The following is a 55,794-nucleotide window of genomic DNA, read 5'->3' as shown; positions in this document are numbered from 1 at the left end:
GCGGCAAGTTCGGCCACCTCACGCAGTGTCTCCTCCGACTCGAACGCCTCACGTCCGACGATCGACATGGAAACCTTGGGGTCGAACGAGATCAGCTGGAACCCCGGACCCACATACTTCGCGGCGTTCTCGATGGCGGAGCCACCGCCCCACGCGACGAGTTTGTCGAAGTACTGCGAGCGGTAGAGCACGTTTTCGAGGGCCTCGTCACCGCCTCGCCAGTACACCGCGGACATCGAACGGAGCACGGGATGATCGGGAGCGATATCAGCCATCGTGCGCAGCACGGCCACGGTGGTGAACGGATCGGCAGACGGCATCTTGAAGAGGTTGATGCCTTTCGTCAGGGCCGCGTCGGCGATCGTGGTCATCGCGGCGCTCGGAGAGTTGCCGGCCATCATGTGGACCAGTCGCGGAGGGAACGCACGAACCCGGCTCACGCTGCCGTTCGGGTCGGTGCGTTCGGTCCAGCCGTCGAGGACGTCGAGACTCCCGAAGGTCCGTTCGAGCCGGTATTCGAGTGCCGCTCTGGTGAGGAACTGTCCCGGGCGAGCGAAGGTGTTCTCGATGATCCGGCGGGGCAATGCGCTGACCTGAACCGTCATCTCGAGTGATTCCTGGAGGTACTCGTTCTTCTCCAGAGTCAGGTACTGCGCGGTTTCGACCAGGAAGTCGATGATCTCCGAGACCGGAACGTCGAAAGCGGGTCCGACCTCCGAGCGTGGGGCGAACAGGCCGTTGTACTCGAGACGTGGGGTCACGAACGGCACACCGAAGTCGCGGGAAAGGTATTCGCTCTCCTCCCCCCAGATAAGTTCACCGCGGACGAAGTGCGGCACCCGGATCGTGGACGCGGGCGGCGCGGAAGCAGTTGTGGTCATGGTCGTCTCACTGTTCGATGAAGCCGCGGACGTACGCATCCATGGTTCCGGCGCACGTGATCTTGTCGTCGTTGCCCAGGTCCGAATATCGCGCGATATCGGGAAGAATCGTCTCGCCGGCGTGCCCGCACGGGCACACCCCCTGTTCGACGACGATGCGGTCGCCGGAGATCGTTCCGCCCCAACGTCCGTCGACGGTCAGGTCGAAGAAAGCTGCACGGCCTTCGACTCTTCCGTCCACGACGTCCGCGAGTTTTTCGCCGTCCTTGTCGAGTACGAACAGCACGAGTCCGTCGGGAACGTGGTAGCGCCCACCGAGGCACCGTGGCATGCGGAGGTTGAGTTCCTGCATGGAGTAGTAGTGGAAGAACCGCTCGGGCGCGATATTGAGCATTCCGAAGATCTGCTCCTGGTAATCCGCGGGCAGGGTGCTGCCCTTGAGTCCGCCGCCGACCGTCAGTGCGTTGGCGCCCGAAATGCTGCCTTCGCGGGCACCCTTCTCCCGGAGGATTTCCACCAGGCGGAACAGCTGTGTGAACTGGGCGTTGAAGAAGATCTCCTCGGTGGGCCGCGCAAGGATGTGGTCCGCCCAGTGGTGCAGGCGCCGTTCCTGTTCTGCCGCACGCCCGTGCGCCTCCGCCTCGAACGCAGCGATGTCGTCCGGGGTGGCGGTGCCGTCGGCCATGGCTCGTCGCATGGCTTGCAGCCGGGCCATATAGCGGTGGTGACCGACCGGCGGAGTGCCTTCGAACAACGGGATGCCGTCGGGACGGCGGTAGTTGTCGATGATCAGGTCGCGCATGGCGACGTGTGCGCTCTGCCCGGTATCGGGTCCGACGGGGATGACATGCCAGCGGCGTTCCGGCGGCATTCCGAGTTCGGTGAGCCCGTCGATCATGTTCTGCATGTTGGCTTCACGGTCGCGAACCGACTTGTTGAGGAAGGAACCTTTGCCGCTCGTCCCGCTCGAGCTGGACACGAGGTGGCCGGCCGCCTCGAGTGCCTCGATCCACTCGTCGACGTCGGAGACGCCGTGACGTCGACCTCGGTCACGCGGTGCGTCGACAGCGAGTCGATCCAGCGATTCATGCTCGACCAGCGGCCCTTGGCGATGAGCGATTCCGGGTAGCTCTTGTAGGTCGTGTGCGGGAACAGCAACGGAACCATGTCTTCGCGGGACGTGATGGCGGTGATGCCTTCTGCCTCGGCGCGCTGATGCAGCACAGGGACCTGACGGCGTCGCTCCTGAAACTTCGCGTCGATCGCTTCGATCACGTCGTTCTTGTCTTGCGTAAGTGACATTTCCCCTCCGGCGGTATGCGATTCCGGTAACCATACCCACGGGTCAAGTTTTCTGTCTATGCCCGGATTGCTTTGGCACACTGGCGGATATGACGAGTTCCACGGCCCCCGGCGAAGGCACGAAGCGAAACAAGGGCGGACGCCCCACAGCCGAACAGGCCTCGGATCTCGATCGCCGTATCCGGGAAAGCGCCCTCGAGCTGTTTCTGGAACACGGCTACGAAGGCACGTCCATGAACGGCATCGCGGCCGCAGCCGGCACGACGAAACCCTCGCTGTATGCGCGTTTCCCCACCAAGGAGGCGGTGTTCCGATCGGTCATGGGATGGGCGGTGCAGCGCACCGACTGGCCCTTCCCCGAACCGCCGGCGCCCCCACTCGACGACCTCGAGGCCGCGCTGACCGAGATCGCCACGACCGCGCTCCGGCGGGCGCTCGACCCGTCGATGGTTCGTCTCGAACAGGTCGCGATCGCGCACGCTTCCAGCTATCCCGAGATCGCACGCCGGACGTACGGACGCGGGGCATGGCCCCGGACGAAACTCGTCGCCGACCTGCTCCGGCACCATGCCGGGAAAGGCGCTGTCGACGCCGACGATCCGGAGATGCTCGCCGAGTTGTTTCTCGGTATGGCAACGAGCGCACCCGCCCGTCTCGCGTCGTTCGGCATCATCCGCACGCCGGCCGATATCGAATCACACACGCGCGCAGCGGTAACACTGTTTCTCCGGGGCCTGCGACCGGCGTGATCCTTGCGGCGGCCGTGCCCGCTCCGGGCAAGAGCCGCTTCAGAATGCCTGTGCTGCGATCTCGTCGAGGACCGGAAGCAGCACCTCGTCACCGGCGCTCGGAATGTCGACGACGACACGGTCGACCGGCATCTGCCGGAATCTCTCGAGCACGTCGGCGAGGTCGGGGCGGATCGCCTGCAGGACGGTCACGCGGATGTCGCCGGGGTCGCGGCCGACCCGCTCCCACTCCTCGCGGAGTTGTTTCAGATCACCCTCCAGCGTGTCGACCACGTGGTGCCCCATCGGGATCCAACCGTCCGCCCATGCGGCGACCCTGCGAAAGCCCACCGCGCCCGGGCGCACACCGAGCAGCAACGGAGGATGCGGGCGTTGCAGGGGTTTCGGCCCGACTCTGCTGGGAGAAAGCCGAACATGTTTCCCGTCGTACGCCGCTTCCTCGTCGGTCCACACACTCTTCATCAGAGCGATCTTCTCTTCGACCACCGCGTACTTGTCCCGAGCATCGAACCCGTGGTCCTCGAACTCGTCGTTGTTCCAGCCGAATCCGACACCGAGAACCAGCCGGCCGCCCGACATGACGTCGAGCGTGGCCACGGCCTTGGCATACGAGATCGGGTCGTGCCCACCGGGAAGCGCCGTGCACGTTCCGACGACGAGATTCGTCGACGCCGCGACGAAGGACAAACCCACGAGCGGATCCCACAAACCGAAGTAATGGTCGGGCACCGGACCGCCACCCGGGAACGGTGTGTTCCGCGCTGTCGGTATGTGGGAATGCTCAGGAACGAACAGGGATTCGAATCCTCGCTCCTCCGCAGCATGCGCGAGGCCCACGAGCGGCATCGATGTGTCGGTGCCACCGTAGTGGAGACCGACCCCCATGGTGGGGCTCATGCGTCCGCTCGTCGTCGCGCACTCGCGGCACACACACCGCCGTCGACGAGCACGTCGGTGCCGTTGACGAATCCCGCATCGTCGGACAGCAGGAACGCGACGACAGCGGCAAGTTCGTCGGCGTCGCCGGTCCTGCCGAGCGGTGTCATCTTCACCATCGCGCCGATTCGTTCGTTGTGCTCCGCCTCCTGCCGGCCCTGTGGCGTATCGATCATGCCGGGCGAGACCGAGCATGCCCGCGCTCCGACGGCACCGAGCCGAACCGCTTCGTCGCGCGCGAACTGCTGCACGCCGTATTTCGCCCACGCGTACGCGACGCCGGTGTGCTCCACCGCCTCACCCACCGATTCGCGCACACGATCGAGGAAGTCCTCGGCGAGCGGGTCCGACAGCACCGCGGTGATCTCCGGAGAGGCGTGGATCTGCCCGATGGTCGGCGCCATCGAGGCGAAGTACACCGAGGCGGTACCGGCGGTCGCCAGCGGACGCAACGCTTCCGCGAGCAGAGCCGTGCCGACGAGATCGACGGAGAAGATCCGGCGCCAATCGGCCATGGTGGGCGAGATACCGGCCGCATGCGCAACCGACCGGAGGGTACCGAGTTCGGCGACGCGGCGAGCGAGTCGCGCGAGGCCGTCGGCGTCGGTGACGTCGAGCACGAACGGTTCGACCCGGGTCCGTTCAGTCGACAACCCCTCGGCCGCGGCGGTCACCGTGGCCTCCTCCAGATCGATGAGCAGCAGCATGTCGACCGTGCCGACCATCCGCGCCGCACACGCGTATCCCATTCCGCGGCCGGCCCCGGTCGCAATCCCGACTGTTGTCACAGTTTTCGCCCCCTGGTAAGTGCGGTGTCGTGTCCGGCGTTCAGTGTTGCGGTGCCCAGCATCCCGACAACCCGGGTTCGGCTGCGCGGGTGACGAGTTCGACGAGCAGCCCTGTCCGGCTGCGCGCGAACGCGAAGAACAGTCCACCTCCGGGCGCGTCCCGCGTGGCCTCCACGGAGTAACCCTGCCGTTCGAGTTCGGCACAGTCCGCATCGACGTCGTCGGACCAGTACCCGAGGTGGTGCACCCCGGAGGTCGCCTGCCACATGGTTCCGGGGACGCTCGCAACGACTTCGATCCGTGGCGTCGTGACGGAATAGGAGCATTCGAGCGTCACCACGGCGTCGCCGGTCGGGAGTTTCACAGGTACAAGACCGCCCACTTGCGGCCCCCAGCTGTAACCGAGCAGGTCCGACAGCTCGTCACGTGCCGCCCCCGGGTCGTCCGCGACGATCCCGAAATGGAACAGATCCTCTGCCTTCACTGCCGCCTCCGAACGTAGGGGTTTCGCAACCACCCGAACCCGTGTAAGAATCGTATTCTGAGTTGCGAGAAAGATATTCTCACAGTTGGAGAGGAGGCACAATGGCGTGGGACTTCGAAACCGATCCCGAGTACCAGGAAAAGCTGGACTGGGCTGACGCGTTTGTGCGAAACGAGGTAGAGCCGCTCGACCTGGTGTGGGAGCACCAGCAGTTCGTGCCGCTCGACGGACTCCGCCGCAAGGCCATCGATCCCCTCAAGGAGCAGGTCCGGCAGCAGGGACTGTGGGCGACGCATCTCGGCCCCGAACTCGGCGGCCAGGGCTACGGCCAGCTCAAACTCGCGCTGCTCAACGAGATCCTCGGGCGGTCGTCGTGGGCACCGATCGTGTTCGGCTGCCAGGCTCCGGACACCGGTAACGCCGAGATCATCGCGCACTACGGAACCCCCGAGCAGAAGGCGCGCTACCTGCAGCCGCTGCTCGACGGGGAGATCTTCTCCTCGTACTCGATGACCGAGCCCCAGGGCGGCGCCGACCCCGCGCAGTTCCGGACCCGCGCCGTCAGGGACGGCGACGACTGGGTCATCAACGGGTGGAAGTACTTCTCCTCCAACGCGCGGACTGCGGCGTTCCTCATCGTGATGGTCGTGACGGACCCCGACGTCCCGGTGCACAAGGGAACATCCATGTTCCTCGTCCCCACCGACACACCCGGGGTCGAGATCGTTCGCAACGTCGGACTGTACGGCGAACCGATGAACGACGGCACCCACGCACTCATCCATTACAACGATGTGCGCGTGCCCCACGAGGCGCTCCTGGGCGCGGAGGGTCAGGCCTTCGCGGCGGCCCAGACACGCCTCGGCGGTGGCAGGATCCATCACGCGATGCGGACGATCGGCCTCGCACAGAAGGCCGTCGACATGATGTGCGAGCGCGTCCTGAGCCGGGAGACCGCCGGTAGCCGCCTTGCGGACAAGCAGACCGTGCAGGGCTACATCGCCGACTCGTACGCGCAGCTCGCCCAGTTCCGGCTGTTCGTGTTGAACACGGCATGGAAGATCGACAAGTACAACGACTACAAGAAGGTCCGCAAGGACATCGCCACCGCGAAGATCGTGATGCCGACCGTGCTGCACGACATCGCCTGGCGCGCAATGCAGGTGCACGGTGCTCTCGGTGTCACCAACGAGATGCCGTTCTTCAGGATGATCCACGGCGCCGCCGTGATGGGACTCGCCGACGGACCGACCGAGGTGCACAAGACCACGGTCGCCAAGCAGGTCCTCCGCGATTACGAGCCCACCGACGACATGTGGCCGTCGGAGTGGATTCCGAAGAAGCAGGAAGCAGCCCGGGCGAAACTCGCCGACTACCTCGAACTCGAAGTGGGAAACCAATGATCGATACCTCGCGACTCGCCGAATGGATGGACGAGCAGGGCCTGCCCGGCAAGGGTGCGCCGCTCGAAGCCGAGTACCTGTCCGGCGGTACCCAGAACGAAATCTACAAGCTCACCCGAGATGACTTCACCAGCGTGATCCGCATCCCGCCGGCTGCGGCACCCGCCGACCGCGACAAGGGAATCATGCGGGAGTGGCGCATCATCCAGGGCCTCGACGGCACCGATGTCCCACACACCGAAGCCGTCGCGGCGTGCGAGGACAAGTCCGTCCTGGGCCGGTCGTTCTACCTCATGGGATACGTCGACGGATGGTCGCCGATGGATCACCGGGAGGCGTGGCCGGCACCCTTCGACACCGATCTCGACGCGCGCGCGGGCCTGGCCTATCAGCTCGCCGAGGGCATCGCGTTGCTCTCGAAGGTCGACTGGAAGGCTCAGGGCCTGCAGGACCTCGGCCGCCCCGAGGGTTTCCACGACCGTCAGGTCGACCGCTGGACCGCGTTCTTCGAACGGATCAAGGGACGTGAGATCGAAGGTCTCGACGTCGCTACCAAGTGGCTGCAGAACCATCGCCCGCTCGACTACATCCCGGGTCTGATGCACGGCGACTACCAGTTCGCGAACGTGATGTTCCAGCACGGGGCGCCCGCGAAACTCGCCGCCCTCGTGGACTGGGAGATGGGCACGGTCGGCGATCCCAAGCTCGACCTCGCCTGGATGGTCATGAACTGGCCCGAGGACATGAACTCGCCGAGCGCCGCCGAGGCTACCTACGTCGACCTCCGGGGAATGCCGAACCGGTCCGACCTGGTCCAGCACTACTCGGAGATCTCCGGCCGCCAGGTCGACGACCTCGACTACTACCTCGTGCTGGCCAAGTGGAAGCTCGCGATCGTCCTGGAGCAGGGTTTCCAGCGTGCAGGTGACGACGTGAAACTGCAGTCGTACGGGCCGGTGATCGTCGACCTGATGAAGTCGGCCGCCGACCTCGCCGAATCCACGGAGTACAAGGGATGACCGCAGCAGCAGTCGAGGGGCTGATTCGTGAGCAGCACGGCCCCATCCTCGTGCTGCGCATCGACCGCCCCGATGCCCGCAATGCACTGACCGGCGCGGTGATTCGCGGCCTCGGTGCCGCGGTCGCGGACGCCGAGCGCGATCCGGAGATCCGTGCCGTCGTGCTCACCGCTACCGGGGACCGCGCGTTCTGCGCCGGGATGGATCTGCGGGCGTTCGCGAGCGGCGAGGACATCGGTCTCGGGTCCGATGAGGCTGCTGCCGCCTATGCGCGGCTCTGCCAGGGAAAGCTCGGGATACCGGTGATCGGTGCCGCCAACGGCAGCGCGGTGGGCGGAGGGCTCGAACTTCTCCTCGGGGCCGACATCATCGTCGCCTCGTCTGCGGCGAAGTTCGGTCTGCCCGAGGTCAAGAGGGGTCTCTTCCCGGCCGGCGGAGGAACTTCCATCGGGACGCGTATTCCGATCGGCGCCGCACTCGAGATCGCCCTGACCGGCGATCCGATCACCGCGCAACGCGGGTACGAACTCGGGTTGATCAACGCCGTGGTCGAACCCGACGAGGTGCTGAACACCGCTCTGGACTACGCGCGCCGCATCGCTGCGAACGCACCTCTCGGACTCGCCGCGGTCAAGGAACTCGTACGGTCCTCGCTGACCGATCCCGAGTATGCGTCGGAACGGCTCGGATACTGGCAGTCCCTGGTGTTCGCCAGCGACGATGCCAAGGAGGGCGCTGCGGCGTTCATGGAGAAGCGAGCGCCGGCCTGGCAGGGGCGATGAGCACCGTGCGTGCGGCGGTCTGTGCGGAGTACGGGCCACCGGAGATCGTCGAGATCCGGGATCTCCCGTCGCAACCACTCGCGCCCGGGCAGGTCCGGGTGCGGGTGGGTGCGGCGGCGGTGAATTTTCCCGACGTGTTACTGGTCGCGAACAAGTACCAGATCAGCGTGCCGCCCCCGTTCGTTCCGGGTAGCGAGTACGCCGGCGTGGTCACCGAGATCGCGGGCGACACCGGGGAGTTCATCGTCGGAGACCGGGTCACGGGCACCAGCCTGGTCGGAGCCTTCACCGAAGAAGTGGTGGCGCCGGCGGCATCGCTGAAGGCGATTCCCGACGGGATCGACGACCGCACGGCTGCGTCCTTCGGCGTAGCCCATCGCACCGCGTACCACACGCTCCGGTCGGTTGCCCGGCTCCAGCCGGGCGAGCGACTGGTCGTGCTCGGCGCCGGAGGCGGTGTCGGTCTCGCCGCGGTCCAGCTGGGTGTCGCGCTGGGTGCGTCCGTGACTGCTGTCGCGTCGTCGCAAGACAAACTCGCGGTCGCCGAGAAGTACGGGGCCGAGCACCTGATCGACCACCGGGCGGGCGATCTGCGTGGCGCCCTGAAGCAGATGCTGCCGGAGGGAGCAGATGTCGTAGTGGATCCGGTCGGCGGCGACCTCTCGGTACCGGCACTCCGGTCCCTCGGACGCGGCGGCCGATTCGTCACGGTGGGCTATGCGTCGGGCACGATACCGGAGGTTCCGCTGAATCTCGTTCTGGTGAAGGGCCTTCGCATCATGGGATTCCAGTTCCAGGACCTCGATCCCGATGAATACCGGCGTAACGAGGCAGAACTGGTCGACCTGCTGATATCCGGCCGGGCGGTACCCCACATCGGAGCGCACTACCCGCTCGACGAGGCTTCCCGCGCCCTGCGTCACGTGGCGGACGGTCTCGCGATCGGAAAGGTCGTGGTGGATATCGCGCGGTGACCCTGCGCGAAAGGTCCCCACACGACGACACGGCCCGAATCCCAGGGAGGTTCGGGCCGTGTCGTGTTCGTCAACGAATGCTGGTGAGGGTACCTGTCGCCGACATCGATCCAATTCCGTCGGTACGGAAGGACTCGGTGAACCCGACGTCGACGGGTGCGTTCGTCGCAGCCTGAAGTGCGTGCGCCTTGAAAACTCGTGCCGCTCTGCTCAACCGGTGCTGCGTGGAACCGAACCGGGAGTCGAGCTCGGAAGGAACGCCTTCGCCCCACATCGTGATCGTGGTGGGATGCTTCGCCAAGGTCTCGAGCAGCCCCTGACGGATCCGTGCGTCGGCTTCGTAGAGATCTGTCGCCACCGCGACGGTGTCGGGCATCGGACCGTGCGGGGAACACTCCAGTGCCGATTCGAGGTCGACCGTGGTGGCACCGAGGATCTCGAGGGGCCGGATATCGGCATTTCCGGGCACCAGGACGACGACCTCCCAACCCGCGGCCACCTGGTCGTACAGCCACCCGCCGGTGTATCGCACTGCGTCGGCGACACGAGGCGCGACGACTGCGAGTCGCCTCCTCAGAATGTGCTTGCGTGCATGAGCTGTTGCTCGAGAGACCGTGTGTAGTCCTCGAAGATCTCGGTCAGAGGGAGCGAACGATCGAGTAGCCATGAGGTTTCCATTCCGTTGAGGAAAGCGACAATCTCCACCGCTTTGACGGCTGGGTCCAGATCCGTTCGGTATCGTCCGGCGCACTGACCGCGCCGGATCCCGGCCTCGACCGTGTCGAGTGCCGCTCGATATCGACCGAGTAGGCGATCGTGCAGTGGCGCATCCGGTTCGAGGTTCTCCACGAGGAGCACCGCGTACATCCCCACCAGATCGGGAGAGTCCCGGAAGCGACCGGGGATCTTCATGATCTGTTCGATGAGATCTCCCGAGCGGTCCACACGAGCAAGGTCGTCGGCATCCCGTGCGTCGAGCACGGCATGCAACAACTCGGTCTTCGAATCGAAGTGATGCAACAGACCCGCCGGGCTCAGCCCTGCGGCCCGGGCGATCTGAGCGACACTCGTGCTCCGCCACCCGTTCCTCGCCAGTAACCGTTGGGCGACGCCGAGAATTTGCGCCCTCCGATCCTCACCCCTGGCGAGGAGCGTGTCGTACGCACGGTGTTGCACCCTTGCTTCGCCCTCCTCGTCGACCAAACCTACCGAACACACATTAGGTCGGTTTGGTCCCATGTGACAAGGGTCTCATCGAGTTTATTTTGCAACTCACGTCACAGCGTCAGTGATCCATCAGCTCGACGATCGTGGCGTTCGCGGTCCCACCGCCTTCGCACATCGTCTGGAGTCCGTACCGGAGTCCCTGGTCACGCATGTGATGAATCATCCTCGTCATCAGCACCGCACCCGATCCGCCGAGCGGGTGCCCGAGCGCGATGGCACCTCCCAGTGGATTCACCCGCCCGATGTCGGCGCCGGTTTCGGCAAGCCAGGCGAGCGGCACCGACGCGAACGCTTCGTTGACCTCGAAAACACCCACATCCCCGAGCGCGACACCGGCTTTGCCGAGCACCTTCTCGGTCGCCGGGATCGGGCCGGTGAGCATGAGAACCGGATCGGCGCCGGCGACCGCACCGGCGCGGTATCGCACCAGCGGCGTCAGTCCCAGCTCGCGAGCCTTCTCAGGCGTGGTCACGAGCAGGGCGGCCGCGCCGTCCGAGATCTGCGACGAGTTGCCGGCGTGGATGACTCCGTCCTCGGCGAAAGCAGGCTTCAGCCCGGCGAGCTTGTCCACCGTGCTTCCGCGGCGGACGCCTTCGTCCGCGGAGACCGATCCGTTGTCGGTGGCGACCGGCACGATCTGCCCGTCGAACGCTCCGCGATCCTGCGCCGCAGCGGCACGCTCGTGCGAGAGCACCGCGTACTCGTCCAGGTCGGTCCGCGAAAGACCCCACTTCTGCGCGATCTTCTCCGCCGAAATCCCCTGGTTGAACGCGAAGCCGTCATAGCGGGCCAGCGCCTGGGGACCGTAGGGCATACCGGTGCCGCGCGCAGCACCGAGCGGCACCCGGCTCATCACCTCGACCCCGCCTGCGACGACCACATCCTGCTGACCCGACATCACGGCTTGGGCCGCAAAATCCAGTGCCTGCTGGCTCGAGCCACAGGCGCGGTTGACGGTGGTGCCCGGGATGGATTCGGGCCATCCGGCGGCGAGCACCGAGTAGCGCCCGACATTGCTGGACTGGTCGCCCACCTGCGACACGCAACCCCACACCACGTCGTCGATCACGGTGGGATCGATACCCGTTCGCTCCGCAAGAGCCCGAAGGATGTGCGCCGACAGATCTACCGGGTGCACCCCCGCCAGTCCTCCGTTGCGTTTACCGACCGGGGTACGGATCGCCTCGACGATGACAACTTCACGCATCTTCTTCTCTTCCATTCGTATCCGGTTGTTGCCTCACGCCTGACGCACCGGGCGCAGACTTCGCGGCGGCGGCGCCACCGATCGCCCAGCGACCGGTGAACCTCGCGTCCCGTTTCTCCGCGAAGGCGGCGAAAGCTTCGGGTGCATCCGCGGTGGCGAAATTGACCGCCTGTGCGCGGGCCTCCCCGGCAAGCGATTCACGGAGGGTGCGATCGGCCCCCTCGTTCAGCAGCGCCTTGGTCTGCGCGAGCGCCACCGGCGGACCCGCGACGAGACGGCCGGCGAGGTCGTCGACGAACGCGTCGATCGTGTCTTCGGGCTCGACCCAGGTCACCAGGTTCAGCCGATGGGCGTGTTCCGCGTCGATCGTCTCGGCGAGCAGAGCCAGCCTCTTGGCCTGTTGCAGGCCGACCAGCTTGGGCAACAGCCACGATCCGCCGAGGTCCAACGACAGCCCGCGTCGCGAGAAGATCTGCGAGAACGTGGATCTCGGAGTCGCGACAACGAAGTCACACCCCAGCGCCAGATTCCATCCGGCTCCGACCGCCACACCGTCGATCTTTGCGATGGTCGGCACCGGAAGCTCGTGCAGAAGCAATGCGATGTCGGTGAGGACACGCATCTTGCGCAAAGGGTGCGCCCGACCGGGATTGGACAGGTCGGCTCCGGAACAGAACGCGCCGCCGGCGCCGGTCACCACAAGCACCCGCACCTCGGGGTCCTGACCGGCCTCGTCCAGGGCATTGCGCAGCGCATCCCACAAACCGCTGTCGAGTGCGTTCTTGCGGGCGGGCCGATTCAGTGTCAGCGTCCGCACACCACCGCGATCGTCGACGAGCAGTGACTCCCCGGCCGTCACCGGTTCTGCCTCGCAGCCGATTCCGGGAACCGGTACGCGGGGCCGATTGCACCCTCCGCACGAAGTTTCTCGATCTGATCCGACCTGAATCCGGCGTCGGCGAGCACCCGTGCGGTGTGTTCACCGAGGCCCGGAACAGCGCCCATCGGCGGGTCGAAGCCCGTGATCACCGGCGGTGGCAAGAGCGCGTCGATCGGACCGTTCGGCGAATCCACTTCGCGCCACCTGTCACGCGCCGTCAACTGGGGATGCACGAGTACTTCACTCGGCAGGTTGTATCGCGCGTTGCCGATCCCGGCCTCGTCCGCGACCTTCTGCACGTGGTCGAGCGGGTACTGTGCGCACCACTGCGAGATCGCCTCGTCGAGAACCGCCCTGTTCTCACATCGTCCGGTATTGGTGCGGAAACGCTCGTCGTCGGCGAGATCGTCACGTCCGATGATCTCGCGTGCGAGTCGCTGCCACTCCCGGTCGTTGGTCGTACCGAGCACCACGGTCTGGTCGTCGGCCGTCCGGTACGCACCGTAGGGCGAGACCGCTGGTGAACTCATCCCGCGCGGTTGCTGATCCACACCCGAGTACCGCGTGTAGGTGAGCGGATATCCCATGATCTCGGTCATGGTGTCGAACAGACTCACGGACACCGAGGTCAGCGCCCCGGCACGTCCACGATGCCGTTCCCTTCCGCACAGCAACGCGAGAATCGACACGGCCGCATACAGACCCGTGCTGATGTCGGCGACGGGAGGACCCGGTTTCGCCGGCATATCGGGGAAACCGGTCACCGCGCACGCGCCCGACTCCGCCTGCACGAGCAGGTCGTACGCGCGCTTGTGGGACAGCGGTCCGCCCTGGCCGTAACCGTCGATCTCTACAGCGATCAGATCGGGGTAGCGCTCCGCCAGCATTTCCCGCGAGATGCCCAGTCGCGCAGTGGCTCCCGGAGTGAGATTCGACACGAGTACGTCGGCACCGGCCAGCAGCGTGTGCAAGGTTGCGATTCCGGCGTCCGACTTCAGGTCGATCGTGACGGATTCCTTGCCCCGGTTCGCCCACACGAAGTGCGCGGCCATACCGTTGACGACGTCGTCGTAGTCGCGGGCGAAATCACCGCCCCGAGGATTTTCGATCTTGATGACCCGCGCCCCGAAGTCGGCGAGCGTGCGAGTACACATCGGCGCCGAGACGGCCTGCTCGAGCGTCACGACCGTGACCCCCGACAGCGGGCCCTCCGGGCTCGTCGGGTCGGACATCACATCACCATGCCACCGTCTACCGGCAGCACCTGGCCGGTGATGAACGACGCGGCGTCCGTGGCGAGGAACACGAAGGCACCAGCGACCTCCGAGGGCTCGGCCCAGCGTCGCAGGGGAATTCGGTTCAGCATGGTCGCGGCGAACTTCTCGTTCGTGCGAATCGTCTCCGTCATCGGTGTCGCAGCGAGCGGGGCGAGCGCGTTGACGAGAATGTTCTTCCGCGCGAGCTCCCGTGCCAGCGACTTGGTCATTCCGATGATGCCGGCCTTCGCGGCCGAATAGTTCACCTGGCCGAGAGTGCCCGTGATTCCGGCGGACGAGGTGACGTTGATGATGCGTCCGGTGCCGTCCGTGGCCAGGAAAGGAAGCGCTGCCTGCGAACAGGTGAAGGCGCCGAGCACATGGATGTCGTGGATGCGCTGGAAGGATTCGGTGCTCGTCTCCGCGAACATCGCGGGATCGGTGACACCGGCGTTGTTGACCAGAATGTGCAGCACGCCTTCGGTGAAGCCGGCGGCCCGCGCAGCCGCAGAGTCGGCGGCGGCCCGGTCGCGAACATCCAGTGCGGCACTGTCTGCCTTGCCGCCGTTCTGCGAAATCCGCTCGGCCACAAGCGCAGCCGCATCACCGTCCACGTCGGTGACGAGAACTGCCGCACCGGCCGCGGCGAGGGCCTCCGCCACCGCGGACCCGATGCCACCTGCCGCGCCGGTGACCAGCGCCGACCGTCCGGTGAGGTCGAAAAGGTTGTTCTTCTCCGCCATCAGTAACTCCTCGGCAATCCCAAAACGTGTGAGCCCAGGAAGTTCAGGATCATTTCCTGGCTGATCGGTGCAATGCGCATGACGCGTGCCTCGCGGAAGTAGCGCGAGACGTTGTATTCCTCCGAATACCCCATGCCGCCGTGCGTCTGCAGAGCGCGGTCCGCAGCGGTGAATCCCGCGTCGGCACAGAGGTATTTCGCTGTGTTGGCTTCCCTGCCACACGGCTTTCCGTTGTCGTAGAGCCATGTTGCCTTGCGGAGCACCAGTTCTGCGGCGTCGAGCTGTGCCAGCGAATCCGCGAGGGGGAACTGGATGCCCTGGTTCATTCCGATGGGCCGGCCGAACACTTCGCGTTCGTTGCCGTACTTGACGGCTTTGTCGAGTGCCACCCGCCCGATACCGAGGGCTTCGGCCGCGATGAGCATCCGTTCGGGGTTGAGACCGTCGAGAAGGTAGCGGAAGCCCTGGCCCTCTTCGCCGACGCGATCCTCGACCGGAATGTGCAGGTCGTCGATGAACAATTCGTTCGACGTGACGGCGTTGCGTCCCATCTTCCGGATGGGCCGGATGTCGACCTTGCTGCGATCGAGGTCTGTCATGAACAGGGTCATGCCGTCGGTCTTCTTCTCGACCTCGTCGTAACGCTGGGTGCGAGTCAGGAGCAGGATCTTCTCCGACTCGGCCGCTTTCGAGATCCACACCTTGCGCCCGTTGACGACGTAGTGGTCGCCGACGCGCTTGGCGAAGGTGGTGATCCGCGACGTGTCGAGACCCGCACCCGGTTCGGTGACGCCGAAGCAGACGTGCAGGTCACCGTTCACGATGCGGGGCAGCGTCCGCGCCTTGAGTTCGTCGGACCCGTGCTTGACCACGGGTTGCATACCGAAGATGTTCAGGTGGATGGCGCTTGCGGCGTTCATACCGCCTCCCGAACGCGCCACCTCCTCGAGCAGCAGGGTCGCCTCGGTGATGCCGTAACCGTGTCCGCCGTATTCTTCGGGCATCGTGATGCCCAGCCAGCCGCCGTCGGCCATCGTCTTGTAGAACTCGGACGGGAACTCGTGGGCGAGATCCTTTTCCATCCAGTACTGGTCGTCGAACTTCTTCGTCAGTTCGGCGACCGACGAACGGATCAGTTCCTGGTCCTCGGTGAGGTCGAAACTCATGCCTCCCATGACTGTCCCCTCACGTCCGATCCGCACGGCCGTGCGAGCACGCGGGCACGACGGTAGTGCCGCGCAGTCTCCCGACAGCTTCGGAATTGTTCGGATTCACCGATCTCGCGGTGACTGCGTACCTGGACGCTCACTTCGTGCCCTTCTGCGATTCGTGCACCGGCTGTGCACCGTTCCCGGGAATGTGCTCGACGGTTTTCGAGCACCACTTCGAACGCACCGACTCGGATCGGTCAGTCGGATGCCGGCAATGCCTGTGCCGACTTCACGGCCATGGGAACCCCGGCGTAGCTGAGTTCTCCTGCGCCCGGGGAAGTGCAGAGCACCTCGACCGTGTCGCCGGCGTCGACGTACCGCTTGCCGAGCAGTGTCCCGGTGCCGCTCGCCGGTGCCGACGGCCGGCCGGGAGATGCCGGGATCATGGCCTCTCCGCCACAGGCGAACTCCTGCACGCCTTCCGAGGGAACCCGGACGACGACGATTCTCGTCGAGCAGGTGGTGCTGGCGAGCTGCTGACCGGGGCGGAGCGGTGAAGGTGTGGTCACGGCGTACCTCTCTGTCGATCGCTCGGACACCGAGCGTGGGTTCTGCGAGTGCGCGAACATCCGGAAAGCCCGGGCCTGGGTGCCGCATTCCACGGCACCCCCGAGCACGAGCGGCACAGAGCAGCGGTTCGAGCAGCTCAATACGAGGAAACTATCTTCTCTTATCCGGAGAATCAACCTGTTCTCCCGGCAAACACCACTAAGCGGAGCGACCTCCTTTATCAGACCTCGCGCGACGTGCGCGCGCGGGGAGAACCGTTCGACACCCCGGTGACCTGCGGCTACATCCCGCGAATCGTGGGTGTTTGACACCCGGCGCGAGGCATGGAAACCTATCGATCAGAAATGAGAATGTGATTCTCCGAGAGGGAGGAGGCTGGGAGTGGTCCTACTGCCCCCACTGCCGGCAGATCGATGGGACGACAAGGTTGATGCCGCTTTGAAAGGGCTCATGCCCCGGGATATGCGGAATCCGGAACGCGCAGGTGTCGCAATGGCGACGCTCGTGAACCATCCGGAACTGACGAAGGCATTCCTCGGGTTCAGTGTGCATCTGCTCTTCCGGTCCACGCTGCCGCCCCGCCTGCGCGAACTTGCCATCCTTCGTACCGCACATCTTCACGAATGCGAGTACGAGCGTGAGCATCACAAAGTCATTGCGACGGCAGAAACCGACCTGACCGCAGACGAAATCTCCGCAGCGCTGGACGGCAAGTCGGACGATCCCTTCGAGAGCACGCTGCTCGAGGCGGTCGACGAGCTACACGAGTCCTCGCGGATTTCCGAGCGGACATGGACGGCACTTTCAGCCCGTCTCGACACCAAACAACTCATGGACCTGATCTTCACCGTAGGTGGCTACAGCCTGATGGCGATGGCGTACAACACCTTCGGTATCGAGTTCGAAGACGAAAGGTAGAAAGCCTTGCCCCACTTCACCAAACCGGCCGAGGGAAGCTGGACCGAGCACTATCCCGAACTCGGTACCGCCCCGGTCGACTACACCGACTCCATCGACCCCGAATTCTTCGAAGCCGAACGCGAAGCCATCTTCAAAAAGACCTGGCTCTACGTCGGACGCGTCGAACAACTCCCCCGCACCGGCAGCTACTTCACCAAAGAACTCCCCTCCGCCGGCCCCGGAACCTCCCTGATCATCGTCAAAGGCAACGACGGCAAGATCCGCGCTTTCCACAACGTCTGCCGCCACCGCGGCAACAAACTCGTCTGGAACGACTTCCCCCAGGAAGAAACCGCCGGCAGCTGCAAGCAGTTCACCTGCAAATACCACGCCTGGCGCTACAGCCTCGAAGGCGAACTGACCTTCGTCCAGCAAGAAGGCGAATTCTTCGACCTGGACAAGAAGGACTACGGCCTCAAAGACGTCCGCTGCGAAACATGGGAAGGGTTCATCTACATCAACCTCGACCCCAACGCCATCGCACTGGTCGACTACCTCGGCGACTACGCCAAAGAACTCGAAGGCTACCCCTTCGACAAGATGACCGAGGTCTACAGCTACCGCTCCGAAATCGGCGCCAACTGGAAGCTGTTCATCGACGCCTTCGCCGAGTTCTACCACGCACCGATCCTGCACATGAAGCAAGCGGTCAAGGAAGAAGCCGAAAAGCTCGCCGGCTACGGCTACGAGGCCCTGCACTACGACCTCCAGCCCCCGCACTCGATGATCTCCTCCTGGGGCGGCATGGCACCGCCGAAGGACCCCAACATGGTCAAGCCCATCGAACGCGCCCTGCGCTCGGGCCTGTTCGGACCCTGGGACAAGCCCGACATCGAGGGCCTCGACGAACTGCCCAAGGCACTCAACCCCGCCAACTTCCACAGCTGGGGCCAGGACAGCTTCGAGTTCTTCCCCAACATGACCCTGCTCATCTGGGAGCCGGGCTGGTACCTGACCTACAACTACTGGCCCACCGCTGTCGACAAGCACATCTTCGAAGCAAGCCTGTACTTCGTCCCCCCGAAGAACGCCCGCGAGCGCCTCGCACAGGAACTCGCCGCAGTCACCTTCAAGGAATACGCCCTTCAGGACGCCAACACCCTCGAAGCCACCCAAACGATGATCGGCACCCGCGCGGTGACCGAATTCCCCCTCTGCGACCAGGAAATGCTCCTGCGCCACCTCCACAAAACCGTCGCAGACTACGTCAAGGAGCACCGCGATGCCGCTGCCAACTGAGTTCTCCGACCTCGAGCCCTACGCCGACTGGGCCCTGGCCACCGAACCCGAGCGCTACGCCAAGCGCCTCGCCTCGACCATGCCCGAAATGCAGCAGTTCTACGACGCCGCCTTCGCACGCCTGGAAGACGCCATCACCTACTGCGACAAGTTCGACCTCGACGACCTGCCCGACGACGCACGCAGCCTCATGCACCTGATGCAGTCGCTGGTCATGGTCTCCTTCCCCATCGAAGTCTGGAAACAGCCCCGCGTCCCCGACAGCGGCGCCGCCTGGGCCACCATCACCAAAGAACCGGTGATCTGACCCCACCGCCGATGCCTGCAGCGCCCGCATCCGTGCACCGACCCCATCGGGTCGGGGTACGGGTGCGGGCTTTTGTTGTTTGCCACAAATACTGGCGTCCTTTCTGATCATCCATAACAGAGTCCGAAATGTACGATAGCTCCCGAATTTCGGAGTCAAGATCAACATGGTTGGATGTGGACCAGATCCTGGTCGGCTACCCGTCTTCCCGACAATGGCCCCGGTTCCTCGCACCCCCGCAGCTCCACTTCTTCTGAGAGGAAGAACATGACCGAACTCGAGAAGCTGAACTTCTTCACCGACCCCTCCCTCGTGGGCGATCCGAGCCCGTACTACGACGCGATGCGGGAAAGTTGCCCGGTCAAGCGCGAGCCGCACCACAACGTCATGATGGTCACGGGGTACGAGGAAGCCATCCAGGTCCTGAATGACGAAGAGACCTTCTCTTCGTGCATCTCGGTGACGGGCCCGTACTCGGGATTCCCCCTCCCCACCGACAGCGACGACATCACCGACCTGATCGAAGAGACGCGCCCCAAGCTGCCCATGAACGACCAGCTGCCGACGATGGATCCGCCGCAGCACACCGACCATCGCGCTCTGCTGATGCGCCTGATCACCCCGAAGCGCCTCAAGGAGAACGAAGAGTTCATCTGGCGCCTGGCCGACAAGCTGCTCGACGACCTGCTGGCCAAGGGCTCGGGCGAGGTCATCAGCGAGTTCGCCGCGCCGTTCGCCATGCTCGTGATCGCCGACCTGCTCGGCGTCCCGGAGAGCGACCACCAGGAGTTCATCGAGGGTCTCAACCTGGTGATGAAGGACGGTATCTCGATCGGCAGCACAGAGGGTACCGAGCTCAAGCTCAACCCCATGGAGTTCCTCTACCAGAAGTTCGGTGCGTACATCGAGGACCGGCGCGCCAACCCGCGGGACGACGTCCTGACCGGTCTTGCCACCGCGACCTTCCCGGACGGCACGCTTCCGCCGGTCGACGACGTCCTGCGCATCGCGGCGAACGTCTTCTCCGCCGGCCAGGAGACCACGGTCCGCCTGGTGAGCTCCGGGCTCCGCATCATCGCCGAGGACCCCGAGCTCCAGCAGACGCTGCGCGAAGATCCCGAGCGGATCAACAACTTCATCGAGGAGACGCTGCGCATGGAGAGCCCGATCAAGGGCGACTTCCGGCTCTCCAAGGTTCCGGCCGAGGTCGGCGGCGTCGAGGTTCCGGCGGGCACGATCATGATGCTCGTGAACGGTGCCGCCAACCGCGACCCCCGCCAGTTCACCGACCCGGCCGAGTTCGATCTCGACCGCCGCAACGCGCGTACCCACATCGCGTTCGGTCGCGGCATCCACGCGTGCCCGGGCGCCCCGCTCGCTCGCACCGAGGCGCGGGTCGGCTTCGAGCGACTGCTCGAGCGGACCAGCAACATCACCATCTCGGAGAAGGTGCACGGCCCCGAAGGCGACCGCAAGTTCGACTACTTGCCCACCTTCATTCTTCGTGGTCTGCTCACCCTGAACCTTGACTTCACGCTCCCGGAAGCCGACGCGAAGTGAAGGTTTCCGTCGACGACGACTCCTGCCGCGGCCATGGCGTCTGTCTTGCTCTCTGCCCCGAGGTGTTCGATCTCAGCGACGGCGGGTACGCCGTGACCCTCGTGTCGGAAGTACCGGCCGAACACGAGGACTCGGTTCGCGAAGCTGCGGCGAGTTGCCCCGAACGCGCCATCACGATCACCTGATCCACTCGACTCGACGATAGGCGTCGGTCCGGACCGTAAGGTCCGGGCCGACGCCTTTTCTGTGTTCCGAGGAGCACCCCTACACCAGAGTTGTTGCTTCCCTTGCGCGGACGGGCGAGGTTTGATTCCCTTCGGGATACCGCCCGAAAACGCCACAAGGAGAGTCATGCCCAAGGGATACGTCGTTCTCACCGAAGCCGTCAAAGATCCCGAGGGGATGGGCGCCTACAGCGCAGCCTCCGCCCCTTCGCTCGGCCGCGGTGGTGCATCCGTGCTCTCCGTAGACGCCCGCCCGACGATTCTGGAAGGTCAGTGGCACGGCGACCGGACGGTCGTTCTCGAGTTCGAATCCGTCGAGGCCGCCCAGGCGTGGTACGACTCGGAGGAATATCAGGCGGCAGTCCCTCTGCGCCACGCCGCTGCCGACACCAACGCCGTCATCCTCGAGGGCTTCGAGATGCCGGCCCGCCCGTCCTGAACGGCGGCACCCCACCCCGCGCTCCCTGTAGTCGTAGGCCCGGACCTCTCGGTCCGGGCCTACATGCTTTCTCCCCGACGTCGAGTCGACCGTTGACGTGGTAGCGGTTGTGTGAAAATCTGATGCTCATGAATGAGAGCGTCATTCTCATTCAAGAGATCACACAGCGGGTGCGATCGGGTTCCGGGTTGCGGGCAGATGGTTCCGCACACGGTGACAAGTTCGAAGACGAAAGGTAGAAAGCCTTGCCCCACTTCACCAAACCGGCCGAGGGAAGCTGGACCGAGCACTATCCCGAACTCGGTACCGCCCCGGTCGACTACACCGACTCCATCGACCCCGAATTCTTCGAAGCCGAACGCGAAGCCATCTTCAAAAAGACCTGGCTCTACGTCGGACGCGTCGAACAACTCCCCCGCACCGGCAGCTACTTCACCAAAGAACTCCCCTCCGCCGGCCCCGGAACCTCCCTGATCATCGTCAAAGGCAACGACGGCAAGATCCGCGCTTTCCACAACGTCTGCCGCCACCGCGGCAACAAACTCGTCTGGAACGACTTCCCCCAGGAAGAAACCGCCGGCAGCTGCAAGCAGTTCACCTGCAAATACCACGCCTGGCGCTACAGCCTCGAAGGCGAACTGACCTTCGTCCAGCAAGAAGGCGAATTCTTCGACCTGGACAAGAAGGACTACGGCCTCAAAGACGTCCGCTGCGAAACATGGGAAGGGTTCATCTACATCAACCTCGACCCCAACGCCATCGCACTGGTCGACTACCTCGGCGACTACGCCAAAGAACTCGAAGGCTACCCCTTCGACAAGATGACCGAGGTCTACAGCTACCGCTCCGAAATCGGCGCCAACTGGAAGCTGTTCATCGACGCCTTCGCCGAGTTCTACCACGCACCGATCCTGCACATGAAGCAAGCGGTCAAGGAAGAAGCCGAAAAGCTCGCCGGCTACGGCTACGAGGCCCTGCACTACGACCTCCAGCCCCCGCACTCGATGATCTCCTCCTGGGGCGGCATGGCACCGCCGAAGGACCCCAACATGGTCAAGCCCATCGAACGCGCCCTGCGCTCGGGCCTGTTCGGACCCTGGGACAAGCCCGACATCGAGGGCCTCGACGAACTGCCCAAGGCACTCAACCCCGCCAACTTCCACAGCTGGGGCCAGGACAGCTTCGAGTTCTTCCCCAACATGACCCTGCTCATCTGGGAGCCGGGCTGGTACCTGACCTACAACTACTGGCCCACCGCTGTCGACAAGCACATCTTCGAAGCAAGCCTGTACTTCGTCCCCCCGAAGAACGCCCGCGAGCGCCTCGCACAGGAACTCGCCGCAGTCACCTTCAAGGAATACGCCCTTCAGGACGCCAACACCCTCGAAGCCACCCAAACGATGATCGGCACCCGCGCGGTGACCGAATTCCCCCTCTGCGACCAGGAAATGCTCCTGCGCCACCTCCACAAAACCGTCGCAGACTACGTCAAGGAGCACCGCGATGCCGCTGCCAACTGAGTTCTCCGACCTCGAGCCCTACGCCGACTGGGCCCTGGCCACCGAACCCGAGCGCTACGCCAAGCGCCTCGCCTCGACCATGCCCGAAATGCAGCAGTTCTACGACGCCGCCTTCGCACGCCTGGAAGACGCCATCACCTACTGCGACAAGTTCGACCTCGACGACCTGCCCGACGACGCACGCAGCCTCATGCACCTGATGCAGTCGCTGGTCATGGTCTCCTTCCCCATCGAAGTCTGGAAACAGCCCCGCGTCCCCGACAGCGGCGCCGCCTGGGCCACCATCACCAAAGAACCGGTGGTGTGAGCGCATGCTGACACTGAAGGCGGCCGGACTACTCGATGTAGACACCGGCGAGATCATCCGACCGGGCATCCTGCGCATCGACGGCGACCGGATCGTCGGTGTCGGCGGCGAACCGGAGGGCGAGGTCATCGACCTCGGAGACCAGATCCTGATGCCGGGATTGATGGACATGGAAGTCAACCTGCTGATGGGTGGCCGCGGCGAGAAGCCCGTCTACTCCACCGTGCAGGACGATCCGCCGCTGCGCATGCTCCGCGCCGTGGGTAACTCGCGTCGCACGCTGCGTGCCGGTTTCACCACCGTCCGCAACCTCGGCCTGTTCGTGAAAACGGGTGGGTACCTGCTCGACGTGGCACTGGGCAAGGCGATCGACGCCGGCTGGGTCGACGGACCGCGCATCGTGCCCGCCGGCCATGCGATCACTCCCACCGGTGGACACCTCGACCCCACCATGTTCGCCGCGTTCGCACCCGGTGTCCTCGAGCTGACGATCGAGGAGGGAATCGCCAACGGCGTCGACGAAGTCCGCAAGGCGGTCCGGTACCAGATCAAGCACGGCGCGCAGCTCATCAAGGTCTGCGTCTCCGGTGGCGTCATGTCGCACACGGGACTTCCCGGAGCACAGCACTATTCCGACGAAGAACTCCGCGCCATCGTCGACGAGGCGCACCGCCGTGGACTCAAGGTCGCGTCCCACACGCACGGCGCTGACGCCGTCCGTGCGGCCGTTGCCGCAGGTATCGACTGCATCGAGCACGGCTTCCTCATCGACGACGACGCGATCGACCAGATGGTGCAGAACGGCACGTTCCTCGTGCCGACGACGCGGCTCGCCGACGCGATGGACATCTCCCACGCCCCGGCCGATCTCCAGGCCAAGGCAGCCGAGATGTTCCCCAAGGCACGCACTTCGGTGCTTGCCGCGTACAAGGCCGGCGTGAAGATCGCGGTCGGCACCGATGCACCTGCCATACCGCACGGCAAGAACGCCGACGAACTCGTCGCGCTCGTCGACCGCGGCATGCCGCCGCTGGCAGTCATCCAGGCGGCGACCATCAATGCGGCCGAACTCATCGACGTGGACGACCGCGGCCGTCTCGCCGAGGGCCTGCTCGCCGACATCATCGCCGTTCCCGGCGATCCCACCGAAGACATCACCGTCACCCAGAACGTGCGGTTCGTGATGAAAGGCGGAAAGGTCTATGTCAACAACTGACGACCTGGTCGAGATCAATCAGCTTCTCGCGCGTTACGCGGTGAACATGACCAAGGGCGACGTCGACGGTGTCGTGTCCGTCTTCACCCCCGACGGCACCTACAGTGCGTTCGGCGACGCGTTCCCCCTCGACCAGTTCCCCGAACTGGTCGCGGCGGCCCCGAAGGGCCTGTTCATGACCGGCACGGCGCTGGTGGAACTCGAGGGCGACACCGCGACGGGGACGCAGCCCCTGTGCTTCGTCGATCACGCGACCCACGACATGCGGATCGGGTACTACAACGACACCTACGTCCGCACCGAGGACGGGTGGCGGCTCCGGACCCGGGCGATGACCTTCATGCGTCGCAGTGGCGCACACGATTCGGGCATTCCGCACGCATTCGAGCGGCCCTCGGCATGAACGTGACCGAGTTCAGGGACGCCGTACGCGCCTGGCTCGACGAGAACGACCTCCGGCCCGGCCCAGATCATTCGTTCGACGCACAGGTCGAACAGCTGGGCCGGGTCCGGCGTGCGTTGTACGACGCCGGCTGGATGCGTTACGGATGGCCCGAGGCGGTCGGTGGACTCGGCGGCGACGCGATGCTGCGGGCAGTGCTCGGCGAAGAGGTCGCGACCCGCGACCTCGCCGAACCCGGCATCTACTCGATGATCGAAGTGCTTGCGCCCACGATGATCTCGTACGCCCGGCCGGAGCTTGCGGCCGAAATGGTTCCGAAACTGCTTCGCGGCGAGGAACAGTGGTGCCAAGGGTTCTCGGAGCCGGGCTCCGGGAGCGACCTCGCGTCGCTGTCCACACGGGCGGTACAGCGCGGCGACGAGTGGGTCGTCAACGGCCAGAAGGTGTGGACCAGTCTCGCGCAGTTCTCCTCCCGCTGTGTCCTGCTCACGCGGACCGCGCCCGGGCACGGGGGCATCACCGCGTTCTTCGTCGACATGGATACCCCCGGGATCACTGTGCGTCCGCTGCGGACCATGCACGGGGTCGACGAGTTCGCGGAGGTGTACTTCGACGACGTCGTCGTCCCCGCCGACCGCATGCTCGGTAACCCCGGTGACGGGTGGAAGCTCGCGATGGATCTGCTCCCGCACGAGCGGTCGACGTGCTTCTGGCATCGGATCGCGTACCTGTTCACCCGGCTGGATCGCCTGGTCCAGGAGACGGACTCGGCGTCCGACGACGAACTCGGCGCCGCGTATCTCGCGCTGCATACCGTGCGGAGCCGGTCGTACGCGACGCAGCAACGCCTCGCGTCGGGCGCACCGCTGGGTCCCGAGACCTCGGTCGACAAGGTCCTTCTCGCGACCGCGGAGCAGCAGTTGTTCGACACCGCCCGCGACCTTCTTCCCGGTGTGATCGAACTGTCGGACGGGGAGTGGCGCACCGAATTCCTGTATTCGCGCGCAGCGACCATCTACGGCGGTACCGCCGAAATCCAGCGGAACATCATCGCGCGACGGCTGCTCGGATTGGGGACCGAATGACGACGTACAAGACCGCCCAGCCGAATGCGGCGGCGCTGGATCCCGAACTGGGTCTCCTGGCTGATGCGCTGCGGAAGACCATGGAGACCACCACCGGTGCCGCGCTCGATGCGGCACTCGTGGAACTCGGCTGGCCGGAAATGCTCGCCGAGATGCCGGAAGTGGCGATACCTCTCGTATTCGGGCTACTCGGGGAGACGGGTGCGCATGCACCCGTCGTCAACGATGTCGTACTCGCCGAGGCAGGCTCCGGCATCGGTAGCACCGTGCCGTTGCCCTACACCGGTAACCGGTGGATCGAGTGGTCCCGTCACGACCGGGACACCGAGGCTCTCGACGCCGAACTTCCTGTCGCCGTGGTGGAGTCCGGAAGCTCGATACCGGTGTCCGCCGGGCGACGGGCGCTCGGCTGGTGGCTGGTCGGTACGAGCCGGGCGATGCTGGACCTGGCCCGTACCCATGCACTCGACCGCACCCAGTTCGGCAAGCCCATCGCGGGTTTCCAGGCGGTGCGGCATCGGCTCGCGGAAACCTTCGTCGCCATCGAGGGCGCCGAGGCCACGCTGCATGCGGCCACCGACGACCTGGGCTCACTGCTCGCGAAAGCTGCGGCCGGCCGGGCCGCGATCCTCACCGCGCGTCATTGCCAGCAGGTCCTGGGCGGTATCGGATTCACCGCCGAGCACGACCTGCACCGGCATATCCGGCGCGCGCTCGTGCTCGACGGCATGCTCGGCAGTTCCCGGGAGCTGACCCGGGAGGCCGGTGCCATCATCCGTGCCGGTGGGTCAGCGCCCCGTCTCGTCAACCTCTGAAACACCGACCTGCATCCCGGTCCGGCGAGGGATCATGCCTTGGCCGGATCGGGATGGTTGGAGAACCACAGGCTTTCCTCGGTGAGCCGGCAACTCTTCCATCCGTCGTCGGTCCGGATGACCTCGTGGTGGTAATTCCCTCCGCAGTAGGTCAATTCACTCATTCCGGGAAGCCGCATGGGGTTGTAGAACATCGCGCGCACCCGTGCCCTGTCACCGTCGAGGTCGACCTCGATGTTGGTGACGAAGTGCTGCGTCATCGGTAACTGATCGAGCGCCTTCTGCAAGAGCGCGAGTACGTCGTCCCGCGATCCGGGCGGATATCCCACGGAGCTGTAGTCGAGATATGCGTCCTCGGTGAAGACCGAGGCCATACGCTCCCAGTCCTTCGTATCGACAGACGTGGCATAACGGTAGATCAGTTCTGCGATTTCGTGCTTGTCGCACAATTCCTGCGGTGTCATTGGGGCCTCCTCAAGTCCGGAATTCGATTCTGTCAGATGAGAACACGCTTTCCTAGGGCGGCTTTTTCGGGCATGATCGTGTCATGTCACAACTCGATTCTCTTCATGATCTGAGCGGGAAAACCGCTGTCGTCACAGGTGGTTCGCGCGGGATCGGCAGGGCCATCGCCCAGATCCTCGCCGAAGCCGGCGCCGACGTCGTCATCGCCTCCCGCAAACTGGACAACTGTGTCACCGCCGCCGAGGAAATCGCGGAGACCACGGGAAGAAAGCCCCTGCCCGTCGCCTGCCACGTCGGCCGCTGGGACGACTGTAACGACCTCGTCGACACCACTCTCGAGCATTTCGGGCGGCTCGACATCCTCATCAACAACGCCGGCATGTCCCCGTTGTACGAGGACCTCGAGTCCATCACCGAAGACCTCTACGACAAGACGTTCGGGGTCAACCTGAAAGGCCCGTTCCGCCTCGCCGTTCGGGCCGGGGCGTACATGGCCGATCACGACGGTGGGTCGATCATCAATGTCGGTACCGCAGGGTCGCTGGTCGCCAGCGTGCGGGAACTGCCCTACGCGTGCGCGAAGGCCGGTCTCAACGCGCTGACCGTCGGCCTCGCAGAGGCATATGCCCCGAAGGTGCGGGTCAACGCGATCCTGCCCGGACCGTTCCGCACCGATCTGTCGAAGGCGTGGGCGCCGGCCGAGGACGAGGACGCACCGTTCGTCCCGCTGCGTCGCATGGGCCGGCCGGAGGAGATCGCCCCGCTCGCACTGCATCTCGCCAGTGACGCGTCCAGTTTCACCACCGGAGCGATCATCCGGGTGGACGGCGGCGTCACCCGCAAGGTCTGACCACGACCACGACGAAAGGGCGCCCCTCCGCATCGGAGGGGCGCCCTTCGGGCGTGCGCTCTACTTGATGTTCTGCTTCATCTCGTCGAGTTTCATCAGCACCGGCCAGCCACCGACACTGAGCGCGTTTCCGTGCCCGGTCTGGTGGATGTCGAACACCGACTGGATGGCTGCGTAGAAGCCCTGCACGTCCAGCGTCTGATTGACAGCCCGCTTCGCCTGCCGCAGACCGAACGGCGGCATCTGAGCGATCTGCTCGGCGAGTTCGCGAACCTCGGCATCGAGACGATCCCGGGGCACGACTTTGTTGACCATGCCGGTCTTCTCCGCCTCGTCCGCGGTCACCGGGCGGCCGGTGAACAGAATCTCCTTGGCCTTGCGCGGGCCGAGTTCCCAGGTGTGGCCGTGGTATTCGACACCGCCGATGCCCATCATCACGACCGGGTCGGAGAACGAAGCGTCCTCCGACGCGACGATGAGATCGCACGGCCAGCACAGCAGCAGGCCACCCGCGATACACCTGCCCTGGACGGCGGCGATGGACGGCTTGGGAATGTTCCGCCACCGCATCGAGTATTCGAGGTACCGGCGGGACTCGGTCGAATAGATCATCTCGAGCGTGATCTTGTCGGGGACGGGGCCCCCACCACGCATGTCGTGGCCCGCCGAGAAGTGCTTGCCCTCCGCTCGGAGGACGATCACCGACACCTCGGGATCGTCGCCGGCCTTCCGCCATGCTTCGTCGAGTTCGTCGAGAAGAGCAGCATTCTGGGCGTTCGCGGCGTCGGGCCGGTTGAGCGTGATCGTCGCGATCTTGTCCTCGACCTCGTACAGGATGTACATGTCGGGCTCCTCATCCACGGGGAAGGCCGAGCACCCGCTCGGCGATGATGTTCCTCTGAATTTCCGACGTGCCGCCCGCGATGGTGCCGGCGAAACTCCGGACGAAACGTTCGAACCAGCTGGACGAGAAGTTGTCGAGATTCCACGGCACGTACGCCGACGTGGTGGCGGGATGGACGAGCCCTTCCGCACCGGCGGCGTCGAGCGCGTACTCGGCACCGTTCTGCACCGCTTCGGAACCGAGCAGCTTGAGTACCGACAATGCCGGTACATCCTGGTTGCCGCGCGATTCACGCACCAGCGCAGCCGAACCGAGAAGTTTCAGTGCCTGATGGTCCATGACGAGACTGGCGAACCGGTCGCGATCGAGCACCGTCTGCGGGCGGAAATCCTCGACGAGGTCCTGCAGCCGATCCGAGAAGCTGAGCCACAGCAGCGTCCGCTCGTGGCCGAGCGAACCGTTGGCGACCTTCCAGCCGCCGTTCAGCTCTCCGATGAGGTTTTCCGCGGGCACCCGGACGTCGGTGAAGAACACCTCGTTGAAGTCCCGATCGTCGCCGTCCGCGATCGAGGGGAACGGGCGCCGCACGACACCCGGGGTGTCGGTCGGGATCAGCAGAACGCTGATGCCCTTGTGCTTCGGCGCATCCGGGTCGGTGCGCACGAACGTCAGCAGGACGTCGGCGTCGTGCGCACCGGAGGTCCATACCTTCTGTCCGTTGACGACGAAGTGGTCACCGTCGAGCACGGCACGGGTACGCAGCGAGGCGAGGTCGGATCCGGCGCCGGGTTCGCTCATACCGAGGGCCGCGGTGACCTCGGCGCGCAGGATGGGAATCGCCCAGTTCTTCTTCTGCTCTTCCGACCCGAACGACAGCAGGGACGCCGCGATGATCCCGAGGCCCTGAGGGTTGAAGCTGTGATAGATCCGCCGCTTCGACAACTCTTCGAGGTGCACGTACTGCTGCAGAATCGTCGCGTTCCGGCCACCGAATTCCGGTGGGTTGGCCGGCAGCAGCCATCCGTGGTCGAACTGGGTGCGCTGCCACCGTCGAGCCCACTCCGGTACGTCGGCACTCGAGTGGGCGCGCTCGGCGGCCTCCGACTCGTCGGGAAGGTTGTCTTCGAGGAACGCGACGAATTCGGCGCGGAACTCCTCGACATCGGAATCAAACGAAAGTTGCACGGTACTCCTCGGCGATCAGCGCCCGGTGCTCCGACGCGGACCCGAGCATGTGCTCGGCTGCGCGAGCGCGCTTGAGCGCGAACTGAAGGTCGTTCTCCCAGGTGAAGCCCATCGCACCGAACAGCTGGAGGCCACTGCGGAAGACGAGCGATTGGCATTCCCCCGCAGCCGCTTTCGCCATGGAGGCAGCCAGCCTGCGGCGGGGATCGTTCTCGGCGACGGTGAGCGCCGCGAAGTACGCCAGTGCCCGGGCACGCTGGATTGCGACGTGCATGTCGGTCGCCCGGTGCTTGACCGCCTGGAACGACCCGATCGGCACACCGAACTGCTGACGGTTGCGCACGTGGTCGAGCGCGAGGTCCAGAACGCGTTGGCACGCACCGACTGTGGACAGTGCGAGACCGGTGAGCGCGATATGGCGCGCTCCCTCGACATCGATCCCGGTCCGGGGTTCGCCCTCGACCCGCACACCGTCGAACGACAGATCCGCGACGTGGAGAACCGGATCGAAGACCGGACTGCGTCTCGCCGCAACCTTGTCGGCGTCGACGGTGAAGACGCCGGCCTCGGTCACGACGGCGAGTTGCTCGGCCCTGTCACCGTCGAGCACACGCAGCGCTGTTCCGTGGAGGACCCAGCCTGTCGAGTCGCGGTAGGCCTTCACACCCTCGTAGACCGCGGCCCCTGCACGATCGGGTCCGGTCACCCCCGCGAGCGGGGCGAACTGTGTCGTCGTCGCCAGGAACGGAGTGGGGTCGGTTGCCCGTCCGAGTTCCTCGATGACGATGGCGAGTTCGACCGCCGACTCGGGATCGGCGAGTTCGGTCCATCCCATCCCCACGTACGTCTTCCACAGGGGTGCCGGATCGGCACCGCTGTCGACCACGGCACGTACGAGAGTGGGTGGACATTCCTTCGCCGTCACTTCACGGACGGTTTTCTGCCACAACTGCTGATCGGAGTCGAACTCGAAGAGCATTCCGGCATGCCTCCTTGCCAGTGCTGCAATGCACAATTGGAGTGAGAATAACATTCTCTTATGAAGATAGTAAGAGTCTCATGTTCGCGTCCGGAGGGTACTGTTGCTACCCCGAAGTGTCCCTACCCTCCGGTACAGTGCTCCTATGTCCACCCCACGTGACGAAGCGCAGTCCCAGCGGTGACCGGCCCGAGCGAAGAGCCGGCCTGGAAGCAGCGGGCAGTCGAGCGGTCGATCCGGACCGCGAAGCTGCGCGCCGAGCAGCGCGTACAGCGTTTCCTCGACGCAGCACAGGCGATCATCACCGAAAAGGGAAGCACCGACTTCACCGTCCAGGAAGTCGTCGACCGGTCGAAGCAGTCGCTCCGCAGCTTCTACCTGCAGTTCGACGGGAAGCACGAGCTTCTGCTCGCGCTGTTCGAGGACGCGCTCGGTCGCTCGGCCGACCAGATCCGCGCCGCTGCGGCGGGCGAAGACGACCCCCTCGACCAGCTTCGCGTCGCCGTGGAGTTGCTCTTCGAATCGTCGCGCCCGGACCCGACGGCCCAGCGTCCCCTCTTCACCGATTTCGCGCCCCAGCTGCTGCTCACGCATCCCGCCGAGGTCAAGGTGGCGCACGCGGCGATGCTCACCTTGTTCACGGAACTCATGGAAAAGGTCGACGCCGCAGGAAAGATGCGCGCCGGAGCCAACCCGAAACGCATGGCCGCGATGACGATGCAGACCGTGATGTTCATCGCACAGTCCAGCGGTGGAGACGACACAGCCCGCGCGATTACCGCCGACGAGGTATGGGCTTTCTGTTCCGAAGGCTTCGCTGCTCGCTGACGAGAATCGTATTCTCAAACTCGGTCAATTCGCTTACACTCGGCGTGTGCCCGAGCTCTGGAACGATCTCCTCAACTGCCTCGACCTACGCGCGTGCCCCTCGGACGAAGCCCGAGACGACGTCACGCTCTTCGACGGAGCCAACCTGCAACTGGAGTATCACCGGTTGTTCGGAGGGCAGCTCCTCGGACAGTTCGTGCGCGCCGCGCAACTCTCCTGCCCCGAGAAGAGCATCAAGTCGCTGCACGCGGTGTTCGCCCGTGAGGGACGCGCGGACGAACCCGTGCGGTACGACGTCACCCGGCAGCACGAGGGTCGTTCGTTCGCGACTCTGACAGCGGTCGCACGGCAATCGCGCGGCGTTCTCGCGACCGCGTCGGTGTCCATGCACGCACACGAAGACGGTCCCGACCTCCAGACCACCGATGCGGTGCCCGGAGTCTTGCCGGCCGACACCCGTACCGAATTCTCGCTGATCCCGTGGGAAACACGTACGACCACGGATCTCGCGGATCCCGGAGTCTCGGCCCCGGAGTTCGAAATGTGGATGCGCACACCCGAAGTCGACTCCGTCTATGCGCCGGCGCTCGCCGCGTACGCGACCGACCTCAATCTCATCGGCACCGCGCTGCTCGGGATCGACGGTTTCGACCACACCGGCAACGGAACGAAGTTCACGTCGGCGGTCACGTCGCACAATCTCTGGTTCCACCGCCCATTCCGCAGCGACGAATGGCTGTTGCTGCGCCAGCACAGTCCCGTGCTGACCCACGGCCGCTGCTTCGGCCGTGGCGATGTCCTCACCGAAGGCGGTTCCCTGGTCGCCTCGTACGCGCAGGAAGCGCTCGTTCGCCTCCCCGTATAGGTCTCGTTGCAGAACAACCCTTTTCGCGTGGTACCCGTAGATACCGAGGTGTGAAGTGGAAGAGTCTCCCGTGTCCGGGCCGATCGGCACCGCAGTCGCTCCGGACGGGGAGAACACCCGTCCCCTGCGGGTGGTTCAATGGGCAACCGGAAACATCGGCACACGTGCCCTCCGGGCGGTGATCGATCATCCGGCGCTCACCCTCGCGGGCGTGTACGTCCACAGCGACGACAAGGCCGGACGTGACGCCGGGGAGTTGTGCGGACGCGACACGGTGGGCGTGCGTGCCACCAGGAAGATCGACGACATCCTGGCCCTGGGTGCCGATTGCGTCCTGTACATGCCGTTGAGATTCGATCTCGACGAAGTCTGCCGGATCCTCGCGTCGGGAACGCACGTCGTCACCACACGTGGGGAGTTCCATCATCCGAGGACCATGGATCCGGCGCTGCGTGCTGCCGTCGAGGAAGCGTGCACGCTCGGCGGCACATCGATCCACAGCACCGGGAGCAGTCCGGGTTTCATCACCGAAGCCGTGCCGCTCGTCCTCGCGTCCATTCAGCGCCGTCTCGAGCACCTGGCCATCGACGAGTACGCCGACCTGTCACAACGTAATTCGCCCGGAATCCTGTTCGAAGTCATGGGTTTCGGTGGTCCGGCCGGAGACTTCGAGGACGCCCGCCTCGCCCACGTACAGTCCAACTTCGGTCCGTCCCTCTCCGCACTGGCCGACGCACTCGGAGTTTCTCTCGACTCGGTCGAAGCGTCCGGCGAGGTGGCGGTCGCCCGGCACTCGGTGACCATCGCGGCAGGAACGATCGAAGCGGGGACCGTCGCCGCCCAGAGAATCACCGTGTCGGGCATGAAGGACGGCCGAGAACTCATGCGGTTCCGCCCCACCTGGTACTGCACCGACGATCTCGATGCGGACTGGGATCTTCATTCCACCGGGTGGCACATCTCCGTCGACGGCGACGCCCCCCTCGACATCGAGATGCGGTTCCCGGTCCCGCTCGAGCGGATGAGCGAGGTGTCGCCGTCGTACACGGCCAACCGCGCGGTGAACGCGATTCCCGCGGTGTGTGCGGCGGCGCCCGGCATCCGGACCACCGTCGACTTGCCCCTGATCGTTCCCGAGTTCAGCTGACCGGTCCACGGGAGACGGCACCGGCGCCGAAGATCAACTGTTCGGCGGCCGCGTACGCGTCACTGCTGCCGTCCGCGACCGAATCCGCCAGGTCCCCGAGCCCCGGATGTGTGCGGAGCAGTGTGTGGGCAAGCGAGAGGATCTGGGCCCGGGCGCGCGCACTCCGTCGTTCCGGGGTGTCGGCGCGCTGGTGCGCCTCGATGGCGTCGAGCAACTCCGGGATACCTGCTCCGGTGGAGGCGACCAGCTTGAGGATCGGTACCTTCGCCTCGGTCCGGAGATCCCGGACGGTCTGATCCGCGCCTTCCCGATCGGCCTTGTTGACCACGAGAAGGTCGGCGACTTCGAGCAATCCTGCCTTCGCGGCCTGAACGGTGTCTCCACCACCGGGATTGAGTATCACCACCGTGGGATCGGCGACCGAGGCGATCTCGATCTCCGATTGGCCGACGCCCACTGTCTCGAGCACGATCACGTCGTAGGCCAAGGCGGCGAGCAGGCGGATCGCAGCCGGCACCGCAGCCGCGAGCCCACCGAGATGCCCACGCGAGGCCACGGAACGGATGAGCACGTCACGGTCGTGGACGTGCTCGGCCATCCTGATGCGGTCACCGAGAAGGGCGCCGCCGCTGTACGGCGACGACGGGTCCACCGCCAGGACCGCGACCCGCAGCCCGCGCGCCCGGTACCCGGCGACCATCGCACCGACAGTGGTGGACTTGCCTGCCCCGGGTGGGCCGGTGACACCGACCACCCGAGTGGTGGCCGGCCCCAGAGCCTCGAGCACCTCGTTGCGACGCGGGCTCTCGACCAGACTCAGCAGCCGCCCTGCGGCGCGCGGAGATCCTCCGCGCGCCGCAGTGAGCAGATCGGCGATGTTCGCTGTGCCGGAACCACTCAAGGCGCAGGCACCTCGATGACGGTGGCCGAGCCCATACCTCCGCCCGCACACATCGCCGCGACACCGATGCCGCCGCCGCGACGGCGCAACTCGTGGACGAGCGTGACCAGCATCCGGGCACCGGTTGCCGCGACGGGATGGCCGAGCGAGCAACCGCTGCCGCTCGTGTTGACCTTCTCGGGGTCCAGGTCGAGCAGCTTGATGCATGCGACGCACTGCGCGGCGAATGCTTCGTTGATCTCGAAGAGGTCGACGTCGGCGATGGACAGTCCGGCGCGGGCGAGCGCCTTCGGGATCGCTTCGACGGGTGCGAGACCGGTGATGGCCGGATCGACACCGACCGAGGCCCAAGCGCGCACGGTGCCGAGCGCCGGCAGGCCGAGGTCGCTGCTGGCGATGGCGAGTGCCGCCGCGGCGTCGTTACCGCCACTGGAGTTGCCCGCGGTGATGCCGAAGCCCTCGATCTCGGGGTGCAGCACCTTCAGCGAGGCGAGCTTCTCGAGGCTGGTGTCGCGGCGGGGATGCTCGTCGACGGAGAACAGGCCGTGCGGCGTCTCGATGGGAACGATCTCTTCCTTGAACCGTCCCTCGTCGATCGCCCGCAGTGCCATCTGATGGGACCGGAACGCCCAGGCGTCCATCTCTTCCCGGGTCACGCCTGCCTTGACCGCGGCATTCCAGCCGACGGTGATGGACATGTCGCGGTTGGGCGCGTCGGGCTGGTCGGGGTGGGTGGGCGACATCCACGGCACCCACTCGTCACCCTGCCGGACCATCGACCGCGGAGAGGTGGAGGCGGAGTTCACGCCTCCGGCGATCACGAGCTGGTCCATGCCGGCACGAATCCCTGCCGCGGCGGTCTGCACCGCGGCGAGGCCCGCCGCGCAGTGCCGGTTGTGGGACAAACCGGGTACGGAGACGAGCCCGGAGGTAAGCGCTGCATGACGCGCGATCACGCCGCCGCCGTACAGGCCTTCACCGAGGATCACGTCGTCGATGAGGCTCTTGTCGAGGTCCTCCGCGGTGGCCGACACCACGTGATGGGCGAGCTCGAATGCGGTGGTGTCACGAAGAGTGCCCTTCATGGCGGTACCGATCGGGGTACGCAGTGCAGAGACTATGACGGCTTCAGGCATGGGTGTTCTCCAGTTCGGCGAGTAGGTTGCGGCGCAAAAGTTTTCCTGTTTCGGTCTTCGGAAGCTCGTCGCGGAACACAATCGTGTCCGGTGTCTTGGACGAGCGCAGCCGGTCCTTGACCCATTGGCGGACTTCTTCGGGGTCCGCGGAGCCGACGAGTACGGCGACGAGGCGCTGACCCCATTCCGCGTCGGAGACACCGATGACGGCAGCTTCGGTGACCCCGGGATGAGCGAGCAGCACGTCCTCGATCTCGGCGGGGGCGATGTTCTCGCCGCCCCGGATGATGGTGTCGTCGGACCGGCCCTCCACGAAGAGGTAGCCGTCGCTGTCGAGGTGCCCGAGGTCGCGGGTGGAGAACCAGCCCTCGCCGTCGAGGACGCTCCGGTTGCCGTATTCGCCGGAGATCTGTTCCCCGCGAACGTAGATCAGGCCGCTGTGACCCGGTTCCACCGGCTCTCCGTCTTCGGTGCGGATCTCGATCTCGATGCCGGGCAGCGGACGTCCGACGGAGCCGAGCCGTTCGCGGACTGCGGGATCGTCGGAAGCGAAGGCCACCCGGTGGTCGTCGGGGCCGAGCACGGCGATCGACGACGCGGTCTCGGTGAGCCCGTAGGCATTGACGAATCCCGTGTGCGGGAACACCCGCAACGCATGTTCGAGGACCGGACGCGGCGTCCGGGACCCGCCGTAGGCAAGGCTGGCGAGCGAGGGCGTGGCCGCCTCGTCGTCGCCGAGTTCGGCGACGATGCGCGCGAGCATGGTCGGCACGAGCATGGCGTGGGTGACCTTCTCGCGACGGACGGTGTCGAGCCACACCTTGGGGTCGAATGCGGCGAGATAGACCACCCTGCGTCCTGTGTAGAAGTTCGACAGGAGGTTGGTCAGTCCCGCGATGTGGTACGGCGGGACCGACACGAGCGACGCGTCGGTCTCGGCGGCCGAGGCGAACTCCATCGTGTTGAGAACGTATGCCAGCAGATGGCGGTGCCGCAGGATTGCGGGCTTCGGATCCGAAGTCGTGCCACTCGTGTAGATGATGGCCGCGACCGCGTCACCGTCCCACTGACCTTCCAGGTCGGACGTGTCGACCTCGCCGAGCGCATCGTCGGTGAGCGCGTCCAGGTCGGCCTCGTCGAGGACGAGTGCCCCCGGGTGCCGATCCTTCAGTGCGGTGAGTTGCTGCTCCCCGAGCCGATAGTTGAGGGGGACGAACGGCACACCGGCCAGAGCCGCGCCGAAGAGGGCGACGGGGTACGCGAGATGGTTCGCTCCCGAATACAGGACCGCCGGATGATTCCGGAAGCCGACGGCAGCGCGGCGTGCCAGAGTGTCGAGGCGCGCGGCCGTCAGCGTGCGATCGCCGACGGTCGCCACCGCCCGATCGCCGTTGCTTGCGGCCATTTCTAGAATCATGCTTAGGTTCATGAGAACATTATTCTCACAGGTGCAGAGCCGCAGTTGCAAGAAGGGAAATCGAGATGCAGGTAGAAGGTAGCTCCGCGATCGTCGTCGGCGGTACGGGTGGGCTCGGTCAGGCCACCGTTCGTCGTCTCCACGCAGCCGGCGCCAAGGTCGTCATCGCCGACGTCAACGACGAAAAAGGCAAAGAACTCGAGCAGGAACTGGGAGTTCGTTACGTCAGCACCGATGCCGGTGACGAGGATTCGGTCTCGGCCGCAATCGCAGAGGCCCAGTCGCTGGCACCGCTCCGCATCTCGGTGGACTGCCACGGCGGACCCGCCGGCGGTGGCCGTCTCGTCGGCAAGGACGGCAGCGCGATGCCGCTCGAGGCCTTCACGAAGACGATCCAGTCGTACCTGACCTCGACCTTCAACGTCATGCGTCTCGCCGCCGCTGCGATCGCCCAGCAGGATCCGTTCGACGAGGAAGGCAGCCGCGGCGTCATCATCAACACCGCGTCGATCGCCGGATACGAAGGCCAGATCGGCCAGCTCCCCTACGCAGCAGCCAAGGGTGGCGTCATCGGCATGACCCTCGTCGCCGCGCGTGACCTTTCTCCGCTGGGGATCCGGGTGAACACCATCGCGCCCGGAACCATCCTCACTCCGGCGTACGGCAAGGCGGGCGATCAGCTCGAGGCGTACTGGGGCCCGCAGGTGCCGCACCCCAAGCGCATGGGACGTCCGAACGAATACGCGACGCTGGTCGCCTCGATCGTCGAGAACGACTACCTCAACGGTGAGGTCATCCGCCTCGACGGCGCCCTGAGGTTCCCGCCGAAGTGAGCCGGCTCGACGGGAAGGTCGCTTTCGTCGCCGGCGCGAGCCGGGGGATCGGCGCGGCGATCGCCGTGGCACTCGCCGACGCAGGCGCCACGGTCGCGGTTGCCGCACGGTCGGAACGAGAAGGCAAGCTCCCGGGCACGATCCACTCGGTCGCCGAACGGATCACACACGCCGGCGGACGTGCGATTCCCGTCCCGTGCGATGTCACCGACGAACAGTCGGTCGACGAGGCGATCACCGCGACCGTCGAGACATTCGGCGGCCTCGACATCCTCGTCGCGAACGCCGGCGTGCTGTGGATGGGGCCGATCGAATCGACGCCCGCGAAGCGGTGGCAATTGTGCCTGGACGTCAACCTCACGGGTGTGTTCACGGTGACGAAGGCGGCGATCCCGCACCTGCGCGCCCGCGGGGGAGGATCCATGATCGCGGTGACCACGAACGGCGTCACCATGATCGACCGCGGCGCCAACGCATACTGGGTGTCGAAAGCAGGTGTCGAACGCCTCTACACGGGCCTCGCGGCCGACCTGAAGGCAGACAATATCGCGGTCAACTGCCTGGCACCGTCGCGCGTCGTCCTCACCGAAGGATGGACAGCCGGCGGCGGCGGACGGGCGATCCCACCCGAAATGGTGGAGCCACCCGAGACGATGGGCGCTGCCGCAGTCCTTCTGGCAGCGCAGGACTCGACGGGTATCTCGGGCACGATTTCCCAGTCCGAAGTGCTGATCCCGCAACGCCGGTAACTCTCGCAACGACAGCGGTCCGGCCACCGGTGCCGACTCCGTAGCACCACCGATCCACCACCACAGAGGTCCCGGTCATCCACAGGATGACCGGGACCTTCGTCGTCGTGTGGGTGGTGCGCCCCTCCGGGGGTCGGGCTCTTCTCCTCCCGGTAGTGACACGAGATGCCCCCGGATCCTTGCCGTCGAACCTTAGAGAGACTATGGTTCTCGCAATCCGGAAGCCCATTCTGGAATTAGAGAGTTGGAGGCTGTCCGCGCGCCGAGGACTCCTCCCCCGAACCGGACCGCGCCCTGTATCACCGGGGTCGAGACATCCGGTGCCGAACCATGCTGTGCATCAATTTGTTTCACACAGAATCGAGGTTGTTCATGAAGGTGGAAGTGGACGCACATCGTTGTCAGGGACACACGCTGTGTGCCATGGCTGCGCCGGAACTGTTCGAGTTGAGCGACATCGACGGACACGCCACCGCCGTGGACGCCGAAGTCTCCGCCGACCGCGAGGAGACCGCGAGGGAAGCCGCCCGCAGTTGCCCCGAACAGGCGATCACCATTCTCTGACGTCCCATCCGTATCGCGATCACCGCACGACGAGAGGGCTAGGCCATGAGTGTCGACGACGCCGTCACCGACTCCAGTCACCGGACACCTGTTTTCCAGTTCGACCGGCACGCACCGGATTATCGCGACAACTTTCTGAGCATCACCGACGAAATGCACTCCAAGTGCCCGGTGGCGTGGTCCGACACGCACGGCGGCCACTGGGTCGCCGCCGGCAGCGACGAAGTATTCGCGCTCACCCGTTCGGCGGATATCTCCAACGATCACGACGTCAAGGGGGTCCGGCGCGGTTACAAGGGGATCATGATCCCCTCTGCGGCCAGGGCGTCCGGAGTCCGGGGCGGCATCCTCGAAATGGACGATCCCGAGCACCGCGAGTTTCGCGCGGTGCTCAATCCCTACCTGTCCCCCGCCGCGATCAAGAAGTGGATCGCACCGATCGACGACGTGATCCGGGCATGTCTCGACGAGAAGATCGAGTCCGGTGAGATCGACTTCATCGACGACCTCGTGAACATCGTCCCCGCGGTGATCACCCTCGCGATGCTGGGAATTCCCGTCGCCAAGTGGCAGGTGTACTGCGAGCCTGTCCACGCCGCCATGTACACCCCGCCCGATTCGCCCGACGTCCCCCGCGTGGCAGAGCTGCACCGCAACATGGGACTGGATCTTCTCGCGAACCTTCACGAAATCCGGGAGAACCCTCGCCCCGGCATGGTCGACGCGGTCGCCCGCGCCACCGTCAACGGTGAAAAGCCGGACGATCTCGAACTTCTCGGTGTTCTCAGCCTGCTCATCGGCGGCGGATTCGACACCACCACCGCGTTGACGTCCCACGCACTCGAATGGCTGTCCCAGAATCCTGATCAGCGTGAAATCCTCAGCACCGAGCGGGAGAGGCTGCTCGACTCGGCGACCGAAGAGTTCCTGCGTTTCTTCTGCCCCTCCGCCGGCGACGGCCGCACCTTCTCCGCCGACGTCGATCTCGGCGACGTGCGGTTCAAAGAGGGCGAACGGGTCTGGCTCTCGTGGGCGATGGCGAATCGCGATCCGGAGCTGTTCGACGACCCTCACAGCATCGACCTCGAACGTACCGGCAACCGCCACTTCAGTTTCGGGTTGGGCGTGCACCGCTGTATCGGGTCCAACCTGGCTCGCATCATGTTCAAGCGGATGCTGGTCGCGGTGCTCGACCGCATGCCGGACTTCCGGTGCGACCCGGAAGGCACCGTCCATTACGACTCCATCGGAGTCATCCAGGGCATGCGCAAGCTCCCCGCCACCTTCACGCCCGGCACCCGGCTCGGTCCCGGCCTGGAGGAGACCCTCGCCGAGCTCCAGCGGGTGGTCGACGAACAGGAACTCGCCGCGCCCGTGACGGCCAACAAGTAGCAACGTCGACGCGTCGCGGGTTCGCCTCTGTAGTCACACGCGGGCCGGTCACGGAAGAGGAATCGATGAATATCGACGATATGGTGATGATCAGCATCGACGACCACGTCGTGGAACCGGCTGACATCTTCGAAAAGCATTTCCCCAAGAGCCTCATGGATCAGGCACCGCGCCTGACCGCCCACCCACGCAACCCCAACGTGCAAGCCTGGCTGTTCCAGGACACGGTGGTCGGCAGCTCCGGCCTCAACGCCGTGGTCTCCTGGCCCAAGAGCGAGTGGGGCATGGACCCCACCGGATACGCCGAAATGCGCCCCGGCGTCTACGACATGGACATGCGCGTGCGTGACATGGATGCCAACGGCACCCTCGCCGCCACACTGTTCGCCACCTTCCCCGGCTTCGCCGGCACCCACCTGGCGAGCCTTCCCGACAAGAAACTGTCCCTCGCCGCCTGTAAGGCGTTCAACGACTGGGTCGTCGGTGAGGTCCCCAACGCCCACCCGGGACGATTCATCCCGCTCGGCATCATCCCGTTCTTCGACGTCGACGAATCCGTCGAGGAGATCGCGCGACTCGCCGCCATGGGCTGCCGCTCGATCAGCATCCCCGAAACCCCGTACGGCGTCGGCGAAGGGTTTCCCGACTTCAAGTCCGGCTACTGGGACCCGATCTTCAAGGCCTGCGTCGACCACAACATCGTGCTCAGCCTGCACATCGGCGGGGGAATCAACCTCGTCAAGCGTCCCGAAGGCTTCAACATCGACGACATGCTGATGCTGACACCGCTGATCTCGACCATCGCCGCCACCGACATCATGCTCAGCGGAGCGTTCCGGAAGTTCCCGAATCTCAAGGTCGCCATGAGCGAGGGCGGCGTGGGCTGGGTGGCTCCGTGGCTCGACCGTCTCGAGCGGCACATCGTCAACCAGTCCTGGACGGGAGCGAGCTTCCTGCCCACGGGCACGACCCCGACGGACGTGTGGCGCAGCAACTTCCTGGCGTGCTACATCACCGAGCCGAGCGGCCTGAACAATCGCGCACACCTGGGCATCGACACCATCGCGTGGGAGTGCGACTACCCGCACTCGGATTCGACCTGGCCGAACTCACCGGAAATCCTGAAAGCCGAGCTGGATCGAGCACGCTGCACCGACGAGGAGATCGACAAGATCACGTTCGGAAATGCCGCGCGGTTCTTCGAGTGGGATCCGTTCGCCCACATCCCTCGTGAGCAGGCGACGGTCGGTGCTCTGCGCGCCCGGGCCACGGACGTCGACATCAGCGAAACCTCCAAGACCGAGTACCGCCGCCGCTACGAACTCGCCCAGTCGTAAGCGGCGACCGCCGACCGAAAAGGAAACACGACATGACAGATACTCCGCAGCTCGATGGCAAGGTTGCCATCGTCACCGGCGCCGGAGGCGGCATCGGGCGGGCCTACTCCCGGGGACTCGCCGAAGCCGGCGCAGCCGTGGTGCTTGCCGACGTCAACATCGAGTCCGCCACAGCGGCTGCCGACGAACTGACGGCCGCGGGACATCGCGCACTCGCCGTCGCCGTCGACGTCCGGGACGAAACGAGCGCCGGTGAGATGGCGGCCACGGCGGCCGCGCACTTCGGGTCCGTCGACATCCTGGTCAACAATGCCGGACTGATGGCCGAAGTGGTCGGCGAGGGCTCTCTCACCACCATGGACATAGACCTCTGGAACCGCACGCTCGCCGTCAACCTCACCGGTCCCCTGCTCTGCAGCCGCGCCGTAGTTCCCTATATGAAGGAACGCGGCTACGGCAAGATCGTGAACCAGTCGTCGAGCGGCGCCTTCATGGCCGCACAGGCCTACGGCATCACCAAACTGGGCCTGGTGAGCATGACCGTGTCGCTGGCACGCGAACTGGCGCCGTTCGGTATCCGCGTGAATGCGATCGCACCGGGAATGGTCAACACCGAGGCCGGGTCGATCGCCTCGCCGCCCGAGCTCAAGGAGATGGTCAAGCACGCCATCCCGTTCCCCTTCGGCGAACCGGAGGAGCTGATTCCCGGGCTGCTGTATCTGGTCTCGTCCGGCAGCGACTGGGTGACCGGCCACACCCTCAACATCGACGGCGGCTGGGTCGTACGAGTCTGATGCTGCTGTCCTTCAATACTTCTCGTAGAAAGTGAACGCATGAAGAACTACCTGCTCGTCGAATCACATCCCTCTCACCCCGAGCGTCTCGAGGAATTCAATCGGTGGTACGACGAGGTCCATATCCCCGAGGTTGTAGCACTCGACGGATTCGTCGGCGCTATCCGCCTGGCACCGGCCGACCCCGACGGGGGACCGTCGGTCACCATCTACGAACTCGACGGTGACCCACAGGCCGCCAAGGACAATGTGCACGCGGCCGCGGCGGCGAAGCAGCTGAACATGTCCGACTCGCTGAGCTACGGCCCGATTCCGAAGATGCGCATCCTCGCGCTGCAATCGGAATACTCCAAGCCGCGCGTATAGCGCATCACGAACTGCGGGGGCGACGAAAACCCCTGTGCGACGGGCGGGGACGCGACAGCGTCCTCGCCCTGCGCGGACGCGACAGCGTCCTCGCCCTGCGCGCTTCGCGGCTGTGCTTTTGCTCCGGGCTCAGCACTCCCCGAGGTCACCCCGGGAGCGCCGCACCCCCAACGCGTCGGCCAGCACGGCACACTGCTCGTCGAAGAAGCCCTGCGCCACACGCTTTCTCGACGCTACGAGATCGAAACCGTGGAATGCGCCCTCGACGATGTGGAATCCGCACGGCACTCCCGCCGATGCCAACCGGTCGGCGTACTCGCGATTCTCCGCGAAGAACAGATCGTGTGAACCCACACCGATCCACGCTGGAGGAAGATCGCCGAGGTCGTCACGTCGCGCCGGCACCGCTTCGCTCCGGTCGGCCGCGCCGAGGTAGCTTTCCCACCCGAACCGATTCGACCTCTCGTCCCACAAACGGGTGTGCCGCGGTCCGGCACCGGTGCGATCGTCGAGCATCGGGTACACCAGCAACTGGAAAACCGGCGGTGGGATCTCCCGGTCACGAGCGCGGAACGCGAGCGCGGCAGCAAGTCCCCCGCCGGCGCTCGCACCGCCGATCGCAATCCGCGAGGCGTCCACATCCGGACGCCGGGTCAGCCACTCGTAGATTCGGCTGCAGTCCTCGACCGGGACCGGATACGAATGTTCCGGTGCAAGCCGGTACTCGACCGATGCCACCGTGATTCCGAGTTCTTCCGCGAACCGCCGGCAGAGTGCGTCGTCCTGTGCGGCGCGCCCGAACACGTACCCACCGCCGTGAATCCAGAGCAGGGCGGGCCCTGGTTCGTCACCCCGAGCGGTCGACGGACGGAACCAGCGGACGGCGACACCGGGTTCGAGCACATAGACATCCGGATCTTTGCCACGGATCGCGCGAGTGAGCGTGCGCAGCACCGGCAGCGACCTCGGAGTGACCGTCCGGCGGGGTGCAAGCAGCGCGATCCACCGCAGATCGGGATGGAATCCAGGTAGCGAACGCAGGCGATCGATCAAGAATCACCTCGGTCGGCAACCGGCATTGTTGATCTCCTTGTCGTTCCGGGTCCGGCGATAATAGACGCATCGAGACGGGCACCGGGTGCTCGGTGCCCGGTGCCCGCCTCGATGCCCGTTGGATCAGGACTTTGCGGCAGTCAGCTTTGCGATGTTGGACTGGAAGTCGGCGCTCTGGAACGTCATCTCCTCGGCACTCATCGCGTAGTCGAGTGTCGCCAGCACAGCCCGTTCGAGATGAATGTTGAGCAGTCTCTTGGTGGCCTCGATAGCCGTTTGTGGCTGCTCCGAAATGCGCTTGGCGCACGCGAGCGCCTCGCTCAGCGGGTCGGCGACGACGTGGTTCGCCAGGCCCAGTTGGCAGGCACGTTCGGCAGGAATCCGCTGGCCACTGAACGCGAACTCCTTGGCCTGCAGCAAGCTGATCTGGAGCGGCCACGTCAGGGGGCCACCGTCGGCGGCGACCAAACCGACCTGGACGTGGGGGTCCGCCAGGTACGACTTCTCGCCCATGTAGACCATGTCGCTGAGCGCGACCAGACTGCAGCCCAGACCCACGGCCGGACCGTTGACCGCCGCGACCACGGGAATGCGGCACCGTGCCATTCCGAGCACGATCTCCCGGCCGTCGGCGATCGTCTTCGCCCGAAGGTCCGCGTCTTTCGCCAGTTCGGCGAGGTAGGTGAAGTCGCCACCGGCGGAGAATGCCCGGCCGGCACCGGTGATCACCGCAGCACGCGCGTCGCGGTCGGCGCTCAGGCGCGGCCACAACCGGGCCAGTCCCTCGTGCAGGGGATCGTTGACGGCGTTGAGGTCGTCGGGCCGGTTGAGGGTGATGATCCGCAGGGAACCATCGGCCCTGACGTCGATTTCGTCGGGCATGTCGTACATGTCAGACCCCCAATCCGAGGATGCGTGAAGCGATGATGTTCTTCTGGATCTGCGAGGTGCCGCCCATGACACTCTGTGCCCGGCTGTACATGTACGACCCCAGCAGCTCGGGATCGCGGGTACCGGCCACGGACAAGGCCGCGTGCCCGACCGACTGGTCGACCCACGTCATGAGCAGCTTGTCGAGCGAGCCCTCCGACCCGTGCGAGACGCCGTCGAGCTGTTCGGACAACCGGCGCCGCACGTGCAGTCGCAACATCTCCGATTGCACAGCGGCCCAGGCCAGGTCCTCGGGCGGCCTGCCCTCGACACGGGCGGCGAGCTGGCGGACGAGCTTGCCGTAGCGCGCCGCGAATCCGAGCGTGGACGGTTCCCGCTCGTGACCGACGACCGTCATCGCCACACGCCAGCCTTCGCCGGGCGCACCGACCATCCGGTCCGCAGGAACCCGGGCGCTGTCGAACAGCACCTGCCCGAATTCCTTGGTGACGCCACTGATCATCTTCAGGGGCCGCTGCTCGATCCCGTCCTGGTGCATGTCGACGATGAACGCCGAAATCCCCTTGTGCCGAGGCGCCGTCGGATCGGTGCGCGCGAGCAGCAGACACCAGTCCGCCACATCGGAATAACTCGTCCAGACCTTGTGCCCGTGCAGGACGTATTCGTCGCCGTCGCGCGTGGCGGTGGTCGTGAGCGATGCCAGGTCGGAGCCGGCACCGGGTTCGCTGAAGCCCTGGCACCACCGCTCGGTCCCGTTGATCATCCCCGGCAGGAACCGATCGCACAGTTCTTCACCGGCGTGGTGGCCGAGCCCCACGACGAGGTAGCCCAGGCTGGGTCGCGGCGGCGCACCCGCGATGGCGAGTTCCTCGTCGAGGATCACATCGTATACGGGCGGCAGGTCTTGTCCGCCATGCTTTTTCGGCCAGGACAAACCGAAGAATCCGGCGCCGTACAGTGCCTGGTGCCAGTCACCCTGGCGGGCCCAGTACTCGTCGCCCGAGGTGGGGAACGTGCCGGCTACCTGAGCGAGCCAGGTGCGCAGGCGTTCGCGGAAGGCTGCTTCGTCCGGCGAGTCACGAAAGTCCAAGGTCGATCTCCTCCAGGCTCACGGGGAACAGTTCGGTGGACGTCAGCGCCCGCCGCAGATAGACGTGCTCGATGCACTCCCAGGTGTTGCCGATGCCGCCGTGCACCTGGACGGCGGTTTCGCACACTGTGCGTGCCGCTCGCGCGCAGTAGATCTTCGCGATGCGCGCTGCGCGGACCGCGTCGGCCGGTGCAAGCTCGTCGACCGCCCATGCCGCGTGCCGCAGCACGCTGATCGATCCTTCGATCAACGCTTGGCTCTCGGCGAGCAGGTGCGCCACGGCCTGATACGAGCCGATCGCCTTGCCGTACTGCTCGCGAATCTTGGCGTACTCGATCGCGACAGTCTGTGCTCCGCGGGCCGTGCCGACCAGGTCGGCACACGTCGCCACCAACGCGAGCGCGTATCCGCGCTCGATGGGCTCGGCGTCCAGATCTCCGATTGGGGTGTACGGCTCGGCGAGGGTGGCGAATCCGCGGGTGAGGTCGGCACCGGGTGCTGCCTCGCCGATCTCGGCAGACAGCACTGTCGTGCCGCGGACCACCAGGGCCTGCTTCAGGCCGTGTGCGTCGAACGCGTCGTCACCGATCGCTATCGCCCACGTTTGCTGGTCCTCACTGAGGTGACGACGCAGATCGTCGGCGAGCACGGGCCCGAGGAAGGGAACGTCGACGAGGCCGCGGCCGAATTCCTCGGCGATGATCGCCACCTCGACTCCCGACGCACCGTCGGAGCGCAGCGAGCGCCAGCCGGTGGAGTCGACGGTCTTCTCCAGTCGCGCGCGGCGCGCCGCGTCGTCGAGGTCCTGGACCGATCCCGGTCCCAGCTCGTCGGCCAGCCTGGCGGCAGCGTCTCTCAGCTGCTGTTGTTCATTCGTCAGACGTACGTCCATGGCGCTCCTCGAGTAGTCGGCGCAACACCTTGCCGGAGGGCAAGCGGGGAATTTCGGGGACGAGAATCACGCGGCTGGGTCGCTTGTAGGACGCGAGCCGTTCGCCCACATAGGCGATGACCTCGTCGGGATCGATCGTCGCGGTCGCGGTGGCCGACACCGCCGCGACCACCACCTCGCCCGCGGCCTCGTCGACGACTCCGAACACCGCGCAGTCGGCTACGTCCGGGTGGCCGTGCAGTACCGCTTCGACTTCGGCGGGAGCGACCTGGAAGCCCTTGACCTTGATCATTTCCTTGGATCGGTCGGTGATACGGACCCAACCGTCTTCGTCGACGGACCCGACATCGCCCGTTCGGTACCACCCGTCGTCGAAGGCGTCGACGGTCGCCTCGTCCGGAAGATAACCGGCCATGACCGACGGGGATTTCACCTGGATCTCGCCGCGTTCACCCGGCGCGACCTGTTGGCCCGTGCCGAGCGACACGACTCGCAACTCCACACCGGGGGCGGCGCGGCCGACGCTGTCGAGACGGGCGCCGCTCGCCGGGTTGCACGCGATGACGGGTACTTCGCTCGCACCGTAGGCCGGGACCCACGGCACACCGGTGCGGCGCGTCACCGTCGCGGCAACACTCTCCGTGACCGGGGTCGCCCCCCACATGATGTAGCGGAGCGAGGACAGGTCCAGCGACTCGAGGTCGGGATACGAGGCGATGGCCATGGCGATGGGAGCGACGGCCATCTCCACGGTGATCTTGTCCCGCTCGATGTGACGCAAGACGGTCTCGAGGTCGAACCGCCTGTGGAGTCGCATCCAGGCACCGGCTTCGAGCACCGTGGCGATGTTGAGGAGGCCGAGGATGTGCGACGGCGGCGTGGCGATCTGGATCCGGTCTGCCGGCGTCAATGCGAGAGCGTCGCGCCAGTGCACCACTGCGGCGCCGAAGGACGCGTGTGTGTGCCGGACGGCTTTGGGCAGGCCCGTGGTTCCCGAACTGAACACGAGCACCGCGTCCGCATCCCGATCCGCACCCGTAAAGCCCTCTGCAACGGCGGCGGTTTCCCACCGCTCCGGGACGGGATCGTCGAGGTGCACCATCGGAAGGGGAGCATCGCGGCCCGCTGCGACTTCGGCGAGGACGGCCGCGTCCCCTACCGCCACCACCGGCTCGGTGACGGCGAAGGCGTGCTCGACCTCGGTCCGCTTCCAGGACGGGCTCAGGAGAACCACGACAGCGCCGAGGCGCCAGATCGCCTTGACCGCGATCAGGAATTCGGGACGGTTCGACGACATCAGTGCGACCCGGTCACCCGTGCCGACACCCTGGTCGCGGAGACGCAGTGCGAGACCGTCGGCGCATGCGTCGAGATCGGCGAGTGTGTACTCGCGATCTTCGAATGCCAGCACGGCGGGCTCTGTCATGGCGCTCTCTCGCGTATGGGAATCGTCCCGAGAGGTTTCACTCTCGCGTGTGAGAATAGTACTCTCCACCTAGTAGAATATTCATACCAGGAGGAGACGGTCCATGGCGAGACCACCATTGTTTCAGCGCGCGACCGTGACCCGGATCGTGAAGGAGACCGACGACGCGCGCACCTACGTGCTCGCTCCGCACGACGGGCCCTTCACCTACAAGTCCGGGCAGTTCTGCACCTTCAAGGTGACGGTCGACGGAACCGACCTGTACCGGTCGTACTCGATGTCGAGTGCTCCCGAGACCGACACCGAACTGATGACCACCGTCAAGCGGGTACCCGGAGGCGCGGTCTCGAACTGGCTCCACGATCATGTGGCAGAGGGCGATGAAGTCGACATCACCCGCCCGGCAGGCACTTTCCTGCTCCGCCCGGCCGAGGGCCCGGTGCTCGGATTCGCGGGCGGCAGCGGCATCACTCCGATTCTGTCGCTGGCCAAGAGTGCCCTCGCCTCCACCGACCGCCGAGTCCGCCTGCTCATCGCCGACCGCGATCGTGCCTCCGCCATCTTCGAGACGGTCACCGCAGACCTGGTCGCCCGGTATCCGGGGCGGTTCGAGGTCGTCCGGCACTACGACGACGAGAGCGGACTGCTCGATCCCGCCTCCGTCGCGGCCTTCGTCGGACCCGACACGGCGGCCGACAGTTACCTGTGCGGACCGGAGCCCTTCATGGACATGATCGAAGGCGCACTGACGGGCCCGGGCAACGTGTACAGCGAACGCTTCGGAAGTGCCGCCGAACCCATCCGCCCCGACGTCCCGGTTGCGGACCTCCCGGCTGCGGACGCACCCGTGGCCGCCGCAACACCCGCTCCGCCGATCGAGGGCACGGTCTCGATCCGTCTCGGAAGCCAGCGGGTGTCCGTCCCGCGACATCCGGGCGAGACTCTGCTCGAGAGCGCCCGGCGGGCCGGACTGGCACCGCCGTTCTCGTGCGAGGCAGGGAACTGCGCGACCTGCATCGCCAAGATCGTCGACGGCAGTGCGACGATGCGCGTGAACGACGCACTCAGCGACGACGAGATCGCCGACGGCTACGTCCTCACGTGCCAGGCAGTGCCCGACAGCAACGACATCCGGGTGCGGTACGAGTAGAGGTTCACCGGAACCTGCACGACGGACAGTGATCTGCTCGGGAGATTCCCGAGCAGATCACTGTTGCGAGCAGAGGATCAGAGTGAGGGAGCGGGCACGTCGTCGTTGTGCTCGCCGAGACGCGGCGGTGCGCCGTACCGCGGTTCGTATCCCTCGATGCGGATCGGACTGCCCACGAGGCGGAAATCGCCGGCGGTGATCACCGCGTCCGGAGTTGCCTCGAGCGCATCCGGCAGCGATCGCACCGCTGCGGCCGGAACCCCGAGCGGCCGTAACCGGCGTTCCCATCCCGATGCGCTGTCGCCGGCCAGCACAGCCGTGACGACCTCGAGCACCTCGTCGCGGCGCGCGGCGCGTTCGGCCATCGTGCCGAAACCGTCGATGCCCGCTTCGGCGGCAAACGTCCGCCAGAAACCGTCGTGCGTGATGAACAGCGCGAGAGTTCCGTCGGCGGTCGGGAACAGCTGAGCCGGAACATAATACGAGTGGGCACCGTGTGGCATGCGCCTCGGCGCGGTGCCCTCGTTCAGATACGCCGAGGCACGGTAGTTGAGCTGCGACAGCATCACGTCGTGCAACGAGACGTCCAGTTGCCCACCGCGACCGGACACGATCTGTGCGAGCAGACCCAGGGCGGCGGTCAGGCCGGTGGAGTTGTCCGCCGCCGAGTAACCGGGCAGCGTGGGCGGCCCGTCGGGGTCGCCGGTCAGCGCGGCGACGCCCGTGACAGCCTGGATGACGTAGTCGAACGCCGGATCGTCGCCGTTGTGCAGGCCGTACCCGGTGAGCGCGACACACACGATCTTGTCGTTTCGGGTGCGCAACGACTCGTATGTCAGTCCGAACTTCCGGATCGCCGAGGGCTTGAGATTGACGAGCAACGCATGGGAGACGGACGCCAGCTCACCGAGCCTCTCCTGGCCCTCCTCGGTCGAGAGATCGAGACAGATACTGCGTTTCCCGCGGTTGAGACTCGCAAAATACGCGTCGCTCACCTGCCGGGAGAGATCCCCGGTCGGCGGCTCGATCTTCGTGACCTCGGCACCGAGATCGGCGAGCATCATCGTGGCGTACGGGCCCGCGAGGATGTGACCGACCTCGAGAATTCGAATTCCCGCGAGTGGACCCGCCGTCACCTCAGTTCCTTCGCCAGCTCGGCAACGACTTCACGGGTCTTGTACTTCGACGCGACCAGTTCGTCGCGGGTGTTGCCGATGGGCAGCAGGCGCATGGACAGGTCCGTCACGCCGGCGTCGCGGTAACGACGGAACCCGGCGAGGATCGCTTCTTCGTCACCGACGATCGCCATCGAGCCGATGTCCTTGGCCTCACCCTGCTCGAGGAGTCGCTGGTAGTTGGGCGAGATCTCGGCCTCGGCAAGGATCCGGTTGGCTCGCTCGCGAGCGACCTCCTCCTCGTCCGGCGCGCAGAGGCACACCGGAACACCCGCCACGATCCGCGGATCCGGGCGTCCGGCCTCGGCGGCCGCCTTGGTGATTCGCGGCACGATGTGCTCACCGATCGCGCGCTCGTCGGCCATCCACAGGATCGTTCCGTCCGTGTGCTCGCCCGCGATCCGGAGCATGACCGGCCCGAGCGCGGCCACCAGGATCGGCATCGGTGCGACCGGGGCGATATCGAGCGGGTTGTGCACGGTGAACGTGTCGTTCTCCACGTCCACCGAACCCGGCCCGCGCTGCGCCGCGTTGAGAACCTCGAGGTAGTCGCGGGTGTACTTGGCAGGCTTGTCGTACGAGAGCCCCAGCATGTCCTCCACGATCCAGTGGTGCGACGGGCCGACACCCAGCGCAAGCCGCCCGTTCAGAGCGGCGTGCGTCGACAGCGATTGCCGGGCCAGTGCGATCGGGTGCTGTGCCTGGAGCGGTACGACCGCCGTGCCGATCTCGATGCGGCTGGTCCTCGTGCCCATCAACGCAACCGCGGTGAGGGCGTCGAAATCCGTGGGGATCTGCGGAACCCACACCGTGTCGAACCCTGCGGCTTCGGCCCATTCGACGTCTTTCAGCATGCGGTCGACCTTGCGGGCGGTATCACCCTGCTCCGGGCCGACCATCACTCCGATACGCACGATTCCTCCAACTTCCCGAACTCGATTGTGTGGGTGCCGCGCGTCGTCACAGCGGCGCAGCCGTGCCCGTCAATTTCCGGACCTCGTCCACGAGGACATCCAGCGGAGTACTGGTGGGACACACGGCTGCTGCGCCCGCGGCGAGAAGCTTGGGCACATCGCTCTGCGGAATCGTGCCGCCGACGATCACGGCGATATCGCCGGCGTCGGCCGCACGGAGTTGTTCGACGACCTTGGTCGTGAGTGCGACGTGGGCGCCCGAGAGAATGCTGAGACCCACCACCGCGACATCTTCCTGCACCGCGATCGAGACGATGTCCTCGACCTTCTGACGGATGCCGGTGTAGATCACTTCGAATCCGGCGTCGCGGAGGGCACGGGCGACGATCTTGGCGCCGCGATCGTGCCCGTCGAGACCGGGCTTGGCGACGAGGATGCGGGCGCTCATCAGAACACCACCGGCTGCTGGAACTCGCCCCAGACGTTCTTGAGCGCGGACACCATTTCGCCGACGGTGCAATACGCGTTGGCGCAGTCGATCAGGCGGTGCATCAAATTCTCGGTTCCTTCCGCAGCGCGGGACAATTCGGCGAGGGTGGTGCGCACGGCCTCGGGGTCGCGTTCCGCCTTCACTTTCGCCAGGCGCTCGAGTTGCATCTCGCGTCCCAGCGCATCGAGTTCGTACGTGGAGATCTCCGGCGCGGGCTCGTCGGAGACGAACTTGTTGACACCGACCACGGGGCGCTCGCCGCCTTCGATCTCCTTGTGGGTCTTGTATGCCTCGTCGGCGATCAGACCCTGCAGGTAACCGTCTTCGATCGCGCGGACCATGCCGCCGTGCGCTTCGAGGTCGGCCATGATCTCGATGATGCGTTCTTCGGTGGCATCGGTGAGTGCCTCGACGAAGTACGAGCCGCCGAGGGGGTCGGCGACGCGGGTCACGCCGGTCTCGTACGCGAGGATCTGCTGCGTGCGCAGCGCGAGGGTCGCCGATTCCTCGCTGGGGAGGGCAAACGGTTCGTCCCACGCAGCGGTGAACATCGACTGCACACCGCCGAGCACGGAGGCCATGGATTCGTAGGCGACCCGCACGAGGTTGTTCTGGGCCTGCGGCGCGTAGAGCGACGCGCCACCGGCCACACACCCGAAGCGGAACATCGACGCCTTGTCGGTGGTCGCACCGTAACGCTCGCGGACGATGGTCGCCCACCGCCGGCGCCCGGCGCGGTACTTGGCGATCTCCTCGAAGAAGTCACCATGGGTGTAGAAGAAGAACGAGATCTGCGGAGCGAACTGCTCGATGGTCATCCGCCCGCGCGCGAGAACGGTGTCGCAGTAGGTGACACCGTCGGCGAGAGTGAACGCCATCTCCTGGACCGCGTTGGCGCCGGCGTCACGGAAGTGCGCGCCTGCCACCGAGATCGCGTTGAAGCGCGGTACCTCGGCTGCACAGAATTCGATGGTGTCGGCGATGAGCCGCAGCGACGGTTCCGGAGGCCAGATCCACGTGCCGCGGGACGCGTACTCCTTGAGGATGTCGTTCTGGATGGTGCCGGTGAGTTTCTCGCGCGGCACCCCCTTGCGCTCGGCGGCGGCGACGTAGAAGGCCAGCAGGATGGCGGCGGTTCCGTTGATGGTGAAGCTCGTGCTGATCTTGTCGAGCGGAATGTCCTCGAACAGGATCTCGGCGTCGGCGAGGGTGTCGACGGCGACGCCGACGCGACCCACCTCCTCACCGACCTCCGGATCGTCGGAGTCGTAACCGCACTGAGTAGGGAGATCGAGCGCGACCGACAGGCCCGTGCCGCCCTGTTCGAGGAGGTAGCGGTACCGCCGGTTGGACTCCTCGGCGGTACCGAATCCGGAGTACTGGCGGAACGTCCACAACCGGCCCCGATAGCCGGTGGCGAAGTTGCCGCGGGTGAAGGGGAATTTGCCCGGCGCAGGCGGCTCGGTACCCCGGTCGTCCGGCCCGTAGACCGGCTCGAGCGGGATACCCGACGAGGTTTCGGTGAAGTCGTTCACGCTGGATACATTACTTGCAGAAAAAGAGAATGCCAATATCATCGCTGAGAACGGAACGGTTTCACTGATACGACCTGGGAGAACGATGACGAGCCAGAACGCACTCACCGACCGCACCATGGTCATCTCCGGCGCCAGCCGCGGGATCGGCCTCGCTATCGCCACCGCAGCGGCCCGGCAGGGTGCGAACGTGGTCCTGCTCGCCAAGACCGCCGAGCCCCACCCCCGGCTGAAGGGCACGGTCCACACCGCTGTCGCCGAGATCGAGGCGGCCGGCGGCAAAGCCGTCGCCGTCGTCGGCGATGTGCGCAAGGAAAGCGACGTCCAGCAGGCAGTCGATGCCGCGGTGGAGCGTTTCGGCGGTATCGACTTCTGCGTCAACAACGCGAGCGCGATCGCCACGGAACCGACCGAACAGCTCTCGGCCAAGAAGTACGACCTCATGCAGGAAATCAACTGCCGCGGCACCTTCCTCCTCACGAAGGCGGCGCTGCCGCACCTGCGGAACTCGCCCAACGCCCACGTGCTCACCATCTCCCCGCCGCTGAACATGAACCCCTACTGGCTCGGAGTGCACCCCGCCTACACCCTGTCGAAGTACGGAATGTCCCTGCTGACGTTGGGTTTCGCAGCCGAGTTCGCCGAGGCCGGCATAGCGGCGAACTGCCTCTGGCCCGAGACGTTCATCGCGACGTCGGCGGTCGCGCACATGCCGGACGGTGACGCGCTCCTGTCGTCCTCGCGCAGCCCGGAGATCATGGCCGACGCCGCGGTGGCGATCCTGTCGCGCTCTGCGAAGGACGCCACGGGTCGCTGCTTCATCGACGCGGATGTACTCACCGAATCGGGTGTGACCGATCTGTCCGGCTACGGCGGCGGCGACAACCCGCAGTGGGACCTGTTCCTCGACAAGGACTGACGAACCCCGCGCCGTACTCACTCCGCGCCGTACTCACCCTGCGCCGTGCCGGCCGGGTGGGTACGGCGCGTGAAGGTCGAAACGCACGCCGATCATGCGGATCACGAAGCACACCGCCGCCGCGCCGAACGCGACTAGGGTGCCCTGATACCCGAAACTGTGTGCAGCCGTGAATATTACGGCTCCGATGAGGGCAGGAATTGCGTAGAGCTCACTCCGCAGGACGGTAGGCACACGACCGATCATGACGTCACGGATGGTCCCGCCACCCACCGCGGTCACGGCACCGACGAGAACGGCCTGTGTCACCCCGAAACCCAAGTCCAGGGCCTTGTATGCGCCCAGCACTGCGAACACACTCAATCCGATCGCATCGAACACGGTGATCGTCGCGTTGAGCCGATCGAGTCTGTGGCCGAGGGCGAAGGCGACGAGACCGCCGGAAGCAGCGAGGGCGAGATATCGCCAGTCGAGGAAAGTTGCCGGGGGCAGGGCCCCGAGAAGCACGTCGCGGACCGTCCCGCCGCCCAGACCGGTGAACATGCCGAGCGTGACGATCCCGACGATGTCGAGTTTCTCGGCCCGCACGGCCGTCAACGCACCGTTGAGTGCGAACGCAAATGTCCCGACGAGGTCGAGTACCAGCCACACTGGTGTTTCGGTCGGCATTGCACGAGATATACCCGGTGCCACCGGAAGATTCTCCGTTTTCGGCGGATCGGAGGTGTGACGAGCCACCGCCGTCCCGGCGAGCCGGAGGCACACGCTCGCGCTAGGAGCGGGGGGTGCGCCTGTGCCCGCGTCGCACCCGGGTGCGTTCGTCTTCCGAAAGCCCACCCCAGATACCGTGGCGTTCGCCGGATTCCAGAGCGTATTCCAGGCATTCTTCCCGCACCGCACATTGCCCGCACACCGTCTTCGCAGCGACGAGGCGGTTCTCCCGCGCGGCACCGCGCTCGTTGTCGGGGTGGAAGAACAGCGAGCCGTCCACGTCGCGGCACTCGGCATGCATCTGCCAATCCCACGACTCCGCGACGGGCGGCGGCAACTTGAGCAACTTCAGCGCGGGCACGGTCACACCTCCTTCGCCATACGACGGTATATGCGGATCAGGTTGTCCGTAGACGCATCACCCGACTCCGGCTCACCCACACCCCCCAACACCGGCGCCAACACCGAC

Annotated in this window: 62 protein-coding genes (1 of these 62 only partly in view); 31 read left to right on the top strand and 31 right to left on the bottom strand. The window is 65.6% G+C overall.

Annotation, left to right across the window (positions count from 1 at the left end; genetic code table 11):
* Together HF877_RS15240 and HF877_RS15235 are read right to left on the bottom strand one after the other, a co-directional pair.
* On the bottom strand, nt 1–881 hold the 5' portion of the coding sequence (locus HF877_RS15240) for an acyl-CoA reductase (RefSeq protein ID WP_169622034.1). Its footprint begins 529 nt before the window's first position; only the first 881 of its 1,410 coding nucleotides appear in the window; its start codon is at nt 879–881; its stop codon lies beyond the left edge, outside the window.
* A gap of 7 nt (nt 882–888) precedes the next feature.
* Nucleotides 889–1,860, bottom strand: coding sequence for a hypothetical protein (locus HF877_RS15235; protein ID WP_240952498.1), 972 nt, complete (start codon nt 1,858–1,860; stop codon nt 889–891).
* Between the two features lie 3 nt (nt 1,861–1,863).
* Here HF877_RS15235 and HF877_RS21390 point away from each other — a divergent pair, with 3 nt between their 5' ends.
* Entirely contained in the window at nt 1,864–2,010 is a 147-nt protein-coding gene (locus tag HF877_RS21390; RefSeq protein ID WP_240952497.1) for a hypothetical protein, read from the top strand.
* Between the two features lie 262 nt (nt 2,011–2,272).
* Nucleotides 2,273–2,932 (top strand): TetR/AcrR family transcriptional regulator, encoded by a 660-nt coding sequence (locus HF877_RS15230; protein WP_169622033.1) that lies wholly within the window; start codon nt 2,273–2,275, stop codon nt 2,930–2,932.
* A gap of 39 nt (nt 2,933–2,971) precedes the next feature.
* Here the strand turns inward: HF877_RS15230 and HF877_RS15225 are convergent, their stop codons facing one another.
* From HF877_RS15225 to HF877_RS15215, 3 genes are read right to left on the bottom strand one after another with little or no spacing between them, the layout of a single operon-like run.
* The gene (locus tag HF877_RS15225; protein WP_169622032.1) at nt 2,972–3,829 is read right to left on the bottom strand and encodes a TIGR03619 family F420-dependent LLM class oxidoreductase; all 858 of its coding nucleotides are present in this window, start codon (nt 3,827–3,829) and stop codon (nt 2,972–2,974) included.
* Nucleotides 3,826–4,656 carry an SDR family oxidoreductase gene (locus tag HF877_RS15220; RefSeq protein ID WP_169622031.1) on the bottom strand — a complete coding sequence of 277 codons (831 nt, stop codon included), beginning with the start codon at nt 4,654–4,656 and terminating at the stop codon, nt 3,826–3,828. The genes HF877_RS15225 and HF877_RS15220 overlap by 4 nt, the downstream gene beginning before the upstream one ends.
* Before the next feature lie 40 nt (nt 4,657–4,696).
* Nucleotides 4,697–5,140, bottom strand: coding sequence for a VOC family protein (locus HF877_RS15215; RefSeq protein ID WP_169622030.1), 444 nt, complete (start codon nt 5,138–5,140; stop codon nt 4,697–4,699).
* Between the two features lie 101 nt (nt 5,141–5,241).
* Between HF877_RS15215 and HF877_RS15210 the strand changes: the two genes are divergently transcribed.
* From HF877_RS15210 to HF877_RS15195, 4 genes are read left to right on the top strand one after another with little or no spacing between them, the layout of a single operon-like run.
* Nucleotides 5,242–6,543 (top strand): acyl-CoA dehydrogenase family protein, encoded by a 1,302-nt coding sequence (locus HF877_RS15210; RefSeq protein ID WP_169622029.1) that lies wholly within the window; start codon nt 5,242–5,244, stop codon nt 6,541–6,543.
* Nucleotides 6,540–7,562 (top strand): phosphotransferase family protein, encoded by a 1,023-nt coding sequence (locus HF877_RS15205; protein ID WP_169622028.1) that lies wholly within the window; start codon nt 6,540–6,542, stop codon nt 7,560–7,562. Before HF877_RS15210 ends, HF877_RS15205 begins: the two co-directional genes overlap by 4 nt.
* Entirely contained in the window at nt 7,559–8,344 is a 786-nt protein-coding gene (locus HF877_RS15200) for an enoyl-CoA hydratase-related protein (protein WP_169622027.1), read from the top strand. Before HF877_RS15205 ends, HF877_RS15200 begins: the two co-directional genes overlap by 4 nt.
* Before the next feature lie 5 nt (nt 8,345–8,349).
* On the top strand, nt 8,350–9,318 hold the full coding sequence (locus tag HF877_RS15195; protein ID WP_169622187.1) for an NADPH:quinone oxidoreductase family protein: 969 nt from the start codon (nt 8,350–8,352) through the stop codon (nt 9,316–9,318).
* 70 nt (nt 9,319–9,388) lie between these two features.
* On the opposite strand, the gene HF877_RS15190 is transcribed toward HF877_RS15195, so the two are convergent.
* The 8 genes from HF877_RS15190 to HF877_RS15155 form a co-directional block, all read right to left on the bottom strand.
* Nucleotides 9,389–9,850 carry a hypothetical protein gene (locus tag HF877_RS15190; RefSeq protein ID WP_346765183.1) on the bottom strand — a complete coding sequence of 154 codons (462 nt, stop codon included), beginning with the start codon at nt 9,848–9,850 and terminating at the stop codon, nt 9,389–9,391.
* Nucleotides 9,851–9,891: 41 nt separating this feature from the next.
* Nucleotides 9,892–10,494, bottom strand: a complete 603-nt coding sequence (locus HF877_RS15185; protein WP_296550703.1) for a TetR/AcrR family transcriptional regulator — start codon at nt 10,492–10,494, stop codon at nt 9,892–9,894.
* 109 nt (nt 10,495–10,603) lie between these two features.
* Entirely contained in the window at nt 10,604–11,752 is a 1,149-nt protein-coding gene (locus tag HF877_RS15180; protein WP_169622185.1) for a thiolase family protein, read from the bottom strand.
* Nucleotides 11,745–12,611 (bottom strand): enoyl-CoA hydratase-related protein, encoded by an 867-nt coding sequence (locus HF877_RS15175; RefSeq protein WP_169622025.1) that lies wholly within the window; start codon nt 12,609–12,611, stop codon nt 11,745–11,747. Before HF877_RS15175 ends, HF877_RS15180 begins: the two co-directional genes overlap by 8 nt.
* Entirely contained in the window at nt 12,608–13,864 is a 1,257-nt protein-coding gene (locus HF877_RS15170) for a CaiB/BaiF CoA-transferase family protein (protein WP_169622024.1), read from the bottom strand. The genes HF877_RS15175 and HF877_RS15170 overlap by 4 nt, the downstream gene beginning before the upstream one ends.
* Nucleotides 13,864–14,631 carry an SDR family NAD(P)-dependent oxidoreductase gene (locus tag HF877_RS15165; RefSeq protein ID WP_169622023.1) on the bottom strand — a complete coding sequence of 256 codons (768 nt, stop codon included), beginning with the start codon at nt 14,629–14,631 and terminating at the stop codon, nt 13,864–13,866. The genes HF877_RS15170 and HF877_RS15165 overlap by 1 nt, the downstream gene beginning before the upstream one ends.
* A complete protein-coding gene (locus tag HF877_RS15160) occupies nt 14,631–15,797 on the bottom strand; it encodes an acyl-CoA dehydrogenase family protein (RefSeq protein WP_169622184.1) in 1,167 nt (388 codons plus the stop codon). The genes HF877_RS15165 and HF877_RS15160 overlap by 1 nt, the downstream gene beginning before the upstream one ends.
* Nucleotides 15,798–16,039: 242 nt before the next feature.
* Nucleotides 16,040–16,351, bottom strand: a complete 312-nt coding sequence (locus HF877_RS15155; protein WP_169622022.1) for a hypothetical protein — start codon at nt 16,349–16,351, stop codon at nt 16,040–16,042.
* A 382-nt stretch (nt 16,352–16,733) separates the two neighbouring features.
* Here HF877_RS15155 and HF877_RS15150 point away from each other — a divergent pair, with 382 nt between their 5' ends.
* The 12 genes from HF877_RS15150 (at nt 16,734) to HF877_RS15095 (ending at nt 26,427) form a co-directional block, all read left to right on the top strand.
* Nucleotides 16,734–17,270 (top strand): carboxymuconolactone decarboxylase family protein, encoded by a 537-nt coding sequence (locus tag HF877_RS15150; protein ID WP_296550700.1) that lies wholly within the window; start codon nt 16,734–16,736, stop codon nt 17,268–17,270.
* A gap of 6 nt (nt 17,271–17,276) precedes the next feature.
* Nucleotides 17,277–18,551: an aromatic ring-hydroxylating dioxygenase subunit alpha gene (locus HF877_RS15145; RefSeq protein ID WP_169622017.1), complete on the top strand. Its 1,275-nt coding sequence runs from the start codon at nt 17,277–17,279 to the stop codon at nt 18,549–18,551.
* Entirely contained in the window at nt 18,535–18,858 is a 324-nt protein-coding gene (locus HF877_RS15140) for a hypothetical protein (RefSeq protein WP_169622021.1), read from the top strand. Before HF877_RS15145 ends, HF877_RS15140 begins: the two co-directional genes overlap by 17 nt.
* 267 nt (nt 18,859–19,125) lie before the next feature.
* The gene (locus HF877_RS15135) at nt 19,126–20,418 is read left to right on the top strand and encodes a cytochrome P450 (RefSeq protein ID WP_169622020.1); all 1,293 of its coding nucleotides are present in this window, start codon (nt 19,126–19,128) and stop codon (nt 20,416–20,418) included.
* A complete protein-coding gene (locus HF877_RS15130; RefSeq protein ID WP_169622019.1) occupies nt 20,415–20,603 on the top strand; it encodes a ferredoxin in 189 nt (62 codons plus the stop codon). Before HF877_RS15135 ends, HF877_RS15130 begins: the two co-directional genes overlap by 4 nt.
* Before the next feature lie 166 nt (nt 20,604–20,769).
* On the top strand, nt 20,770–21,081 hold the full coding sequence (locus tag HF877_RS15125; protein ID WP_169622018.1) for a DUF1330 domain-containing protein: 312 nt from the start codon (nt 20,770–20,772) through the stop codon (nt 21,079–21,081).
* 245 nt (nt 21,082–21,326) lie between these two features.
* Entirely contained in the window at nt 21,327–22,601 is a 1,275-nt protein-coding gene (locus tag HF877_RS15120; RefSeq protein WP_169622017.1) for an aromatic ring-hydroxylating dioxygenase subunit alpha, read from the top strand.
* Nucleotides 22,585–22,908: a hypothetical protein gene (locus HF877_RS15115; RefSeq protein WP_169622016.1), complete on the top strand. Its 324-nt coding sequence runs from the start codon at nt 22,585–22,587 to the stop codon at nt 22,906–22,908. The genes HF877_RS15120 and HF877_RS15115 overlap by 17 nt, the downstream gene beginning before the upstream one ends.
* Before the next feature lie 4 nt (nt 22,909–22,912).
* Nucleotides 22,913–24,124 carry an amidohydrolase family protein gene (locus HF877_RS15110; protein ID WP_169622015.1) on the top strand — a complete coding sequence of 404 codons (1,212 nt, stop codon included), beginning with the start codon at nt 22,913–22,915 and terminating at the stop codon, nt 24,122–24,124.
* Nucleotides 24,111–24,527, top strand: coding sequence for a nuclear transport factor 2 family protein (locus HF877_RS15105; RefSeq protein WP_169622014.1), 417 nt, complete (start codon nt 24,111–24,113; stop codon nt 24,525–24,527). The genes HF877_RS15110 and HF877_RS15105 overlap by 14 nt, the downstream gene beginning before the upstream one ends.
* On the top strand, nt 24,524–25,612 hold the full coding sequence (locus tag HF877_RS15100) for an acyl-CoA dehydrogenase family protein (protein ID WP_169622013.1): 1,089 nt from the start codon (nt 24,524–24,526) through the stop codon (nt 25,610–25,612). Before HF877_RS15105 ends, HF877_RS15100 begins: the two co-directional genes overlap by 4 nt.
* Complete coding sequence (locus HF877_RS15095) at nt 25,609–26,427, top strand: acyl-CoA dehydrogenase family protein (protein WP_169622012.1); 819 nt, start codon at nt 25,609–25,611, stop codon at nt 26,425–26,427. Before HF877_RS15100 ends, HF877_RS15095 begins: the two co-directional genes overlap by 4 nt.
* A gap of 32 nt (nt 26,428–26,459) precedes the next feature.
* On the opposite strand, the gene HF877_RS15090 is transcribed toward HF877_RS15095, so the two are convergent.
* Complete coding sequence (locus tag HF877_RS15090) at nt 26,460–26,891, bottom strand: nuclear transport factor 2 family protein (protein WP_169622011.1); 432 nt, start codon at nt 26,889–26,891, stop codon at nt 26,460–26,462.
* Nucleotides 26,892–26,974: 83 nt separating this feature from the next.
* On the opposite strand from HF877_RS15090, the gene HF877_RS15085 reads away from it, so the two are divergent.
* A complete protein-coding gene (locus HF877_RS15085) occupies nt 26,975–27,742 on the top strand; it encodes a glucose 1-dehydrogenase (RefSeq protein ID WP_169622010.1) in 768 nt (255 codons plus the stop codon).
* 60 nt (nt 27,743–27,802) lie between these two features.
* Here the strand turns inward: HF877_RS15085 and HF877_RS15080 are convergent, their stop codons facing one another.
* The 3 genes from HF877_RS15080 to HF877_RS15070 are packed head-to-tail and all read right to left on the bottom strand — an operon-like array spanning nt 27,803 to nt 30,750.
* A complete protein-coding gene (locus tag HF877_RS15080) occupies nt 27,803–28,585 on the bottom strand; it encodes an enoyl-CoA hydratase (RefSeq protein WP_169622009.1) in 783 nt (260 codons plus the stop codon).
* A 10-nt stretch (nt 28,586–28,595) separates the two neighbouring features.
* Complete coding sequence (locus HF877_RS15075; RefSeq protein ID WP_169622008.1) at nt 28,596–29,771, bottom strand: acyl-CoA dehydrogenase family protein; 1,176 nt, start codon at nt 29,769–29,771, stop codon at nt 28,596–28,598.
* Nucleotides 29,755–30,750, bottom strand: a complete 996-nt coding sequence (locus HF877_RS15070) for an acyl-CoA dehydrogenase family protein (protein ID WP_169622007.1) — start codon at nt 30,748–30,750, stop codon at nt 29,755–29,757. Before HF877_RS15070 ends, HF877_RS15075 begins: the two co-directional genes overlap by 17 nt.
* Nucleotides 30,751–30,930: 180 nt before the next feature.
* Here HF877_RS15070 and HF877_RS15065 point away from each other — a divergent pair, with 180 nt between their 5' ends.
* The 3 genes from HF877_RS15065 to HF877_RS15055 are packed head-to-tail and all read left to right on the top strand — an operon-like array spanning nt 30,931 to nt 33,590.
* Nucleotides 30,931–31,578 (top strand): TetR/AcrR family transcriptional regulator, encoded by a 648-nt coding sequence (locus HF877_RS15065; RefSeq protein WP_169622006.1) that lies wholly within the window; start codon nt 30,931–30,933, stop codon nt 31,576–31,578.
* 46 nt (nt 31,579–31,624) lie between these two features.
* Nucleotides 31,625–32,443: an acyl-CoA thioesterase domain-containing protein gene (locus tag HF877_RS15060; RefSeq protein WP_169622005.1), complete on the top strand. Its 819-nt coding sequence runs from the start codon at nt 31,625–31,627 to the stop codon at nt 32,441–32,443.
* Between the two features lie 55 nt (nt 32,444–32,498).
* Nucleotides 32,499–33,590: a dihydrodipicolinate reductase gene (locus HF877_RS15055; protein WP_346765181.1), complete on the top strand. Its 1,092-nt coding sequence runs from the start codon at nt 32,499–32,501 to the stop codon at nt 33,588–33,590.
* Here the strand turns inward: HF877_RS15055 and meaB are convergent.
* Genes meaB through HF877_RS15040 form a run of 3 tightly spaced genes read right to left on the bottom strand, consistent with a single transcriptional unit; the run spans nt 33,583 to nt 37,056 of the window.
* Complete coding sequence (gene meaB, locus HF877_RS15050) at nt 33,583–34,491, bottom strand: methylmalonyl Co-A mutase-associated GTPase MeaB (RefSeq protein WP_206037175.1); 909 nt, start codon at nt 34,489–34,491, stop codon at nt 33,583–33,585. The two genes, HF877_RS15055 and meaB, sit on opposite strands and share 8 nt — an antisense overlap.
* Nucleotides 34,488–35,627: a thiolase family protein gene (locus HF877_RS15045; RefSeq protein WP_169622004.1), complete on the bottom strand. Its 1,140-nt coding sequence runs from the start codon at nt 35,625–35,627 to the stop codon at nt 34,488–34,490. The genes meaB and HF877_RS15045 overlap by 4 nt, the downstream gene beginning before the upstream one ends.
* On the bottom strand, nt 35,620–37,056 hold the full coding sequence (locus HF877_RS15040; protein ID WP_169622003.1) for a class I adenylate-forming enzyme family protein: 1,437 nt from the start codon (nt 37,054–37,056) through the stop codon (nt 35,620–35,622). The genes HF877_RS15045 and HF877_RS15040 overlap by 8 nt, the downstream gene beginning before the upstream one ends.
* Before the next feature lie 53 nt (nt 37,057–37,109).
* On the opposite strand from HF877_RS15040, the gene HF877_RS15035 reads away from it, so the two are divergent.
* From HF877_RS15035 to HF877_RS15005, 7 genes are all read left to right on the top strand, one after another.
* Nucleotides 37,110–37,877, top strand: coding sequence for an SDR family NAD(P)-dependent oxidoreductase (locus HF877_RS15035; RefSeq protein WP_169622002.1), 768 nt, complete (start codon nt 37,110–37,112; stop codon nt 37,875–37,877).
* The gene (locus HF877_RS15030) at nt 37,874–38,626 is read left to right on the top strand and encodes an SDR family NAD(P)-dependent oxidoreductase (RefSeq protein ID WP_169622001.1); all 753 of its coding nucleotides are present in this window, start codon (nt 37,874–37,876) and stop codon (nt 38,624–38,626) included. Before HF877_RS15035 ends, HF877_RS15030 begins: the two co-directional genes overlap by 4 nt.
* 372 nt (nt 38,627–38,998) lie before the next feature.
* Entirely contained in the window at nt 38,999–39,190 is a 192-nt protein-coding gene (locus HF877_RS15025) for a ferredoxin (protein WP_169622000.1), read from the top strand.
* Nucleotides 39,191–39,235: 45 nt separating this feature from the next.
* Nucleotides 39,236–40,582, top strand: coding sequence for a cytochrome P450 (locus HF877_RS15020; RefSeq protein WP_169621999.1), 1,347 nt, complete (start codon nt 39,236–39,238; stop codon nt 40,580–40,582).
* A 65-nt stretch (nt 40,583–40,647) separates the two neighbouring features.
* Nucleotides 40,648–41,919: an amidohydrolase family protein gene (locus HF877_RS15015; RefSeq protein ID WP_169621998.1), complete on the top strand. Its 1,272-nt coding sequence runs from the start codon at nt 40,648–40,650 to the stop codon at nt 41,917–41,919.
* Nucleotides 41,920–41,951: 32 nt separating this feature from the next.
* Complete coding sequence (locus tag HF877_RS15010; protein ID WP_169621997.1) at nt 41,952–42,713, top strand: SDR family oxidoreductase; 762 nt, start codon at nt 41,952–41,954, stop codon at nt 42,711–42,713.
* A gap of 39 nt (nt 42,714–42,752) precedes the next feature.
* Nucleotides 42,753–43,079 carry a DUF4286 family protein gene (locus HF877_RS15005; protein ID WP_169621996.1) on the top strand — a complete coding sequence of 109 codons (327 nt, stop codon included), beginning with the start codon at nt 42,753–42,755 and terminating at the stop codon, nt 43,077–43,079.
* Nucleotides 43,080–43,208: 129 nt separating this feature from the next.
* On the opposite strand, the gene HF877_RS15000 is transcribed toward HF877_RS15005, so the two are convergent.
* The 5 genes from HF877_RS15000 to HF877_RS14980 all read right to left on the bottom strand — a co-directional run bounded on the left by HF877_RS15000 (nt 43,209) and on the right by HF877_RS14980 (nt 48,431).
* Nucleotides 43,209–44,132, bottom strand: coding sequence for an alpha/beta hydrolase (locus HF877_RS15000; protein ID WP_169621995.1), 924 nt, complete (start codon nt 44,130–44,132; stop codon nt 43,209–43,211).
* A gap of 123 nt (nt 44,133–44,255) precedes the next feature.
* A complete protein-coding gene (locus HF877_RS14995; protein ID WP_169621994.1) occupies nt 44,256–45,023 on the bottom strand; it encodes an enoyl-CoA hydratase/isomerase family protein in 768 nt (255 codons plus the stop codon).
* 1 nt (nt 45,024) lies between these two features.
* Entirely contained in the window at nt 45,025–46,113 is a 1,089-nt protein-coding gene (locus HF877_RS14990; protein ID WP_169621993.1) for an acyl-CoA dehydrogenase family protein, read from the bottom strand.
* Nucleotides 46,100–47,005 carry an acyl-CoA dehydrogenase family protein gene (locus HF877_RS14985; protein ID WP_169621992.1) on the bottom strand — a complete coding sequence of 302 codons (906 nt, stop codon included), beginning with the start codon at nt 47,003–47,005 and terminating at the stop codon, nt 46,100–46,102. The genes HF877_RS14990 and HF877_RS14985 overlap by 14 nt, the downstream gene beginning before the upstream one ends.
* Nucleotides 46,983–48,431 (bottom strand): AMP-binding protein, encoded by a 1,449-nt coding sequence (locus tag HF877_RS14980; RefSeq protein WP_169621991.1) that lies wholly within the window; start codon nt 48,429–48,431, stop codon nt 46,983–46,985. The genes HF877_RS14985 and HF877_RS14980 overlap by 23 nt, the downstream gene beginning before the upstream one ends.
* A 103-nt stretch (nt 48,432–48,534) precedes the next feature.
* Between HF877_RS14980 and HF877_RS14975 the strand changes: the two genes are divergently transcribed.
* Nucleotides 48,535–49,581 carry a ferredoxin--NADP reductase gene (locus HF877_RS14975; RefSeq protein ID WP_169621990.1) on the top strand — a complete coding sequence of 349 codons (1,047 nt, stop codon included), beginning with the start codon at nt 48,535–48,537 and terminating at the stop codon, nt 49,579–49,581.
* A gap of 77 nt (nt 49,582–49,658) precedes the next feature.
* On the opposite strand, the gene HF877_RS14970 is transcribed toward HF877_RS14975, so the two are convergent.
* From HF877_RS14970 to HF877_RS14955, 4 genes are read right to left on the bottom strand one after another with little or no spacing between them, the layout of a single operon-like run.
* Complete coding sequence (locus HF877_RS14970) at nt 49,659–50,717, bottom strand: CoA transferase (protein WP_169621989.1); 1,059 nt, start codon at nt 50,715–50,717, stop codon at nt 49,659–49,661.
* Nucleotides 50,714–51,670, bottom strand: coding sequence for an LLM class F420-dependent oxidoreductase (locus HF877_RS14965; RefSeq protein WP_169621988.1), 957 nt, complete (start codon nt 51,668–51,670; stop codon nt 50,714–50,716). The genes HF877_RS14970 and HF877_RS14965 overlap by 4 nt, the downstream gene beginning before the upstream one ends.
* Before the next feature lie 46 nt (nt 51,671–51,716).
* On the bottom strand, nt 51,717–52,118 hold the full coding sequence (locus tag HF877_RS14960; RefSeq protein WP_169621987.1) for a cobalamin B12-binding domain-containing protein: 402 nt from the start codon (nt 52,116–52,118) through the stop codon (nt 51,717–51,719).
* On the bottom strand, nt 52,118–53,695 hold the full coding sequence (locus tag HF877_RS14955) for a methylmalonyl-CoA mutase family protein (RefSeq protein WP_296550684.1): 1,578 nt from the start codon (nt 53,693–53,695) through the stop codon (nt 52,118–52,120). The genes HF877_RS14960 and HF877_RS14955 overlap by 1 nt, the downstream gene beginning before the upstream one ends.
* An 85-nt stretch (nt 53,696–53,780) precedes the next feature.
* Here HF877_RS14955 and HF877_RS14950 point away from each other — a divergent pair, with 85 nt between their 5' ends.
* Nucleotides 53,781–54,614 (top strand): NAD(P)-dependent oxidoreductase, encoded by an 834-nt coding sequence (locus tag HF877_RS14950; RefSeq protein WP_169621985.1) that lies wholly within the window; start codon nt 53,781–53,783, stop codon nt 54,612–54,614.
* 33 nt (nt 54,615–54,647) lie between these two features.
* Here the strand turns inward: HF877_RS14950 and HF877_RS14945 are convergent, their stop codons facing one another.
* On the bottom strand, nt 54,648–55,283 hold the full coding sequence (locus HF877_RS14945; protein WP_169621984.1) for a trimeric intracellular cation channel family protein: 636 nt from the start codon (nt 55,281–55,283) through the stop codon (nt 54,648–54,650).
* Between the two features lie 103 nt (nt 55,284–55,386).
* Entirely contained in the window at nt 55,387–55,692 is a 306-nt protein-coding gene (locus HF877_RS14940) for a WhiB family transcriptional regulator (protein ID WP_346765180.1), read from the bottom strand.
* Nucleotides 55,693–55,794 lie beyond the last annotated feature (102 nt).

Source organism: Rhodococcus sp. BL-253-APC-6A1W (genome assembly GCF_012843405.1).
Taxonomy (GTDB): Bacteria; Actinomycetota; Actinomycetes; order Mycobacteriales; family Mycobacteriaceae; genus Rhodococcus.
The sequence above is the reverse complement of the archived record's forward strand: the minus strand, read 5'-3'. Positions and strand labels throughout refer to the sequence as shown.

Excerpts from the sequence above, each read along its gene's own strand:
- HF877_RS15230 (WP_169622033.1), top strand. The coding sequence starts at position 2,273 with ATGACGAGTTCCACGGCCCCCGGCGAAGGCACGAAGCGAAACAAGGGC.
- HF877_RS15225 (WP_169622032.1), bottom strand. The coding sequence starts at position 3,829 with ATGAGCCCCACCATGGGGGTCGGTCTCCACTACGGTGGCACCGACACA.
- HF877_RS15210 (WP_169622029.1), top strand. The coding sequence starts at position 5,242 with ATGGCGTGGGACTTCGAAACCGATCCCGAGTACCAGGAAAAGCTGGAC.
- HF877_RS15205 (WP_169622028.1), top strand. The coding sequence starts at position 6,540 with ATGATCGATACCTCGCGACTCGCCGAATGGATGGACGAGCAGGGCCTG.
- HF877_RS15200 (WP_169622027.1), top strand. The coding sequence starts at position 7,559 with ATGACCGCAGCAGCAGTCGAGGGGCTGATTCGTGAGCAGCACGGCCCC.
- HF877_RS15180 (WP_169622185.1), bottom strand. The coding sequence starts at position 11,752 with ATGCGTGAAGTTGTCATCGTCGAGGCGATCCGTACCCCGGTCGGTAAA.
- HF877_RS15170 (WP_169622024.1), bottom strand. The coding sequence starts at position 13,864 with ATGTCCGACCCGACGAGCCCGGAGGGCCCGCTGTCGGGGGTCACGGTC.
- HF877_RS15165 (WP_169622023.1), bottom strand. The coding sequence starts at position 14,631 with ATGGCGGAGAAGAACAACCTTTTCGACCTCACCGGACGGTCGGCGCTG.
- HF877_RS15160 (WP_169622184.1), bottom strand. The coding sequence starts at position 15,797 with ATGAGTTTCGACCTCACCGAGGACCAGGAACTGATCCGTTCGTCGGTC.
- HF877_RS15140 (WP_169622021.1), top strand. The coding sequence starts at position 18,535 with ATGCCGCTGCCAACTGAGTTCTCCGACCTCGAGCCCTACGCCGACTGG.
- HF877_RS15135 (WP_169622020.1), top strand. The coding sequence starts at position 19,126 with ATGACCGAACTCGAGAAGCTGAACTTCTTCACCGACCCCTCCCTCGTG.
- HF877_RS15125 (WP_169622018.1), top strand. The coding sequence starts at position 20,770 with ATGCCCAAGGGATACGTCGTTCTCACCGAAGCCGTCAAAGATCCCGAG.
- HF877_RS15115 (WP_169622016.1), top strand. The coding sequence starts at position 22,585 with ATGCCGCTGCCAACTGAGTTCTCCGACCTCGAGCCCTACGCCGACTGG.
- HF877_RS15110 (WP_169622015.1), top strand. The coding sequence starts at position 22,913 with ATGCTGACACTGAAGGCGGCCGGACTACTCGATGTAGACACCGGCGAG.
- HF877_RS15105 (WP_169622014.1), top strand. The coding sequence starts at position 24,111 with ATGTCAACAACTGACGACCTGGTCGAGATCAATCAGCTTCTCGCGCGT.
- HF877_RS15100 (WP_169622013.1), top strand. The coding sequence starts at position 24,524 with ATGAACGTGACCGAGTTCAGGGACGCCGTACGCGCCTGGCTCGACGAG.
- HF877_RS15095 (WP_169622012.1), top strand. The coding sequence starts at position 25,609 with ATGACGACGTACAAGACCGCCCAGCCGAATGCGGCGGCGCTGGATCCC.
- HF877_RS15090 (WP_169622011.1), bottom strand. The coding sequence starts at position 26,891 with ATGACACCGCAGGAATTGTGCGACAAGCACGAAATCGCAGAACTGATC.
- HF877_RS15085 (WP_169622010.1), top strand. The coding sequence starts at position 26,975 with ATGTCACAACTCGATTCTCTTCATGATCTGAGCGGGAAAACCGCTGTC.
- HF877_RS15080 (WP_169622009.1), bottom strand. The coding sequence starts at position 28,585 with ATGTACATCCTGTACGAGGTCGAGGACAAGATCGCGACGATCACGCTC.
- HF877_RS15070 (WP_169622007.1), bottom strand. The coding sequence starts at position 30,750 with ATGCTCTTCGAGTTCGACTCCGATCAGCAGTTGTGGCAGAAAACCGTC.
- HF877_RS15045 (WP_169622004.1), bottom strand. The coding sequence starts at position 35,627 with ATGCCTGAAGCCGTCATAGTCTCTGCACTGCGTACCCCGATCGGTACC.
- HF877_RS15040 (WP_169622003.1), bottom strand. The coding sequence starts at position 37,056 with ATGAACCTAAGCATGATTCTAGAAATGGCCGCAAGCAACGGCGATCGG.
- HF877_RS15035 (WP_169622002.1), top strand. The coding sequence starts at position 37,110 with ATGCAGGTAGAAGGTAGCTCCGCGATCGTCGTCGGCGGTACGGGTGGG.
- HF877_RS15025 (WP_169622000.1), top strand. The coding sequence starts at position 38,999 with ATGAAGGTGGAAGTGGACGCACATCGTTGTCAGGGACACACGCTGTGT.
- HF877_RS15020 (WP_169621999.1), top strand. The coding sequence starts at position 39,236 with ATGAGTGTCGACGACGCCGTCACCGACTCCAGTCACCGGACACCTGTT.
- HF877_RS15015 (WP_169621998.1), top strand. The coding sequence starts at position 40,648 with ATGAATATCGACGATATGGTGATGATCAGCATCGACGACCACGTCGTG.
- HF877_RS15010 (WP_169621997.1), top strand. The coding sequence starts at position 41,952 with ATGACAGATACTCCGCAGCTCGATGGCAAGGTTGCCATCGTCACCGGC.
- HF877_RS15005 (WP_169621996.1), top strand. The coding sequence starts at position 42,753 with ATGAAGAACTACCTGCTCGTCGAATCACATCCCTCTCACCCCGAGCGT.
- HF877_RS14995 (WP_169621994.1), bottom strand. The coding sequence starts at position 45,023 with ATGTACGACATGCCCGACGAAATCGACGTCAGGGCCGATGGTTCCCTG.
- HF877_RS14985 (WP_169621992.1), bottom strand. The coding sequence starts at position 47,005 with ATGGACGTACGTCTGACGAATGAACAACAGCAGCTGAGAGACGCTGCC.
- HF877_RS14980 (WP_169621991.1), bottom strand. The coding sequence starts at position 48,431 with ATGACAGAGCCCGCCGTGCTGGCATTCGAAGATCGCGAGTACACACTC.
- HF877_RS14975 (WP_169621990.1), top strand. The coding sequence starts at position 48,535 with ATGGCGAGACCACCATTGTTTCAGCGCGCGACCGTGACCCGGATCGTG.
- HF877_RS14960 (WP_169621987.1), bottom strand. The coding sequence starts at position 52,118 with ATGAGCGCCCGCATCCTCGTCGCCAAGCCCGGTCTCGACGGGCACGAT.
- HF877_RS14950 (WP_169621985.1), top strand. The coding sequence starts at position 53,781 with ATGACGAGCCAGAACGCACTCACCGACCGCACCATGGTCATCTCCGGC.
- HF877_RS14945 (WP_169621984.1), bottom strand. The coding sequence starts at position 55,283 with ATGCCGACCGAAACACCAGTGTGGCTGGTACTCGACCTCGTCGGGACA.